The 42,491-nt window shown below is 66.8% G+C and carries 39 protein-coding genes, 1 tRNA gene and 1 other RNA gene (1 of these 41 only partly in view); 20 read left to right on the plus strand and 21 right to left on the minus strand.

What is annotated here, in order from left to right; genetic code table 11:
- Nucleotides 1–180 (minus strand): IS5 family transposase gene (locus VH88_RS15510; RefSeq protein ID WP_156146721.1); it reaches 587 nt to the left of the window's first position. Within the gene, nucleotides 1–180 belong to an annotated coding region that runs on past the window's edge; the region does not span the whole gene.
- Nucleotides 181–1,411: 1,231 nt separating this feature from the next.
- Between VH88_RS15510 and VH88_RS01230 the strand changes: the two genes are divergently transcribed.
- Nucleotides 1,412–2,464, plus strand: coding sequence for a tyrosine-type recombinase/integrase (locus VH88_RS01230; RefSeq protein WP_052689443.1), 1,053 nt, complete (start codon nucleotides 1,412–1,414; stop codon nucleotides 2,462–2,464).
- 49 nt (nucleotides 2,465–2,513) lie between these two features.
- Here the strand turns inward: VH88_RS01230 and VH88_RS01235 are convergent.
- Nucleotides 2,514–2,589: transfer RNA gene (locus VH88_RS01235), tRNA-Ile, on the minus strand.
- Nucleotides 2,590–2,800: 211 nt separating this feature from the next.
- Here VH88_RS01235 and VH88_RS01240 point away from each other — a divergent pair.
- Entirely contained in the window at nucleotides 2,801–3,595 is a 795-nt protein-coding gene (locus VH88_RS01240) for an SIMPL domain-containing protein (RefSeq protein WP_045809638.1), read from the plus strand.
- Between the two features lie 72 nt (nucleotides 3,596–3,667).
- Here VH88_RS01240 and panD read toward each other — a convergent pair whose 3' ends face one another.
- Nucleotides 3,668–4,024: an aspartate 1-decarboxylase gene (gene panD, locus VH88_RS01245; protein WP_039246844.1), complete on the minus strand. Its 357-nt coding sequence runs from the start codon at nucleotides 4,022–4,024 to the stop codon at nucleotides 3,668–3,670.
- Nucleotides 4,025–4,251: 227 nt separating this feature from the next.
- Between panD and sppA the strand changes: the two genes are divergently transcribed.
- From sppA to rnpB, 4 genes are all read left to right on the plus strand, one after another.
- Entirely contained in the window at nucleotides 4,252–6,030 is a 1,779-nt protein-coding gene (sppA, locus tag VH88_RS01250) for a signal peptide peptidase SppA (RefSeq protein ID WP_045809639.1), read from the plus strand.
- Nucleotides 6,031–6,134: 104 nt separating this feature from the next.
- The gene (locus tag VH88_RS01255; protein ID WP_045809640.1) at nucleotides 6,135–6,458 is read left to right on the plus strand and encodes a hypothetical protein; all 324 of its coding nucleotides are present in this window, start codon (nucleotides 6,135–6,137) and stop codon (nucleotides 6,456–6,458) included.
- 13 nt (nucleotides 6,459–6,471) lie between these two features.
- Nucleotides 6,472–7,233, plus strand: coding sequence for an N-acetylmuramoyl-L-alanine amidase (locus VH88_RS01260; RefSeq protein WP_045809641.1), 762 nt, complete (start codon nucleotides 6,472–6,474; stop codon nucleotides 7,231–7,233).
- 32 nt (nucleotides 7,234–7,265) lie between these two features.
- Nucleotides 7,266–7,654: RNase P RNA component class A (gene rnpB, locus VH88_RS15325), an RNA gene on the plus strand.
- Nucleotides 7,655–8,256: 602 nt separating this feature from the next.
- On the opposite strand, the gene VH88_RS16660 is transcribed toward rnpB, so the two are convergent.
- A complete protein-coding gene (locus tag VH88_RS16660) occupies nucleotides 8,257–8,325 on the minus strand; it encodes a hypothetical protein (RefSeq protein WP_350224835.1) in 69 nt (22 codons plus the stop codon).
- On the opposite strand from VH88_RS16660, the gene VH88_RS16665 reads away from it, so the two are divergent.
- From VH88_RS16665 to VH88_RS01315, 11 genes are all read left to right on the plus strand, one after another.
- Nucleotides 8,324–8,572: a division/cell wall cluster transcriptional repressor MraZ gene (locus tag VH88_RS16665; RefSeq protein ID WP_350224834.1), complete on the plus strand. Its 249-nt coding sequence runs from the start codon at nucleotides 8,324–8,326 to the stop codon at nucleotides 8,570–8,572. The genes VH88_RS16660 and VH88_RS16665 overlap by 2 nt on opposite strands.
- A complete protein-coding gene (gene rsmH, locus VH88_RS01270) occupies nucleotides 8,569–9,549 on the plus strand; it encodes a 16S rRNA (cytosine(1402)-N(4))-methyltransferase RsmH (protein WP_045809642.1) in 981 nt (326 codons plus the stop codon). The genes VH88_RS16665 and rsmH overlap by 4 nt, the downstream gene beginning before the upstream one ends.
- The gene (locus tag VH88_RS01275; protein WP_045809643.1) at nucleotides 9,546–9,995 is read left to right on the plus strand and encodes a cell division protein; all 450 of its coding nucleotides are present in this window, start codon (nucleotides 9,546–9,548) and stop codon (nucleotides 9,993–9,995) included. Before rsmH ends, VH88_RS01275 begins: the two co-directional genes overlap by 4 nt.
- Nucleotides 9,992–11,776, plus strand: a complete 1,785-nt coding sequence (locus VH88_RS01280; RefSeq protein WP_017504535.1) for a penicillin-binding protein 2 — start codon at nucleotides 9,992–9,994, stop codon at nucleotides 11,774–11,776. The genes VH88_RS01275 and VH88_RS01280 overlap by 4 nt, the downstream gene beginning before the upstream one ends.
- Nucleotides 11,773–13,233: a UDP-N-acetylmuramoyl-L-alanyl-D-glutamate--2,6-diaminopimelate ligase gene (locus tag VH88_RS01285; protein WP_045809644.1), complete on the plus strand. Its 1,461-nt coding sequence runs from the start codon at nucleotides 11,773–11,775 to the stop codon at nucleotides 13,231–13,233. The genes VH88_RS01280 and VH88_RS01285 overlap by 4 nt, the downstream gene beginning before the upstream one ends.
- Nucleotides 13,226–14,665 carry a UDP-N-acetylmuramoyl-tripeptide--D-alanyl-D-alanine ligase gene (gene murF / locus VH88_RS01290; protein ID WP_045809645.1) on the plus strand — a complete coding sequence of 480 codons (1,440 nt, stop codon included), beginning with the start codon at nucleotides 13,226–13,228 and terminating at the stop codon, nucleotides 14,663–14,665. The genes VH88_RS01285 and murF overlap by 8 nt, the downstream gene beginning before the upstream one ends.
- Before the next feature lie 9 nt (nucleotides 14,666–14,674).
- Nucleotides 14,675–15,784, plus strand: a complete 1,110-nt coding sequence (mraY, locus tag VH88_RS01295; RefSeq protein ID WP_045809646.1) for a phospho-N-acetylmuramoyl-pentapeptide-transferase — start codon at nucleotides 14,675–14,677, stop codon at nucleotides 15,782–15,784.
- Nucleotides 15,785–15,788: 4 nt separating this feature from the next.
- Nucleotides 15,789–17,315: a UDP-N-acetylmuramoyl-L-alanine--D-glutamate ligase gene (gene murD, locus VH88_RS01300; RefSeq protein WP_045809647.1), complete on the plus strand. Its 1,527-nt coding sequence runs from the start codon at nucleotides 15,789–15,791 to the stop codon at nucleotides 17,313–17,315.
- Nucleotides 17,312–18,487 (plus strand): putative peptidoglycan glycosyltransferase FtsW, encoded by a 1,176-nt coding sequence (locus VH88_RS01305; RefSeq protein ID WP_045809648.1) that lies wholly within the window; start codon nucleotides 17,312–17,314, stop codon nucleotides 18,485–18,487. Before murD ends, VH88_RS01305 begins: the two co-directional genes overlap by 4 nt.
- A 394-nt stretch (nucleotides 18,488–18,881) precedes the next feature.
- Entirely contained in the window at nucleotides 18,882–19,979 is a 1,098-nt protein-coding gene (murG, locus tag VH88_RS01310) for an undecaprenyldiphospho-muramoylpentapeptide beta-N-acetylglucosaminyltransferase (RefSeq protein ID WP_045809649.1), read from the plus strand.
- 14 nt (nucleotides 19,980–19,993) lie between these two features.
- Nucleotides 19,994–21,139 carry a mechanosensitive ion channel family protein gene (locus tag VH88_RS01315; protein ID WP_045809650.1) on the plus strand — a complete coding sequence of 382 codons (1,146 nt, stop codon included), beginning with the start codon at nucleotides 19,994–19,996 and terminating at the stop codon, nucleotides 21,137–21,139.
- Here the strand turns inward: VH88_RS01315 and VH88_RS01320 are convergent.
- The 4 genes from VH88_RS01320 to VH88_RS01335 form a co-directional block, all read right to left on the minus strand.
- Nucleotides 21,108–21,530 (minus strand): surface-adhesin E family protein, encoded by a 423-nt coding sequence (locus tag VH88_RS01320; RefSeq protein ID WP_045809651.1) that lies wholly within the window; start codon nucleotides 21,528–21,530, stop codon nucleotides 21,108–21,110. The genes VH88_RS01315 and VH88_RS01320 overlap by 32 nt on opposite strands.
- A gap of 185 nt (nucleotides 21,531–21,715) precedes the next feature.
- On the minus strand, nucleotides 21,716–25,153 hold the full coding sequence (gene smc / locus VH88_RS01325; RefSeq protein ID WP_045809652.1) for a chromosome segregation protein SMC: 3,438 nt from the start codon (nucleotides 25,151–25,153) through the stop codon (nucleotides 21,716–21,718).
- A gap of 12 nt (nucleotides 25,154–25,165) precedes the next feature.
- The gene (locus VH88_RS01330; RefSeq protein ID WP_045809653.1) at nucleotides 25,166–25,777 is read right to left on the minus strand and encodes a thioredoxin domain-containing protein; all 612 of its coding nucleotides are present in this window, start codon (nucleotides 25,775–25,777) and stop codon (nucleotides 25,166–25,168) included.
- A gap of 15 nt (nucleotides 25,778–25,792) precedes the next feature.
- Complete coding sequence (locus VH88_RS01335; RefSeq protein WP_039246870.1) at nucleotides 25,793–26,437, minus strand: DsbA family protein; 645 nt, start codon at nucleotides 26,435–26,437, stop codon at nucleotides 25,793–25,795.
- Nucleotides 26,438–26,581: 144 nt separating this feature from the next.
- Here VH88_RS01335 and VH88_RS01340 point away from each other — a divergent pair, with 144 nt between their 5' ends.
- Nucleotides 26,582–28,246: a recombinase family protein gene (locus tag VH88_RS01340; RefSeq protein ID WP_045809654.1), complete on the plus strand. Its 1,665-nt coding sequence runs from the start codon at nucleotides 26,582–26,584 to the stop codon at nucleotides 28,244–28,246.
- Here the strand turns inward: VH88_RS01340 and VH88_RS01345 are convergent.
- The 8 genes from VH88_RS01345 to VH88_RS01380 all read right to left on the minus strand — a co-directional run bounded on the left by VH88_RS01345 (nucleotide 28,243) and on the right by VH88_RS01380 (nucleotide 33,453).
- Nucleotides 28,243–28,578 carry a helix-turn-helix domain-containing protein gene (locus tag VH88_RS01345; RefSeq protein WP_045809655.1) on the minus strand — a complete coding sequence of 112 codons (336 nt, stop codon included), beginning with the start codon at nucleotides 28,576–28,578 and terminating at the stop codon, nucleotides 28,243–28,245. The two genes, VH88_RS01340 and VH88_RS01345, sit on opposite strands and share 4 nt — an antisense overlap.
- A gap of 17 nt (nucleotides 28,579–28,595) precedes the next feature.
- Nucleotides 28,596–29,264, minus strand: a complete 669-nt coding sequence (locus VH88_RS01350; protein ID WP_197070960.1) for a tyrosine-type recombinase/integrase — start codon at nucleotides 29,262–29,264, stop codon at nucleotides 28,596–28,598.
- 919 nt (nucleotides 29,265–30,183) lie between these two features.
- Nucleotides 30,184–30,546, minus strand: a complete 363-nt coding sequence (locus tag VH88_RS01360) for a hypothetical protein (RefSeq protein ID WP_045809658.1) — start codon at nucleotides 30,544–30,546, stop codon at nucleotides 30,184–30,186.
- Between the two features lie 35 nt (nucleotides 30,547–30,581).
- Complete coding sequence (locus tag VH88_RS01365; RefSeq protein ID WP_045809659.1) at nucleotides 30,582–31,133, minus strand: hypothetical protein; 552 nt, start codon at nucleotides 31,131–31,133, stop codon at nucleotides 30,582–30,584.
- A 108-nt stretch (nucleotides 31,134–31,241) separates the two neighbouring features.
- Nucleotides 31,242–31,697, minus strand: coding sequence for a response regulator (locus VH88_RS01370; protein ID WP_045809660.1), 456 nt, complete (start codon nucleotides 31,695–31,697; stop codon nucleotides 31,242–31,244).
- Complete coding sequence (locus VH88_RS01375) at nucleotides 31,698–32,441, minus strand: sensor histidine kinase (RefSeq protein WP_231576543.1); 744 nt, start codon at nucleotides 32,439–32,441, stop codon at nucleotides 31,698–31,700.
- Nucleotides 32,434–32,793: a PAS domain-containing protein gene (locus VH88_RS16365; protein WP_231576544.1), complete on the minus strand. Its 360-nt coding sequence runs from the start codon at nucleotides 32,791–32,793 to the stop codon at nucleotides 32,434–32,436. The genes VH88_RS01375 and VH88_RS16365 overlap by 8 nt, the downstream gene beginning before the upstream one ends.
- 105 nt (nucleotides 32,794–32,898) lie before the next feature.
- Nucleotides 32,899–33,453, minus strand: coding sequence for a DUF721 domain-containing protein (locus tag VH88_RS01380; protein WP_045809661.1), 555 nt, complete (start codon nucleotides 33,451–33,453; stop codon nucleotides 32,899–32,901).
- Nucleotides 33,454–33,473: 20 nt separating this feature from the next.
- Between VH88_RS01380 and mutY the strand changes: the two genes are divergently transcribed.
- Nucleotides 33,474–34,523: an A/G-specific adenine glycosylase gene (mutY, locus tag VH88_RS01385; RefSeq protein WP_045809662.1), complete on the plus strand. Its 1,050-nt coding sequence runs from the start codon at nucleotides 33,474–33,476 to the stop codon at nucleotides 34,521–34,523.
- A 3-nt stretch (nucleotides 34,524–34,526) separates the two neighbouring features.
- On the opposite strand, the gene VH88_RS01390 is transcribed toward mutY, so the two are convergent.
- The 4 genes from VH88_RS01390 to VH88_RS01405 form a co-directional block, all read right to left on the minus strand.
- Nucleotides 34,527–36,674 (minus strand): amylo-alpha-1,6-glucosidase, encoded by a 2,148-nt coding sequence (locus VH88_RS01390; protein ID WP_045809663.1) that lies wholly within the window; start codon nucleotides 36,672–36,674, stop codon nucleotides 34,527–34,529.
- Between the two features lie 148 nt (nucleotides 36,675–36,822).
- Nucleotides 36,823–38,253 (minus strand): VWA domain-containing protein, encoded by a 1,431-nt coding sequence (locus VH88_RS01395; RefSeq protein WP_082064328.1) that lies wholly within the window; start codon nucleotides 38,251–38,253, stop codon nucleotides 36,823–36,825.
- Between the two features lie 102 nt (nucleotides 38,254–38,355).
- Entirely contained in the window at nucleotides 38,356–39,468 is a 1,113-nt protein-coding gene (locus VH88_RS01400; RefSeq protein ID WP_045809673.1) for a glycosyltransferase family 4 protein, read from the minus strand.
- A 209-nt stretch (nucleotides 39,469–39,677) separates the two neighbouring features.
- Entirely contained in the window at nucleotides 39,678–40,769 is a 1,092-nt protein-coding gene (locus VH88_RS01405) for a site-specific DNA-methyltransferase (RefSeq protein WP_017504517.1), read from the minus strand.
- Between the two features lie 193 nt (nucleotides 40,770–40,962).
- On the opposite strand from VH88_RS01405, the gene VH88_RS01410 reads away from it, so the two are divergent.
- Nucleotides 40,963–41,166 (plus strand): hypothetical protein, encoded by a 204-nt coding sequence (locus VH88_RS01410; protein ID WP_228763748.1) that lies wholly within the window; start codon nucleotides 40,963–40,965, stop codon nucleotides 41,164–41,166.
- Nucleotides 41,167–41,173: 7 nt separating this feature from the next.
- Here VH88_RS01410 and VH88_RS01415 read toward each other — a convergent pair.
- Nucleotides 41,174–42,491, minus strand: a 1,318-nt coding sequence (locus VH88_RS01415) for an HlyD family secretion protein (protein WP_231576545.1), incomplete at its 5' end; no start/stop codon positions are given.

Raw genomic sequence — 42,491 nt, forward strand, 5'->3', positions numbered from 1 at the left:
GACCGTTGTATACGGCCCGTAGCGCTCCGGCATGTCACGCCATGGCGACCCTGTCCGCAGGACATAGAAGCCGCCGTTCAGCACCCGGCGGTCATCCACCCGGGCCACGCCTCGCGGCTTGTTCGGTAACAACGGCTCGACCAGCCGCCACTTCGCTTCGCTCAGATCGTATCGGGCCATCTCAGGGCTCCTTTCGGAATCCTTGAATCAAGCGTCGCCCTCGGCCGCAAGCTTTATGGGTACAGAACCTAGCTGGGACCGCGCCCCTCCACAACTGAGGTTACGTCAGTCGCCGGTCCCGGCCGATGGTGTCGGAACTGCTGGAGTCACGTCACCCGTTTCATGACTGCTCAGTCACGATAGCCACCAACGATGACTCCGGCATCAAAATGGACCTGATCCAATCGCTGTGGCGTCAACTAGGACGCATCCGTTGGAGGCCGCCCCCACTTGGCGATGGACGGGATGTGGGTTCTAACCTTCACTATTTCAATGCGAAAATCTTCCAGATCGTCTCGGGCTTTAGGTTGCCAGCCTGCCGCCAGCTATCGACTCGAATGACTAACGTGACTCTCGTCAGGCTTTCCGGCCTGCAAGAAACGATCCGCATCGCTCGTCAGTCACGTTTGCGGTGTCTCGAATTCGATGGAAGTGGCCTTGCTTGTCGAAGCCTTCTAGCCCGGACAGGTTGCGTTTCACTGAGCTGAACTTCTGACGTGAGGTGTGCACCTGGAGCTGCGCACCAAGGCTGCGATGATGCGGGCTGGGGGCGGATGTTCAAGATTGCCAAGTCTATAAGCGCTGGCTTTTAGAACGAGATTAGCTTCGCAGATAATTCCTTTACGAAAAACAGATAGTTATGTGTTTTTCTCTGTTGCGGTCTGGGTAGTTTTCACATAGAGAGAGGGCGACGACATCGGAGGGCCATCGGCGCTCCGCCAGAAAATTCTGGTGGAAACGAAGGGCTAATTTGGAAGTCGTTAGATGAAGCGTCCGTCGAAATGTCGTTCCCAAAATTTGGGAACGAGCACTGAGGCCGTTGGCGTCTGTCCTTTCGTGTCACGCAAAATCGAGCTGGTCGGATGCGACGTTGGGGTGAAATTCCTGGACTTGTTCTATGGGAATGGCGCTCCTCAGCACAGCTTGGCCGCCAAAACTTGGAAGCTGCTCTTCCTCAACCTCGTTCGACGCGATGTCGGCGCGTTCGTGGCCGTGTTGGGATGACGACCCGCGTCGCCTTCACTGCAGCGGACATCAAGCGCGCCATGGTCGTGATGGAGAAGTGCGGCCAACAGGTCGCTGCCGTTGACTTCCCCAAGGAGGGTGGCTTTCGCTTGGTGCTGGGAGAGCGATTGGACGTCGATGTTACAGGGAGGGGCAGGCGGAACGAATGGGATGACGTTCTGCCCCAATGACCGATATGGCGACCATAGAACTGGCCTATGTCCAGCGGTTCAAGGACCGCCACGGACGCATCCGCCACTATTACCGGCGCAAGGGTTACGCCACCGTCGGCTTACCGGGCGATCCGGGGTCGGCCGAGTTCATGGCCGCCTACGCCCAGGCCCACGGCCGTGCGCCTAAGGCAGACCCGGCGTCGAAGGTCCAGCCCCGCTCGATCAACCACCTGATGGTCGAATACTATCGCTCGGCCGACTTCCTGGACCTGGAGCCTCAGACCCAGAAGACCTACCGAAACATCCTTGATCGTTTCCGCGCCAAATACGGCGCCCGGTCGGCCGTCTCGATCGAGCCGCAGCATCTGAACGGCATCTTCCACCAGATGGCCGATCGGCCCGGCGCCCAGCGCAATCTGCGCAAGCGTCTGATGAAGGCCTTCGCTGTCGCCGTCGAACTGGGCTGGCGGAAAGACAATCCGGTCCGCGAGACCAAGTCCCGCAAACGCAAGTCCAAGGGTTTCATTCCCTGGTCGGAAGCCGAGATCGAGACGTTCGAAGCGAAGTGGGCGGAGGGCACGCGTGAACGCCTCGCGCTGTACCTCTTGCTTTATACGGGCGTCCGCCGGTCAGACGTCGTCGGCATGGGCCAACAGCACGTCAAGAATGGCCGAATCGCCGTCACTCAGGACAAGACCGACGTCCCGATCTGGATCCCGGTCCACCCGCGCTTGAAAGCCGAGATCGCCCGGCACGGCGCCGGGATGACGTTCATTCTAACGCAGTACGGCAGGCCGTTTTCACCGGCCGGCTTCACCAGCTGGTTCGTGGAACGCGCGACGCTCGCCGGCGTGACGGGCCGCACCCCGCACGGCCTGCGCAAGGCGGCGGGTCGACGGCTGGCCGAAGCTGGCGCAACGACCAAAGAAATCGCCGCCGTCCTGGGCCACACCAGCCTGGACGAGGTGGAGACCTACACGCGTTCTGCGGACCAGGCGAAGCTTGCTGACACGGCGATCGCCAAGCTCGAAAAGGCCGAAAAGAGAACGGCCGGTGTCAAACCCTGAGTGTCAAACCATCTAAACCCTTTGTTTTCATTGTCGAAAACAAAGGGGGTGGTAGGCCCGGAGGGACTCGAACCCCCAACCAGACCGTTATGAGCGGTCGGCTCTAACCATTGAGCTACAGGCCCCCAAGGCGCGTCTCGGCGGTGACGTTCGCCTAGCAGGCGCGGGCGCGGCTTGCCAAGCGGGGGCGGGCAAGAAGGCGATCTTTCGCCGATTTCACGAAGATGAACGGAAACTGCCAGCCAGGTGCGGGCGTTGGTTCAGGCGAAAACGGCCAAGGTCGTTGCAATGGATCGGCGAACGCGCCGGTCCTGGATCGCTTACGGAGAAGACTGCATGACCCGCACCCTGGCCGCCGCCCCCCTGAAGACGGTTTCGCTGAAGACCGTCGCTTTCGGCGGCGCCGTCGCCGCCGCCGCCTTCCTGGCCGCCGCCACGCCCCGCGCCATGGCCCAGACCGCTGAACCCTCGATGGGAGCCATGCACATGATGCAGCCCGCGCCGTCTCTGAACCTGTCGGCCTACGGCGAGGTGAAGGCCGCGCCGGACATGGCCACCATCACCTTCGGCGTCCAGACCGAGGCCGTCACGGCTCAGCAAGCCATGCGCGACAATGCTGCGCAGATGACGCGGGTCGTCGCCGCCCTGCGCCGCGCGGGCGTCGCTGAACGCGACATCCAGACCTCGGGTCTGAATCTGTCGGCGCAATACGACTACGTGCAGAACGAGCCGCCCAAGCTGCGCGGCTATCAGGCGGTCAACCGAGTGACGGTGGTCATCAATGACCTGAGCAAGGTCGGCACGACGGCCGACGCCGTGGTCGCCGCTGGCGTCAACCAGATCGACGGCATCAGCTTCGGCCTGAAGGATCCGACCGCCGCCGAAAACCAGGCGCGCCAGCTGGCCGTGCGCAACCTGCAGGCCAAGGCCCAGCTGTACGCCCAGTCGCTGAACGTCCAGCTGTCGGGCATCCGCAACCTGACCGAGGGCGGCGGCTATACGCCCCAGTCGCCGATGCCGATGTTCGCCGCCCGCGCCGTGTCGATGGATCGGGCCGAAAGCACCCCAGTTTCCGCCGGCGAACTGACCGTGCGGATCGACATCACGGGCGTCTACGACATCGCCCGCTGATCGCATCGGCCGGATAGAGAAAAGGCCCGCCGTCGCCGGCGGGCCTTTTTGCATTCTAAGAGGGGAAGCGCCTCAGCCGGCGGTCTTGATCGCGTTGGCGTCGTCCAGCAGGACCACGTTCGGGTTCCACTGGCGGGCTTCTTCCTGGGGCAGCTGGCCATAGGTGACCACGATCACCTTGTCGTTCTTCTGCACCAGGCGGGCGGCGGCGCCGTTGACGCCGATGACCTTGGAGCCGCGCGGCGCCTCGATCGCATAGGTGGTGAAGCGCGCGCCGTTGGTGATGTTCAGCACATCGACCTGCTCATGTGGATAGATTCCGGCGGCGTCCAGCAGGTCCATGTCGATGGCGATCGATCCCTCGTAATCGAGATCGGCCTGGGTCACCGTGGCGCGGTGCAGCTTGGACTTCATCAGGGTGACCAGCATCGTGCGGTCTCCAGCAAGAAAAACGCGGGGCGCAGGCCCTCGCTCACAGGCGGCTCATATAGGGATTTCCGGCCCCGGCATCAATCCGCACGCTGCGCCGCAGCAATCGGGTGCGGATGCGAACGCCAGGTCGACCGACGGATTGCACGCGTGTCATTTGACGACGGCCCGCGTCCCCCTATGCTGGCGACGCCATTTTCGGCCTGCGAGCGCGCGTTTTCCCTCCGATGAAGCAATTCTTCCTGACGGTCCTTGGTGTCTTCACCGGGCTGATCCTGTTCGTCGTCGTCATTCCCGTGGTGCTGCTGACGGTCGCTGTCGCCTCGTCGTCCAAGCCGACGACGCCGGCGACCACCGTGCTTGAGCTGGACCTGCGCGGCGGCGTCAGCGACCAACCGTCGTCAAATCCGTTCGCGGCCTTCGGCAGTTCCGGCTTGGCCCTGACGGACGTGGTCGACGGCCTGCATCAGGCCCAGAGCGACAGCAGCGTCAAGGCTCTGCTGATCCGCCTGCCGGAAAGCGGCATGACGCCCGCCACCGCCGACGAACTGCGCCAGGCCATCCATCGCTTCCGCAACGCAGGCAAGCCGGTCATCGCCCACAGCCAGGGCTTCGCCCCGTCGGGCGCGGTGATGTCCACCTATATGGTCGGGGCCTCGGCGTCGGAGCTGTGGATGCAGAACACCGCCGGCTTTCAGGCCACGGGCTTCTCGGCCGACAGCCTGTTCCTGGGCCGCGCCTTCCAGAAATACGGCGTCAAACCCGAGTTCGAACAGCGCTACGAATACAAGAACGCCGTCAACGAATACACCCAGAGCGACTACACCGGCCCGCACCGCGAGGCGATGACGGCCTGGATGACGTCGATCTACGACACCGCCCTGGCCAACGCGGCCAAGGACCGCAAGACGACGGCCCCGGCGCTGAAGACGGTGATCGAGGCCGGCCCCTATTCGGCGGAACAGGCGCTCAGCAACCGGCTGATCGACAAGGTGGGTCAGGTCGAAGAGGCCGAGATCGCCATCAAGACCCGCGCCGGCAAGGGCGCCGAGATCGTCGAGTTCGGCAAGTACGCCAGCCAGAAGGGCGAACGCACGGGTTCGGGCAAGAACGCCATCGCCATCGTGGGCGGGGAGGGGGCCATCGTCACCGGGCGCGGCGGCGGCGCCAGCTTCGGCGGCGGCTCGTCCATCCATTCCGATGACACGGCCGAGGCCATCTACGACGCGATCGAGGACAAGAGCGTCAAGGCGATCGTCTTCCGCGTCTCTTCGCCCGGCGGTTCGCCCGAGGCGTCCGAGCAGATCCTGGCCGCCGTGCGCGCGGCGCGGGCGGCGGGCAAGCCGGTGGTGGTGTCCATGGGCGCCTATGCGGCCTCGGGCGGCTACTGGATCAGTTCCGAGGCCGACTGGATCGTGGCGCAGCCCACGACCCTGACCGGCTCGATCGGCGTGTTCGGCGGCAAGTTCGTGCTGGCCGATGCGCTGGGCCGGTTCGGCGTCGACATGCGTGAGCTGACGGTGGGTGGGGAATACGCCGACGCCTTCTCGCCGACGCAGGAATTCACCCCCCAGCAGCGCGCGGCCTTTGCCGGTTCGATGGACCGGATCTACGACGACTTCATCGCCCGCGTAGCGACGGGCCGCAAACTGTCGCCTGACCGGGTGCGCGAAATCGCCAAGGGGCGCGTCTGGACCGGCGCCCAGGCCCTGCCGCTGGGCCTCGTCGACCAGCTGGGCGGCGTGACCGAGGCGGTGAACAAGGCCCGCCAGCTGGCCAAGATTCCCGACAACGAGCCCGTCCGCTTCAAGCATTTCCCCAAGCAGCAATCGCCGTTCGAGGCCCTGTCGGAAATGTTCGGCGTTCAGACCGAGGCCGCCAAGGCCCTGGTCATCCTGGGCGGCGTCATGGCCGATCCCCAGGCCCAGGCCGTGATGCGCCGGATCGACACCGACCGGATGCGCAGCCAGGGCGCGGTGGTTCTGGCCGACCAGCCGATCTTTTGACGGGGGCGGCGCACGCGACCGTGCGTCGCGGTCCATTGACCGCAGGCCCCGATGGACCGACATTGCGTGTCAGGCGTTCCGCGGATCGCCTGAAAGGATGATCCATGTTCCAGCCTGAACGTCTCGCCGCCATCGGCCATGCCGCCCGCCGCCGTCCCAACGGCCTGGTGGCGTCCGTCATGTGGGTCGCCGGCATGATCGCCGCCGTCTGCGCCATGGCGGTCGGCGCCGTCCTCGCCGTCTTCACCGCTGCGGCCGTGGCGGTCATCGCCCTGTTCGCCGGCGTTCTGGTCTTTCTGGTCGGCCTGGTCATGCGCACCCGTCGCAACATCGCGCCGCGTCGCCGCAACAGCGATCCCGACCTGATCGAGGCGCACAAGGTGGATGGCGCCTGGGTCGCCTATGACTGGGAGCGCAACGGCCGCTGAGCCGACGCCGCCCATGACGTCCTACATCGACGCGCCTTCGCCCAATTTCGACGCGCGCCGTGCGCCGCCGGACATGCTGGTGCTGCACTACACCGGCATGCAGACCGGCGAGGCCGCTCTGGCCCGCCTGCGCGACCCCGAGGCCAAGGTCTCGGCCCATTATCTGATCGAGGAAGACGGCCGCGTCTTCCAACTGGTGCCCGAGGAGCGCCGCGCCTGGCACGCCGGTCGCGGCGTCTGGCAGGGCGAGGACGACTGCAACGCCGCCTCCATCGGCATCGAGATCGTCAATCCGGGCCATGAGTTCGGCTACCGCGCCTTCCCCGAAGCCCAGATCGCGGCCGTCATCGCCCTGATTTCCGATATCCGCAGCCGCTGGACCATCGCCGACAACCGCATCATCGCCCATTCCGACCTGGCGCCGGATCGCAAGGAAGATCCGGGCGAGCTTTTCCCCTGGAAGCGTCTGGCCGAGGCCGGGCACGGCCTGTGGTTCGAACCGGCGGCCGAACGCGTGCAGGCCCTGGGCGGCCTGTTGCAGAAGGGCGATCAGGGCATCGGCCCGATGGTGCTCAGCGCCGGGCTGCATCGGCTGGGCTATGGCCTGAAAGCCGGCGGCGACTACGACGCCGCCGTGGAAACCGCCGTGCGCGCCTTCCAGCGTCACTGGCGCCCGGCCCGCGTCGACGGCGTCGCCGACGGCGAAACCCGCGCCCGCTTGGTCGGCCTGCTCCAGCTGGCCAGCGCCGAGAGCGTCACGGGCGTATTGAATTGACGTTCGCGCCGCTAACGCGCATCTAGCGCGCGCCAGACGGCTGGGCGGTCGCGGCGGACTTCGCGTCCGTCGAGGAAAGTCCGGGCTCCACGGTGAAAAGGCGGCGGATAACTTCCGCCCGGGGTGACCCGAGGGATAGCGCCACAGAAAGCAAACCTCCTGCCTTGCGAGGCCGGTAAGGGTGAAAGGGTGGGGTAAGAGCCCACCGCGGACCTGGCAACAGGGACGGCATGGCAAGCCCCGCCTGGAGCAAGACCAAATAGGGACATCGCGCGGGCTCGCTCGCGGGGCTCACCGCCTCAGATGTCCGGGTAGGTCGCGAGAACCGATCAGCAATGGTCGGTCCAGAGGAATGATCGTCGCCGATCCGGGCCTCGGCTTCGGAGCGGAACAAAACCCGGCTTACAGGCCGTCTGGCATTTTTCTTGGCCTACCGCGCTTTGCGCTGCTTGAGGCCGGCTTTTTTCTCCGGGCCTATCGCCCTTCGGCCTGCCTGTGGCCCGTTAGCGGGCTTCCCGCCCGCCCAGCCGGTGATGGCTCGCGTGATGTTTCGGTCCGCGTTGGGATTATCCCCGCATTTCAGCGTTCTGGCGGCGGTCCCGCGTGCTGGCGAGCGTTAACCTATTGTCTGGCAATGGAAGGTTAGAACAGCTCACAGCCTGTGAATACTTCGTTTGTTCCGTGTATGTTCCAGCTGTTCGAGCGTCACACGTCAAAACATGGTTAAATCTTGGCTTCGATCCCATTGAGGCCCATTTCATCCCATGCTATCCCAGCTTCATGATTTGGGGCTGAGAGGCGGGCGCGGCGGGCGTTCGTCAGGGCATCTAGGGACGGGCCGAAGGGCTCGATTGGACAGGGCGTGTTTCTCTCGACCTATGAGAAGCAGCTGGACGGCAAGCGCCGTCTCCTCATCCCCAACGACTTCCGCACGACCGAAAACGGCGCCGCCGGCGGGGTCTTCATCTTCCCTTCGATCGAGGCCGACTGTCTGGAAGCGGGCGGCGACCGCCTGTTCGCCGTCTATGCCGAGATGATCGAAGCCCTGCCGTTCGGCTCCGAGGAGCGTTCGGCGCTGGAGTGGCAGGTGATGGGCGAGCAGGTGCGCCTGGCCTACGATTCCGGCGGTCGAATCACCTTGCCTGAGGCGCTGTGCGCCGAGGCGGGTTTGGGCGACACCGTCGTCATCGTCGGCCTGAACGACCGCTTCCAGATCTGGTCGCGCGAGAAATGGGCGGCCCGCCGCGCCGAACAGCGCGCCCTGGCCAAGGCCGGCATGGCCCAGATCGGCGCCCTGAAGCTGGCGGCCCAGATGAAGCTGGCGGGAGGCGGATCGTGACGGACGCTCCCCCCAGTTCTCCCCATGCCCCCGTCCTGCTGGCCGAGGTGATTGAGGCCCTGGCGCCCGCGCCCGGCGATGTCATGATCGACGCCACCTTCGGCGCCGGCGGCTATACCCGCGCCATCCTGAAGACCGGCGCCCAGGTCGTCGCCCTGGATCGCGACCCGACGGTTCAGCCGCACGCCGACGCCGTCGCCGACGACTTCCCCGGCCAGTTCCAGCTGATCCGCACCCCCTTCTCGGGTCTGGCCCAGGCCTTCGCCGACAGCGGCAAGGCGAAGCTGGACGGCGCGGTCTTCGACATCGGCGTCTCGTCGATGCAGCTGGATCAGGCCGAGCGCGGCTTCTCCTTCATGCGCGACGGTCCGCTGGACATGCGCATGTCCGATGAAGGCGCGACCGCCGCCGACATCGTCAATACCTGGGACCACGGCCCCCTGGCTCACATCTTCAAACTGTATGGCGAAGAGCGCCAGTCGGGCCGCGTCGCCACCGCCATCCTGCGTCGCCGCGCCGAACAGTCGTTCACCCGCACCCTGGATCTGGCCGAGGTGGTCGAAAAGGCCCTGGGCGGCCGTCGCGGCGCGCCCATCCATCCGGCGACGCGGGTCTTCCAGGCCCTGCGCATCGCGGTCAATGACGAACTGGGCGAACTGGAGCGCGGTCTGGAGGCGGCCGAGGCGACGCTCGCCCCCGGTGGCCGCCTCGCCGTCGTCACCTTCCATTCGCTGGAAGACCGCATCGTCAAGGCCTTCCTGACCGAGCGCACCGGCAACAGCCCCGCCGGTTCGCGTCATGCGCCGATGGCCGTCGATCCGCGCAAGCCCAGCTTCACGCTTCAGTTCAAGGGCGCGCGCGAGGCGGGCGACGAAGAGCGTTCCACCAACCCTCGCGCCCGCTCGGCCAAGCTGCGTGCCGCCGTGCGCACCGACGCCCCGGCCTGGGGTCGGATCGATGGGAGAGCGGCGGCATGACCACGGCGCCCTTCTTCACCTATTCCCGCACCGCCCTTCAGCGCCTGTTCGACTGGAAGGTGCGCGGCGTGCGCTGGGTCGAGATCATCGGCGTGGTCCTGGTCGCGATCATGATCGTCTCGGTCTATGCCGCCAAGGCCGCCGCAGCGCGTGAGAGCAGCCGCATCGCCCAGATCGAACAGGACATTCGCGAGAACGGACAGCGCGTCCGCCTGCTGCGCGCCGAGGTCGCCCGTCTGGAACAGCCCGCGCGTCTGGAAAGCCTGTCGCGCCAGATCGGCATGGCGCCCGTCGCCGTCGCCCGTCAGGCCAAGGAAGGTCAGCTGACCGCCCTGAAACCTGTCCCCGCTCAACCCGCCGCATCTGCTCCCGCAGCCGCGCCGGCGCCCGCCGCCGTCGCCGACGACGCGCCCGTCCCAACGCCCTCGCCGGAGCCGGCGCAATGAGCGTTCAGGATCATCGTTATCACCGCCCGGCGCCGGGCGCCGATTTCCAGGAACGGCTGCAAGGCCGCCTGTCGCCCTTCTGGCGCTGGCTGACGGAACTGGTCTGGCGGCTGGAGCACGGCTTCGAGCGCGCCCGCGCCGACGCCCGCCCGGAAGAGGACACCCGCGTCCGCATCTTCCTGATCCTGATCGTCTTTTCCTGCGTCTTCGGCGGCCTGGCCATCGGCGCGTCCTACAAGGCCCTGTTCGCCCCAGCCAACGGTCTGGGACGCGGCGTCAATCCGAACGCCCTGGTGCGCGGCGACCTGACGGATCGCAATGGCGAGCTGCTGGCCACCAACATCGTCCACTACGGCCTCTACATCGACCCGGCCGAGATTTGGGATCGCGACCTGGCCTATCGCCAGATTCGCCGCGCCCTGCCGCGCATCTCGGCCGAACGGCTGAAGAAGGTGCTGGGCGGCGACCGTCGCCTGATCGCCCTGACCGGCCTGACGCCTCAGGAAAAGGCCGCCGTCCACGACCTGGCGCTGGGCGGCGTCACCTTCGAGCCCGAGGATCGTCGCGCCTATCCGCTGGGAACCTCGGCCGTCCATCTGATCGGCGACGCCGACACGGGCGGGCAGGGCGTCTCGGGTGCCGAACTGGCCTTCAACGACGAGATCCGCGCGGCCGGTCAGCGCGGCGAGGCCTTCCCCCTGTCCATCGACCTGCGCGTGCAGGGCGTGCTGGAAAACGAACTCGCCGCCGCCGCGATCAAGAACCAGGCCAAGGGCGCCGTCGGCATCGTCACCGACGTCCAGACCGGCGAGGTGCTGGGCATGGCGTCCTGGCCGACCTTCAACTCGGCCGATCGCGGCGCGGCGCCCGACGGCGCCACGCTGAACCGCGCGGTTTCGGGCCACTACGAGATGGGCTCGGTGTTCAAGACCTTCACCGTCGCCGCCGGCCTCGACACCGGCCGGGCCGACATGAACACCCTGTTCGACGCCTCCCAAGCCTTCCAGATCGGCGATCGCAAGATCAAGGACTTCCACGCCCAGAACCGGGTGATGACGCTGGAAGAGGTCTATCTGCACTCCTCCAACATCGGCACGTCGCAACTGGCGGTGCAGATGGGCCCCAACACCATGCGCGACTATTTCCGCCGCCTGGGCCTGCTGGACGCCGCAAAGATCGAGCTGAAGGAATCGGCCAAGCCCGTCGTGCCGCGTCGCTGGGACAACTCGACCCTGGCGTCGCTGTCCTTCGGCTATGGCATCATGATCACCCCAGCCCAGATGGTTCAGGCCATGGGCGCCCTGACCAATGGCGGTCGGATGATCCCGCTGTCGCTGCGCAAGGGCGGCGCCCGCAACGTCCAGCCGCAGCAGGTCGTCACCGAAGAGACCTCGCGCGCCATTCTCGACCTGCTGCGTCGCAACGTGGTCAAGGGTTCGGGCGGCTTCGCCGACGCGCCGGGCCTGCGGGTCGGCGGCAAGACCGGCTCGGCCAACAAACTGGTCGGCGGTCGCTATGACCCCAGCCACGCCCTGGGCTCCTTCGCGGCGGTCTTCCCCGTCGACGGCCCGCTGAACGGCAAGCGCTACGCCATCCTGATCGTGATGGACGAGCCGGGGACCTATCCCAAGACCGGCGCCTATGTCGCTGCGCCGGCCGTGCACAATATCGCCGACCGCATCGCCGGCTTCCTGGGCGTCGAACGCCGCGACGACCGCTGGCGCACGGCCTCGGGCGAAAAGATCCCGCAGTATCAGGACGTGGCGGGGGACGGGCTTTGAGCGCGCTTCACCTGTCCGACCTGCTGCGCCGCGACGTGTCCTCGGACCCCGTCATCACCGGCGTCACCGCCGATAGCCGCAAGGTCTCGCCCGGCGCCCTGTTCGTCGCCCTGCCGGGCACGGCCGCCGACGGCCGCGCCTTCATCCCCCAGGCCCTGGCGCAAGGCGCGGCTGCGGTTCTGGCGCCGACCGACACGCCGGATGGCGCGGCGCCCGTTCTGATCACCTCGGGCGACGTGCGCCGGGCCTACGCCATCGCCGCGCGCGGCTTCTACGGCGCCCAGCCCAAGACCTGCGTCGCCGTGACCGGCACCAACGGCAAGACGTCGGTCGCCACCTTCTGCCGCCAGATCTGGGCCGGGATCGGCCACAAGTCCGCCAGCATGGGCACGCTGGGCGTGATCGGCCAGAAGGGCCTCAAGACCTACGCCCTGACCGGCCCCGGCCTGACCAGCCCCGACGCCGCCGAGGCGGCGCGCCTGATGGCCGAACTGGCCGCCAAGGACGTGACCCACGTCGCGCTGGAGGCTTCGTCCCACGGCATCGACCAGCGCCGCCTGGACGGGGTCGCCTTGAAGGCCGCCGCCTTCACCAACCTGACCCAGGACCACCTCGATTATCACGGCACCATGGCGGACTATCGCTCCGCCAAGATGCGCCTGTTCGAGACCCTGCTTCCGCGCGGCCGCACCGCCGTGCTGAACGCCGATTCCGACGCCTATTCGGTCTTCGCCTCCGCCTCGATCATGGCGGGTCTGGGCGTCATGGGCGTGGGCGAGCGCGGTCGCGACCTGACCCTGATCGGCCGTCGCGCGACGCCTGAGGGCCAGCGTTTGACCATCGACGTCCGCGGCGACATTCGCGAAATCCTGCTGCCCCTGGCCGGCGCGTTTCAGGCGTCCAACGCCCTGGTGGCGGCCGGTCTGTGCATCGCCGCCGGCGATCCCGCCGACGCCGTCATCGGCGCGCTGGAAGGCCTGACCGGGGCGCAAGGCCGCCTGCAACGCATCGACGGCGGCCAGGAAAGCCGGGGCGAGGTCTATGTCGATTACGCCCACACGCCCGACGGGCTCGAGACGGTTTTGAACGCGCTGCGTCCCCACGCGACCGGCCGCCTGATCGTCGTCTTCGGCGCCGGCGGCGACCGTGATCGCGGCAAACGCCCCCTGATGGGCGAGATCGCCGGGCGTCTGGCCGACATCGCCATCGTCACCGATGACAATCCGCGATCCGAAGACGCCGCCGCCATCCGCGCCCAGGTCCGCGCCGGCTGCCCGGACGGGATCGAGATCGGCGACCGCCGCGCCGCCATTGAGGCCGCCGTCGAAATGATGCGTGACGGGGATGTGGTGGTCATCGCCGGAAAAGGGCATGAACAGGGTCAGATCGTCGCGGGCGTGACCCACCCATTCGACGACGCCACTGTCGCGTCCGAGGCCCTGTCTCTCTATGCCTGAACACTCCGCCCGCCCGCTCTGGTCGGCCGCCGAAGTCGCCGCCGCCACGGGCGGCGTGCTGCAGGGCGACGATCGCCCGATCACGGGCCTGACCTACAACAGCCGCGAGATCGTCCCGGGCGACCTGTTTCTGGCGCTGAAGGGCGAACGTGACGGGCATCAGTTCGCCAGCGGCGCCTTCGCAGCGGGCGCTGCGGCCGCCCTGGTCGAACATCCGGTCGAAGGAGGCCCGTGCGTCGTCGTGCCCGACACCTTGCGCGGCCTCGAAGCCCTGGGCGTCGCCGCCCGCGAGCGCGCGCCCCATGTGAAGCGCGGCGCCGTCACCGGCAGCGTCGGCAAGACCAGCGTCACTCAGGCGATCAAGGCGGGCCTTGATCTGGCGGGTCCGGCGCATGGCTCGATCAAGAGCTACAACAACCACATCGGCGTGCCCCTGACCCTGGCCCGGATGCCGGTCGTGACCCAGCGCGCCGTGTTCGAGATCGGCATGAATGCGCCCGGCGAGATCGCGCCCCTGTCGCGCTTCGTCGCCCCCCACGCCGCCTGCGTCACCACGGTCGGTCCGGTCCATATCGAGGCCTTCGCGGACGGCGAGGCGGGCGTCGCGCGTGAAAAGGCGACCATCTTCCAGGGTCTGGTGCCCGGCGGCGCCGCGGTGGCGAACGGCGACGTCGCCTTTTCGGCCGTTCTGTGCGACGCGGCCAAGGCGGTCGGCGCGCGCCTGCTGACGTTCGGATCCGACGCCGGCCATGACGCCCGCCTGCTGGACTTCCGGCCTGACGCCGAAGGCGCGACGGTCGCCGCCGAACTGTTTGGACGGCGCATGGACTATCGCCTGGCCCAGTCCGGCGCCCATTGGGGCCTGAACAGCCTGTGCGTCCTCTTGATGCTCGACGCCCTGGACGTGACGCTGGAGACGGGCCTGGAGGCGCTCGCGGGGTTCCAGCCTCTGGCTGGACGCGGCCAGACGCGCACGGTCACGACGCCGCACGGCGCCTTCACCCTGATCGACGAGAGCTACAACGCCAATCCGCTGTCCATGGCCGCCGGGTTCAAGACCCTGGGCGCGCGCTCGACCTCGGGCCGCCGCGTGGTGGTGCTGACCGACATGCTGGAGCTGGGCGAGCAGAGCCGCGACCTGCATGAAGGCCTCGCCGGCCCCATCGACGCCGCCGGCCTGGACTTGGTCCACGCCGCCGGGCCCGAGATGCGCTGGCTCTACGACGCGCTTCCGGTCTCGCGACGCGGCGTCTGGCGCGCGACGGCGGCGGAACTGGCGGCCGAGGCGGCGCTTCTGGTCGCGCCCGGCGACGTCGTCATGGTCAAGGGTTCGAACGGCTCCAAGGCCTCGCTGGTGGCCCAAGCCTTGGCGAACCTCAGTCGCGCCGAAGGCGTCCCCTCAAGCAGTGACGCCCCGCGGGCGTCGCGGTAGGGAAGAAACATGTTTTACCTGCTCTATCTCTACTATGCCGACGTGGCGCACCAGTATCCGCTGCTGAACCTGGTGCAGTACCAGACGGTGCGTGTGGCGCTCGCCATGGCCACCGCCATGATCGTCGCCGTCGCCATGGGCAGCCGCTTCATCAACTGGATCCGCGCCAAACAGGGCCGGGGCCAGCCGATCCGCGACGACGGCCCGGTGTCCCACCTGTCCAAGGTCGGCACCCCGACCATGGGCGGTCTGATGATTCTGGCCGGCATCGGCGTGGCGGTGCTGCTCTGGGGCGACCTGACCAACCCCTACATCTGGATCGTCAGCTTCGTGACGGCGGCCTTCGGCGTGCTGGGCTTCATCGACGACTACGCCAAGGTGACCAAACAGACCTCGGCCGGCCTGACCTCCAAGCAAAAGCTCCTTGCCCAGACCGTCGTCGCCGTCGTCGCCGGCGTCCTGACCGTGCTGTGGATGACTGTCTCGCCGACCTCGCCGGGGCTTGAGACGTCGATCGCCTTCCCCTTCTTCAAGGCCGTGCTGCTGAACATCGGCTGGTTCTATGTGGCGTTCGCGGCCTTCACCATCGTCGGCTTCTCCAATGCGGTGAACCTGACCGACGGTCTGGACGGTCTGGCGACCGTGCCGGTGATGATGGCGGCGGGCGCGTTCGGCGTGATCAGCTACCTCTGCGGCAACTTCGTCTTCGCCCAGTATCTTCAGGTCCACCACGTGCCTGGCGCGGGCGAACTGGCCATCTTCTGCGCGGCCATGATCGGCGGGGGCGCGGGCTTCCTCTGGTACAACGCACCCCCGGCCAAGATCTTCATGGGCGACACCGGCTCGCTGGCTCTGGGCGGCGCGCTCGGCGCCATCGCCGTCACCACCAAGCACGAACTGGTTCTGGGCATCGTCGGCGGCCTGTTCGTCATGGAGGCCGCCTCGGTCATGATCCAGGTCGGCTATTACAAGCTGACCAAGAAGCGCATCTTCCTGATGGCGCCGGTCCACCACCATTTCGAAAAGATGGGCTGGCCGGAATCCACCGTCGTCATCCGCTTCTGGATCATCGCCGGCGCCCTGGCTCTCTTGGGCCTGTCCACGCTGAAGCTGCGCTGATCCGATGATTCCCGTTCCCGGCTTTGAAGGCAGGCGGGTCGCGGTCTTCGGCCTGAGACGGTCGGGGATCACGGCCGCGCGCGCCCTCCAGGCCGGGGGCGCGATCCCGATCCTGTGGGACGACGGCGAGGCCGGCCGGGCGCAGGCGAAAGGCGAGGGCTTCACGGTCGAGGACCTGGCCGCCGCCGACTGGTCCGATTTCGCCGCCCTGGTCCTGTCGCCCGGCGCGCCGCTGACTCACCCCAAACCCCACTGGACCGTAGACTTGGCCCGCGCCGCCGGCGTGCCCGTCCTCGGCGACATCGAACTGTTCGTCCGCGCCCTGGCCTCGTATTCGTCGTCATCCTCCGGCTTGACCGGGGGACCGCGCGTCGTCGCCATCACCGGCACGAACGGCAAGTCCACGACGACCGCCCTGATCGGCTGGGTGCTGCAACAGGCGGGCCTGACTGTCCACGTCGGCGGCAATATCGGCGTCGGCGTCCTGGCCCTGCCCGAACCGACGCCCGACGCCGTCTATGTGATCGAGGTCTCCAGCTACCAGCTGGACCTGACCACGACCTTCGCCCCCGATGTCTCCATCCTGACCAACATCAGCCCCGACCACCTGGACCGCCACGGCGGCATGGACGGCTATGTCGCGGCCAAGGCTCGCATCTTCGCCAATCAGGGACGAGATGATGTGGCCCTGGTGGGCGTGGACGATACTTGGGGGCAGGGGATCGCGTCTGAACTCTCCCAACGTGTGATCGCTATCTCATCCAGTCCTTCTCCCCTTGGGGGAGAAGGTGGCTCGCGGAGCGAGACGGATGAGGGGTTTGTCGGACCCTCGTCGGCTGGCGGCGAGCCGGAGGATACAGCCCCCTCATCCGAGCGGCTCCGCCGCCCACCTTCTCCCCCGAGGGGAGAAGGCTACGTGGCGCTGCCCGGTGCGATTCTCGAAAGCGCCCAAGTCATCGCCGATCTCACCGCCGCCCGCTCGCTTCCCGGCCGCCACAACGCCCAGAACGCCGCCTTCGCCTATGCGACCGCCCGCGCTCTGGGTGTCACCCACGACGCCGCCGTCGCCGGCCTGCTGTCCTTCCCCGGCCTCGCCCACCGCATGGAGGCCGTAGGCCGCCTCGGCCCCGTCCGTTTCATCAACGATTCCAAGGCCACCAACGCCGACGCCGCGCGTCAGGCCCTGGCCTCCTATCCATCCGTCTTCTGGATCGCCGGCGGCGTGCCCAAGGCCGGCGGCATCGCGGACCTCGCCGACCTCTTCCCCCGCATCGCCAAGGCCTATCTGATCGGGGACGCGGCCGACGCCTTCGCCGCCACATTGGCCGATACACCGCACATCATCGCCCACACCCTCGACGCCGCCGTGGCCGCCGCCGCCGCCGATGCGGCCTCGGCCGGTGGCGACCAGATCGTCCTTCTGTCCCCCGCCTGCGCCAGCTTCGATCAGTTCAAGGACTTCGAGGCGCGCGGCGAGGCCTTCCGCGCCGCCGTCCTGGCTCTCGGCGCCGTCCCGGAAACCGCGTCATGAGCGCTCCCTACACCCCCGCCTTTTCCCGTAACGACCAGAGCCATGTGGCCCAGTGGTTCTGGACCGTGGATCGCGGCCTGCTGGGCGCGGCGCTCGCGCTGATGGCCTTGGGCGTGGCGCTCAGCTTCGCCTCCAGCCCCGCCGCCATCCTGGCCGATGAATCGATCACCGACCCCTTCCACTATTCCTGGCGGATGATGGTCTTTTCGGGCGTGGGGCTCAGCATTATGCTGACGACCTCGCTGATGTCGCCGCGCGGCGTGCGACGCATCGCGGTCCTGGCCCTGTTCGGCGCCATCGTCGTCATGATGGCCTTGCCCTTCATCGGCGACACGGTGAAGGGGGCCGCCCGCTGGGTGAACTTCGGCCCCTTCAGCCTGCAACCGTCCGAGTTCGCCAAGCCCGGCCTGATCGTCTTCGCCGCCTGGATGTTCGCCGAGGCGCAAAAGGGGCAGGGGGTGCCCGGCGTGACTATCGCTTTCGGCTTCTACGCCCTGACCGTCTCCCTGCTCTTGATCCAGCCCGATATCGGCCAGACGCTTTTGATCACCACCACCTTCATGGCCGTCTTCTTCATGGCGGGCGTGCCGTTCAAATGGATGGCGGTTCTGGCCAGCCTGGGCATGGCGGGGCTGGTGTCGCTGTATTTCGTCTTCGGACACATGCGCGACCGCCTCAGCCGCTTCTTCTCGCCCGAGACGACCGACACCCACCAGATCGACAGCGCCTCCGAGGCCATCCGCGCCGGCGGCCTGCTGGGTCGGGGCATCGGCGAGGGCGTGATGAAGCGTCGCGTGCCCGACCTGCACACCGACTTCATCTATTCCGTCGGCGCCGAGGAGTTCGGCCTGATCCTCAGCCTGATCATGATCGGCCTCTACGCCTTCATCGTCATTCGCGGCATGCGCCGGGCCATGAAGCTGACCGATCCGTTCGAACAGACGGCGGCGGCGGGCCTGTTCATGCTGATCGGGCTTCAGGCCTGCATCAACGTCGCGGTGAACCTGAACCTGATCCCGACCAAGGGCATGACCCTGCCCTTCATCAGCTATGGCGGCTCCTCCATGCTGGCCATGGGCCTGACCATGGGCTTTGCGCTCGCCCTGACCCGACGCCGCCCCGGCGCCTACGAACCCGGCGCCAGCCTGACCCTGGGGCGGCGGTTGCTTTGACGTCGTCATCCTCCGGCGCGAAGCGACCGGGGGACCCAGCGGCGCGCGCGAGCGCGAAACTGTCGCGGACTAAGCAAGTCGAACATCTCGTGGCGGACGCATCGCCTCCGGCGCCGCTGGGTCCCCCGATCTCGCTCCGCTCGTCGGAGGATGACGAAAGAACGAGGCATACAACGCATTTGGAAAGCGGCGCCCCAGCAATATCAAACGCCTAGAGCCGACCAGCGACCGTCTCCTGCCCACGCCGTAAAACCGTGCGATCCTGTCGCCGCCCCATTCCTCGCCGCGCCATTCCCCGCCGACTTTAGACAGATTAGACGAATTAGACGGTGTTTTTGCCTGCCCGCCGTCTGATCTTCAGACTATTCAGACCCTCTTTTTCGGAGCCTCGCCCATGACCAAGCTCTGCGTCGTCGCCGCCGGCGGCACCGGCGGCCATATGTTCCCGGCCGAGGCGCTGGCGCGCGAGATGGCGGCTCGCGGCTGGCGCGTGGTGCTGGCGACCGATCACCGGGGCGAACAATACGCCCACGCCTTTCCCGCCGAGGAACGGCTGGCGCTGGACGCGGCCACCGGCTCCGGCCCCCTGGGTCTGATCAAGGCCGGCGTCGCCATCTTCAAGGGCGTGGTCCAGGCGCGAACGGCCTTCGACCGGCTGGGCGCCGACATCGTCGTCGGCTTCGGCGGCTATCCGTCCGCCCCGGCCCTGGTCGCCGCCGTCACGTCCCAGCGACCGACGGTGATCCATGAACAGAACGCGGTCCTTGGCCGCACCAACCGTATCCTGGCCCCCTATGTCGGTCAGGTCGCCTCGTCCTTCCCGACGCTGGAACGCGCGCCGGCCAAGGTCCAGGGCCGCTCCCACGTCGTCGGCTCGCCGGTGCGGTCCGAGATCCGCGCCCTGTTCGACCGTCCCTATGTCGCGCCCGCCGCCGACGGTCCGATCCATCTGCTGGTCACCGGCGGCAGCCAGGGCGCCCGCATCCTGTCCGAGACCACGCCCCACGCCCTGGCCGCCCTGCCTGAGGCCCTGCGTCGTCGCGTGAAGGTGCAGCAGCAGTCCCGCCCCGAGACGCTGGAGGCCGCCCGCCAGATCTATCTCGACGCCGGGATCGAGGCCGAGGTCGCCCCCTTCTTCCGCGACATGGCTGACCGGCTGTCCAGGGCCCATCTGGTGGTCGGCCGCTCCGGCGCCTCGACCTGCGCCGAACTGGCGGTCGCGGCCCTGCCGTCCGTCCTGATCCCGCTGAAGATCGCCACCGACGACCACCAGCGCCTGAACGCCAAGGCCCTGACCGACGTGGGCGCGGCCGAGGTCATTCTGGAAGACGACCTGACCGTCGATCGCCTGGCCTCGACCCTGACCGGCGTCCTGTCCGATCCGGCGCGCCTGTCGGCCATGTCCGCCGCCGCCCGCAGCGTCGCCATCCCCGACGCCGCCCAACGCCTGGCCGACCTCGTCGAGGCGACGGCTCAACTGCAAAGGCCCTGACGCGTTAGGAAGCCATGCCTCCCGAGATCATCGCCGTCACCCGCCAGATCCGCGCCCTGTGGCATCGGTTCGACTGGCTGCCCGAATGGGCGGTCATCGGCCTGGTCCTGCTGGTCTTCGTCGGCGGCGGCTGGCTGACGCACAAGATCGCCTTCGCCATCCTGCGTCGCGTCGTTCGCAACAAGGATCTCTTCTGGCGCGGCGTGGTCGAGCGCGCGCGGGTCAAGCTGCGCGTCCTGATCATCATCATCGGCATCGGCATCGGCGTGACCGTCTCGCCGATGGATCCCGGCCCGTCCGAGGATATCCGCAGCGCCCTGCTGTTCCTGTTCATCCTGACCCTCGGCTGGATGGCGTCGGGCGTGCTCGACATGTGGTCGGTCATGCACCTCAAGCGGTACAATATCGCCGTCGAGGACAATCTGCTGGCCAGGAAGCACCTGACCCAGACCCGCATCCTGCAGCGGGTAGCCAAGGTCGTGCTGTTCATCGTCACCGTGGGCCTGGCGCTGATGACCATCGCCGGCTTTCGTCAATGGGGCGTCAGCCTGCTGGCCTCGGCTGGCGTCGTCGGCATCATCGCCGGTCTGGCGCTTCAGCCGATCCTGACGAACATGGTCGCCGGCATCCAGATCGCCCTGACCCAACCCATCCGCCTGGACGACGCCGTCATCGTCGAGAACGAGTGGGGCAATGTCGAGGAGATCACCTCGACCTATGTGGTGGTCAAACTGTGGGACTGGCGCCGGATGGTGCTGCCCCTGTCCTACTTCATCACCAAGCCCTTCCAGAACTGGACACGCGAAAACGCCCGCCTGATCGGCGTGGCCTTCTTCTACGTCGATTATGAAGCGCCCATCGACCGGCTGCGCACCGCCTTCGAGGGCATCGTCAAGGCGTCCAAACACTGGGACGGCGACGTGCAGGTGATGCAGGTGACCGACATCACCGAACGCGTGCTCCAGGTCCGCTGCCTGGCCAGCGCCGGCTCCGCCCCGGTCGCCTTCGACCTGCGCTGCGAGATCCGCGAGAAGCTGATGGCCTTCATGCGCGACGAGTGCCGCGAGGCCCTGCCGCGCGACCGCATCGAATGGCCGCAAGGGTCGGACAAGCCCGCCGAGGGGAGCGTTAGTCCGCCAGCGCCCTTTGTCCCTGGCTGATGGCCTGCTCCAGCGTCAGCGCCTCGGCCGGACGTTCAGTCCCGCAGGCGATGGCCAGCAGCTCGGCCGCATCCCCGCCCGGCGCGGCGTCATAGGCGGGGGCGGCGTCCGGGGTCGCCGGCCCTTCCGTCCCGTCCGCTTTCAAGGAGGAGAAGTCCAACCGATCCGCCGTCCTGGCCCGACAGTCGAACGCCCACCGCGACCAGCCCCCGACATAGGTCACGTCTCCAACCTTGAACCCGGCCTCGGTCACCTGCAGTTCCCGCATCCGCGCCATGTCGCCCTCACGCTCGATCGAGGCCGCGTCGGCATAGATGGCGAACCTTCCCACGCCGGTCGGGACCAGAGCGGGGTCAGCCAAGGCTGGCGAAGCGAGAAGGCTGATCGCCATGCCGATCCTCCCCAGCGCAGCGGGGGAGGGGGACCGCGAAGCGGTGGAGGGGGCGAATGCAGCACGAGCTTTGACCAAGGGAGAAGAAGCCTTTCGGCCAGGCCTGCGCGCGATCCGCCCCCTCCACCACGCTACGCGCGGTCCCCCTCCCCCGGTACGCTTCGCTTCTCGGGGGAGGATCGTCCTCATGCGACCAGGGTCTCCGCCTGTTTCAGGTCCACGCTGACCAGCTGGCTCATGCCGCGCTCGGGCATGGTGACGCCGTACAGCCGGTCCATTCGGCTCATGGTCACAGGGTTGTGGGTGATGACGATGAAGCGGGTGTCGGTGCGGCTGCGCATCTCGTGCAGCATCCGGCAGAAGCGGTCCACGTTGGCGTCGTCCAGCGGCGCGTCCACCTCGTCCAGCACGCAGACCGGCGCGGGGTTGGCCAGGAAGACGCCGAAGATCAGGGCCGCCGCCGTCAGGGCCTGTTCGCCGCCGCTCATCAGGCTCATGACCGACAACCGCTTGCCGGGCGGGCAGGCGTAGATCTCCAGCCCCGCCTCCAGCGGGTCGTCGCTCTCGACCAGCTTCAGCTCCGCCTGCCCCCCGCCGAACAGGGCTTCGAATAGGGTCTTGAAGTTGGCGTTGATCACGTCGAACGCCGCCACCAGCCGCTCGCGGCCCTCGGCGTTCAGCTCGTCGATGCCGTCGCGCAGCTTGGCGATCGCCTGGGTCAGGTCGATCCGTTCCGACTTCATGCTGTTCAGCCGCTCGCCGTATTCGACCGCCTCATCCTCGGCGCGCAGGTTGACGGCCCCCAGGGCCTCGCGTTCGCGCTCAAGGCCGTAGAGCAGGCTTTCGGCCCCGGCGGCGTCGGGCGGGCGGGCGATGGCGTCGTCGATCAGTTTGCGGCCCAGCTCGTCGGGCGACATCTGGGCGGTCTCGCGCAGGGTGGTCTCGGCCTCGGCCAGCTTCTCGGCGGCAGCCTCGGCGCGGGCGGCCAGGCCGGCGCGCGCCTCGCGGGCCTGCGACGCGGCGGTCTCGGCGGCGCGCGACGCGCGTTCGGCCTCGGTCGCCTCGGTCTCGGCCATGGCCATGGCGTCCGACGCCGCCTGTTTCCTCTGTTCGGCGGCGACCAGGGTGTCCAGCAGCTTGCCGCGTTGTTCGGCGAAGCCCTGAGGCGCGACCTCGGCCTGCTTCAGCAGGGCGGCCGTCCGGTCTGCGTCCTTGGCCAGGGCGGCGACGCGGCCGGCGCTGTCCCTGGACCGCGTGATCCAGCCCTCGCGTGCGCGGGTCAGGCTGCCCAGCCGCTGCTCGCGGCCCTGACGATCGCGGGCCTCGGCGTCGCGGTCCGATCGGGCGGTCTGGGCCGCAACGCGGGCGGCGTCGGCCGTGGCGCGGGCGGCCGTCAGTTCGTCGCGTAGGCCCGCGATCGTCTCGGACGGGGCGTCGGTGGTCTGGGCGGCGTCCAGCGCGGCTTGCGCCTCGGCTGCGTCGGCCGCCAGACGGGTCACGGTGTCGTCCAGCGCCTGGGCGCGAGCCTCGCGACGAGCCTGGTCGCGGGCCAAGGTCTCGACGCGGTCGCGGGCGGCGGTCACGGCCTTGTCGGCGGCGAAGGGCTTCAGGCGCGCGGTCTTGACCGCCTCTTCAGCGGCGCGAAAGGCTTCCGTCGCCGCCTTCTGGGCCGCCTGCGCCTGATCCAGGGCCGGTCTGCCCTTGTCGATCTCGGCCTCCAGCTCGGCCAGGCGCGTGCGCTGAGCCAGGCGCACGGCGGCGGGGCGCGGCGCCTCGGCGCGGCTGACGAACCCATCCCAGCGATAGAGGTCGCCCTCGGTCGTCACAAGGCGAGCGCCGGTCGGCAAGGCTTTCGCCAGCCGCGCCGCGTCAGCCTTGGGCGCGACGCCGCAAAGAGCGAGGCGAGCAGCCAGCTGTTCAGGGGCTTGGACATGGTCGGATAGGGGCGCGACCCCGGCGGGCCAGGACGGGGAGGGCGCATCCGCCCCGCCCCAGTAGGCGGCGGCCTTGGCGTCCAGGGCCGCGTCCAGATCGTCGCCCAAGGCGGCGGCCAGGGCGGCCTCGAACCCCTTGTCCGCGCGGACCTGATCCAGCGCCGGGGGATGATCGCGCTTGCCGGTGACCAGCAGTTGGGCCAGGCCGCGCGCCTCGGTCTGCAAGCGGCCCAGCCGGTCCTCTGCGGCGCGGGTGGCGGTGCGGGCCTCCTGTTCGGCGCGGGCCAGCTCGCCGCGCAGCGCCTCGGCCGCCTCGACGGCGTTGCGTGCGGCGGCAAGGTCGGCCTGCGCCGTTTCCAGCGCCTTGCGGGCGGTTTCCAGCTCGGGCGTTTCCAGCGGCCCCAGAGCCTCGCGTTCGCGTCGGGCCTGATCGTGCTGGGCGGTGACGCGGGCCAGTCGCGCCTCGGCGTCGCGCTTGCGGGCCGTCTCGGCGTTGGCGCGGGCCTCGACGGCGGCCAGCATCCCCGCCAGCCGTTCGACCTCGCCGTCGGCGGACTTGCGGGCGTCCTCGGCGGCGGCCAGGGCCTTGTCCAGTTCGGGGCCGCGTTCGGGGGCGGCGGCGATCTCGGCCTTGAGCCGGGCCAGTTCGTTGTCAAGCCGGTCCAGTTCGCGCTGGGCGTCGGCGGCCATGCCGTCTTCGCGCGCGGCGTCGGCGGCGATGCGGGCGGCCTCGGCCTTGAGGCGATCCACTTCCGCGCGGGCCGCCTGTTCAGCCATGTCCAGCCGATCGCGCTCCAGGCTGGCGCGGTGCAGCAGGGCGGAGGCGACGGCGTCCTCCTCCCGCGCGGGCTTCAGGCCTTCCTGGGCGGAGAGGGCGGCCGTCTGGGCGGCGGCGGCGGCGGTCGTAGTTTCGGCGACAGCGATGTCGGCCGCGCGCAGTTCAGCGGCGGCGGCCTCTGAGGCCAGACGCGCGTCGTTCCAGCGCACATAGAGCAGGGCGGCCTGAAGGGCGCGGATCTCTGCCGAGATCTTCTTGTACTTCTCGGCCTGGCGGGCTTCGCGCTTCAGCCGGTTCAGCGCCGTCTCCAGCTCGCGGCCGATGTCATCCAGCCGGTCCAGATTGGTCTCGGCGGCCTTGAGGCGCAGCTCGGCCTCGTGCCGACGGGTGTGCAGACCGGCGACGCCGCCCGCCTCTTCCAAAATGCGGCGGCGGTTCTGCGGCTTGGCGGCGATCAGTTCCGAGATCTGGCCCTGACGCACCAGTGCGGGCGAGTTGGCGCCGGTCGAGGCGTCGGCGAACAGCAGCTGCACATCGCGGGCGCGCACCTCCTTGCCGTTGATGCGATAGGTCGAGCCTTGGCCCCGGTCGATGCGGCGCGACACCTCCAGCACAGGGCTGTCGGTGAAGGGCTGGGGCGCGCGGCGTTGGGCGTTGTCGATGGTCAGGCTGACTTCGGCGTGACTGCGCGGAGGCCGGCCAGCAGCCCCGGCGAAGATGACGTCATCCATGACCTGGCCGCGCATGGCCTTGGCCGAATTGGCCCCCATTACCCAGCGCAGGCTTTCAAGGACGTTGGACTTGCCGCAGCCGTTGGGACCGACGACGCCGGTCAGGCCGGATTCGATGTGCACCTCCGCCGGATCGACGAACGACTTGAAGCCGACGAGCCGGAGGCGCTGGAACTGCATCGTCCCGACGGACTACCGAAGCAGCGGATCGACGGCGGCCGACAGGGCCTCCAGCGAATGCTCCATCACCATCGTCCCGTTGACGAAGAAGGTGGGCGTGCCGGTGACGCCTGCGGCGCGCGCGCCTTCGATATGAGCGTCGAGGGCCGTACGGATGGTTGGACCGTTCAGGCAGGCTTCGATCTGCTCGCGGGTCTTGCCGCTGGCGGCGATGCCGGCCGCGAACCAGGGCTGGGCGCCGGTGGTCTGCAGATTGGCCTGATCGCGCATGAAGACGGCCGCCACGTCGAAATAGCGTTCGGGCGCGGCGCACATGGCGACCGCAGCCGCGGCGGCGGCGACATTGGCGGGCGGGGTCGGCAGGTTGCGGTGAACCAGCCGGACCTTGCCGGTATCGATGTATTTGGCCTTGAAGGCCGGCAGCACGGTGTTGTGGAAGTCCGCGCAGTGCGAGCAGGTGAAGGACGCGTATTCGATCACCGTCACCGGCGCATTCGCCCGACCCAGGATATGATCCTGAGCCGTGACGGGCGGGGGTGCATCGGCGGCGAGCGCCGGCGTCGCCAAACCGCCGGACAGGGCGGCGAGGGCGGAACCGGCGGCGATGAAGGCGCGTCGCATCATCTGATTAGGCCTCGGTTACTTGGCCAGGGCCGCGTCGATGGCGGTGGACAGGTCGGCCAAGCTGGCGCCTTCGCCGCCGGGCGAGATGACCTGCGTCTCATTGACATAGAAGGCCGGGGTGCCGGTTACGCCCTGGGCGCGGGCGGCCTGAACGCGCTTCTCCATGGCGGCGACGGCGTCCTTGTCGGTGACGCAGTCGTTGAACTGCTGCTCGGACAGGCCGGCGGCCTGGGCGGTGCGCAGCAGCCAGTCGCGCGGCGAGGAGGTCAGCATCTCCTGCTGCGTCGCCATCAACTGGTGGACGACGTCGAAATACTTGTCCGGGCCGGCGCAGCGCGCGACCAGGAAGCCGGCGGTGGCGGCGTCGACCGGCGGGGTCGGCAGTTCGCGGAAGACGTAGCGGACCTTGTTGGTGTCGACGTATTTGGCCTTGAACGCCGGCCAGGTGTTCTTCTGCCACAGGGCGCAGTGGGGGCAGGTGACCGAGGCGTATTCGACCACGGTGACCTTGGCGCCTTCGGGCGCGCCCAGACCCATGTCGCCCTCGGCCGCACCCTTGGCGCCGCCGCCGCACGCGGCCAGAGCCATGGTCGCCAGTGCGGCGCCGGTGATGGCCGCACGACGGCTCATGCGGGCGAAGCGGGATTCAGTGTCGGCCATGAAGGTTCCTCGGATCGGATCGTTGGCGATGATCGCGCGATTCCCCGGGAATGGCGCAACCCTGAACTAGTCTGGAACAGGTGCGGCGAAGTTTGGGCCATTCTAATAATGCGGCCACGCCGACGCATCTGGTAGTTTGTTGTTATGTCCTCAAACCTGAAATCGCGGATTCCTGCAAGCGTCCACGCCTACGTCAGATTCTCCACCGACCGTCAGAAAGACGGCGACTCCATCGCCCGCCAGCGCGCGTCAGCCCAGGCTGAAGCCGACAAGCGCGGGTTGAAGATAACGGAATGGATTTCCGACGAGGGCAAGTCAGCCTTCAAGGGCGCCAATCGCAAGGTTGGCAACCTGTCGAAATGGCTGGCCCGCCTGGACGACGGAGAGATTGCGCCGGGTTCGATCCTGATCCTGGAATCGATTGACCGGCTGAGCCGCGAAGCGGTGATGGATGCCCTCGATACCTACACCCGGATCATCAACGCCGGGGTGACGGTCATCACGACGATGGACGGGCAGGAATGCAATCGTGCGAACCTGAACGCTCAGTGGACCGGCTTGATCATCACGCTCTCCAAGATGGCCGTCGCGAACGAAGAGTCGGAAAAGAAGTCGGTCCGTTCGAAGTCAGTTTGGAAAGCAAGGCGGGCTGATCCGTCCGCTAAACGGATGGTCGCGTTCCTTCCGCAGTGGCTTGAGACGGTCGATAGGCCGCGCCCGGATCGGGTCGCGCTTATCCATCGCATGGCTCATGAGGTCGTTGAGTTGGGCTATGGCACCGGCAAGGTGGCGCGCCGTCTGAATCAGGATGGCATCCCATCATGGGGCGCGCCTCGCCGGGATGGTCGCCTGCCGTCGTGGCACAACAATAGCGTCCTCAACATCCTGCGTGGACGCTCAGTGCTGGGTGAACATCAGCCGATGATGGACGGGCCGGATGGGAAGCCCGTTGTGGCCGGGCCGGTTGAGCCGGACTATTTCCATCCCGTGATGGAGCCAGCGGTCTGGCATCAGGTTCAAGCCGCGCTGGACAAGCGATCGTTCAAGGGTTCGCGAGGACGAAAGGGCAATGACTACGCCAACCTGTTCTCGAAGTTGGGCCGGTGTCACCACTGCGGATCGGCTTGCCATCGCTCGTCAGCCGGGGGGCAGAATGTCTATCTTCGATGCTCGGCGGGCGTCCGTGGTGTCTGCACGAATACCAAAGGCGTCCGTTATTTCGAGTTCGAAGCCAAGTTCCTAGACCTCGTGCTGGCCACGAAGTTCCATGGTGGTCGGGTCGATGACAGTCAGGCGGTCGCCCGCCTCGCTGAAGCCGAACATGCTCGCGCTGCTTTGGCCGTCCGGATGGATTCTATCGCTGAGCAGATGATCGAACGCGCAGGTTCGCCAACGTTGGGACGCCTTCTCGACAAGGCGGAAGCCGATGCCCGCGATCTGGATCAGGAGATCATCGACGCCCGCAAAGGCCTGGACGCCATCCGTTCGACCCCGGCTCAGAACGAGAGCCAAGCCGCGCTTGCAGCGGAACTCGCCAAGCTAAACGAGCCGGGCGCCGACCGCTTCGCCATTCGCTCACGCTTGGCCAGGGCCATCGCGGATGTCACCCAATCACTGACCTTCGATCAGGGCGGCGTCGCGCACATCGTGCTCGAAGATGGCGTCTCGACTTACGAGTTCGACGTCAAGGACGGCATCACGCACCGTTCGGAAACGCTCACCAAATCGGGCGCGATGACGAAGGTCGAAGTCCGAGAAGTCACGTCGCTGGACGAAGCTAGGGCGTTGAAGGCCGCGCTCGCAGCCTAGTCCTTCTGGAAGGCGCGGATCATGGCGATGACGGCGTCGCGCTCTGGTTCGCGCAAGTCCTGCCATAGCTTCAGAATGGCGCGTTCAGAGTGGCTGATCGCCTGGGGATCGGGGTCGCCATAAAGGTCGGCCACGTGGCAGTTCAGAGCTTCGGCGATAGCGAGCAGCGTCGCCGCCGATATACGGTTCACGCCGCGCTCGTATTTTTGGACCGGCTGGAAGGTGACGCCGATGGCGGAGGCCAGTTGGGCCTGCGTGACCTTCAACTTGTCACGGCGCGCACGGACCTCGCCACCAATCCGAACGTCTATTTCTGAAGCGATATGAGCCATAGCCCCCCATGCTCCGGCTAAGCTGCGATGTCACCAACCATATCGACCAAATCGTCAGCGGCGATGTGGCCATAGCGATCCGCCGTGATCTGGATCGAGGCGTGTCCGGCTAGCCTGGACACCATCGCGAGCGGGTATTTCCGCATAGCCCGCGTCAGTGTGGTGTGCCGCATTGTGTGGAAGCGAACGAGGCTGAAGTCATAACCGCGCTCGGTCATGCGACGGCGAACCGTCCGCCACATCCGGAACAGTTGGCTCGGGCGGAAAGGGAAAAGGGCGCCGTTGCCTGCCTTCAGCTTCAAAACCGGTAGAAGGCCGACGATCTCCGGCGTGATCGGGACCACGCGGGGCTTCTTCGATTTGGTCGTATACCGCTCGAACTGGACGAAGGTGGCAGGCTTGCCGCCAACAGTTCGCGTCTCGAAGTGACCCGCATGCACCCGCAGGGCTTCGCCTCTCCGACATGCCGTCGCCAACAGGAAGCGAACCATCGCGTCGAACCGCGACCAGTCCCGGTCAGGTTCTTCCAAGGTGAGCCGAGCGATCTCCTCGAATAGGGCTGACGCCTCGGCGTCCGCCGCGATCTCTAGACGGCACGACCGGCACGTGAGGGTCAGGCTCCAACCGCGTCGCTGCATCGCGTGAATGGTCGGCGCATAGCCTTGCCAGTTCTCGCGGTTCCACATCCGGTAGCGAGCATTGAAGCCCATTACCGTCCGCCCTTCGCGGCCCAGGCCTTCTCAGCACGAGCCAGGGCCTGCCGGTGGGCCGTCTCGTGGCCGTCGTCCCAATGAGCAGGATTGAGCCTGATCCGCAGAATAGGATCACTGGACCTGGACTGGCGACGCTGCACCGCAACTTCTTTGGCGTAGACGCCGCACTTGCTGCATCGGAATCGCAGGCGTTGGAGAGGATCGTCGGCCAACCTCGCGCCGATCCGCCAGACGTTGGCCTCACGGATCAAGCGGCATCCGGCGCAGGAGAACGTGATGTAGACTTCGGAGTCGGCGACAAGGTCACGAGCCGTGACGTTGTAATCTCTCCAGTCAGACTCAGGGCGGGCAAGCAAGACGAGACTCGGGTTGGGACGCCACGACCCACGGGGTCCATAACCGATTCTGATTTAGGAATGTTCCCGTATTGTTCACGTTCGTGTGGATGTTCGCTTTCGCGCAGGACCGGGCGCGACGTGAACATGTAAGGAACGCTTCGAAATTCTGGTGGACATCGAGATCGCAGCTCACCCAGAAATTCGCGGTGTCATCAGGGTTTGACCAAGGCAAACAATTTAACTGCTTTTCGAAACCCAAATCGCTATTGACCCGAATCGCGAAAACGGCCCCATTGCCCGAAGGGCTGACCAAGTTTTTTCAATGAACTGGTCTGCCCAATGTTTCCCAAGAAAACCAAACCACTGCCCGTCCCGCCTGCTCCGCGTCATTCGTTTCGGATGCGAACGAAGGACACGGAGATTGAGTGACGTGCCTCTGAGTTTTCATCCAGCGGCGACCAGAGTCCTTGGGTTAGTTACGCCTCGCAGCGTGGGTTGAGCAACAGGCCGAGCCGCGCAGCTTTCATACTGCGCAGCGGGTCGGCCTGTTGCGGTCAGACTGGCGGCAAAGGCCTCTTCCTTACGGAGCAGTCCAGCACGACGCGGGCCGTGAGGTAGGCGGCCTCCTCTGCGCCGATGTTCGACAAGATCGCGAAGGCGTCGAGGTGACGACCGGCGCCGCCCGAGCCGACACGGCTCACGAACTCTTCGATGGCCCGGGTCAGCGTCGAGACGGTCAGCTTGAGAAGCTGGCGTCCTGGCGGAAGGTCCGCCTCGCTATTGGTGGAGGATGGCTCGGACCGCCACGGAAGGGGGCGGGAGCTTTGGTAACGGCTGGCACCAAGGGCGCGAGCCTCGTCTTCAAGCGCGCGTTGACGCGCCAGTTTTTGGCGGAATGTTTCGTTGGGCTTTCTCACCCCATATTTAGTTGGGGAGGAGGAAACCCTCGTTTCTAAGCTAGGCGGGGGTCGTCAGGATTTACCGGCGTGGCATCTTCGGGGAGGTGGATAATCATGTCCCAGAAATAGACCTGCGGCTTGATCTGATCGCCGACTGCGTCGATCCGCTTTGTGATCTCGTCCAGCCGTTCGACGGAAAAATCTTTGTGGGTTTTGTTGTTCGAGATGAGTTCGTAGTCCCCTTGGAAGGGGTTCTGCTCGAAGTGGCCGTGAGCGACGATGTTGCGAAGCCGGTTCAGTTCTTCGAGTTCGTCAAAATCGATCCCTTCCAAGCGAAGTTCGGGCCTGATCCCGTGTAACATTCGCAGGTTGTCGAGCCTCCGGGCGAATAGCCCCTGCGTCAGCTTCTCAAGCTCCTTCTGATCCCCAAGGTCTTTTAGAACGCATTCGATCAGCATGGTCAAAAACCGATCCACGTCATTGTGCGCGAGGATCAGCCGACCGAGAGCCGCCTCATAGTCCTTCCTGATTTGAGGATCGGCCCACGCGATGTCGTCGTCGTCATAAGCGTCAGACGTGTCGCCAAGGGGCATTTCGTGGGTCATGCTTCAACAATCCTGCGCAGGCGAAGCCCTGGGACCATGGGGCCTGATCGCGGCTAAAGCGATTTGCGGATTGAAAAAGACTTGCGGCGAAGTTTTGTCAACAGCGCCTTATCCGCGCGCCCAGGCCCGATCGATCGCGGGTGCGGGGATGAAACTTTGCGGTCTGTCCTGGCGCGGCGGCGGATCGCTTAGGCCCTGCTGGATGAAGCGCATCGCCGAAAGCAGGCCGGACCGCGAGAAGGGCTTGGGGATCACGCCATGCGCGCCCAGGAAGTCCTCGGGGATCATCTTGGGGTTGGCCGTCAGGAACACCACGGCGGTGGACGGCCAGCGGTCCTTGATCAGGCGACACACGTCCAGACCGCTGGAGTTATCCGCCAGCTGGATGTCGACGAAGGCGATGTCGGGCGGCGCGTCGAGCGACAGCGACTCGACCTCGCTCAGGGACATGGCCTCGCCGACCAGCCGGTGGCCTTCGTCCTCGAGCATCGCCTCGAGGTCCATCACAAGCAGGGCCTCGTCCTCGACGACCAGGATGTCGAAGTGGGGCCCGGCCGCGCGCACCTAGCCGCTCACGGGAAATTCGACGACCGCGCGCGTTCCGGGGTCTGCCGGCAGCCACAGCGTCTTGCCGCCGATCTGCTTTGAAAGACGACCGATCAAGGTCTTGCCCAATCCATGATGCGCGGCGCCGGGAATGCCGGGGCCGTCGTCTTGAACAACGACCTGGCCGCCTTGTTCCGTCTTCTTGGCCGAGACGATCAATCGGCCGCCCCGATCGTCGGCGAAGGCATGCTTGATCGCATTGGTCAGCAGTTCGTTGATGATCAGGCCGATCGACGAGGCGTGGGTTGAAGGGATGAACATCGGCTCGACATCGACGGAGACCTCGATGTCGCTGCGTCCGGTCGATCCGATCACATCGGCGACCAGGGTGTTGGTGAAGGCCCCGACGTCGAACTGGGTAACGTCCTCGGACTGATAGAGCTTGCGGTGAACGGTCGCCAGGGCGTCCACCCGCTCCAGCATGGAATCCAGGGTTGCGGTCAGGGCGGGATCGGACAGGGAGCGCGATTGCAGCCGCAGCAGCGAGCCGATCATGGTCAGGTTGTTCTTGACCCGGTGATCGACCTCATGAAGTAGCAGGGTCTTTGCGGTCAGGGCTTCCTGCAGGTCGGCGGTGCGGGCGGCGACCTCGCGCTCGACGACGGCCTTTTGCTTTTCGACCAGAACCTGGGCCTCGACGCGTTCGGTGACGTTCAGTTGCGAGGCGAAGAAATACTCGATCTCGCCCTCGGCGTTACGCACGGGGCTTGATGAACAGGGCGTTCCAGAAGGTGCTGCCGTCCTTGCGATAATTCAGCAGATCGATGTGGATGTCTTCGCCGGCCTCGATCGCCTCGCGGATCTTGGCCACGGCCGCCTTGTCGGACTTGGGTCCCTGCAGGAAACGGCAGTTCTGGCCGACGATCTCATCGCGCTCATAGCCGGTCAGATCCTGGAAGGCCTTGTTGACGAAGACGATCGGATTGTCGGGCAGGCGCGGATTGGTGATGACCATTGGCATGCGCGTGCCGCGCACGGCGGCCGCGAACGGGTCGCCGCGACCGATCTCATGTTCGACGACATCGGTAAGTCGCCAGTCGTCTTGTTGCTTCATCGGGCTCGGAATCCAGGCGCGCGACCAGGATATGCCGTGCGGAGTTCTAATCTTTCCCGTCCTACCTACAGCAGGCGACAAGACCTGCCAACCGAGGCGCAGGGGTCAGTCGCTGTCGATGTCGGAGCGCGACAGGGCGACGCGGCCGAGGCGCGCCAGGGCGGCGCGTAGATCGTCGGGGGCTGCGGCGATGGAGGCGGCGAGATCGGCCTCGGCCTGGGTGGGCAGGGGCGGCGGCTTGGCGCTGCGTTTGGGACGGGCGGCGGTCTCCTTCAATGGGGCGACCGGACCCTGGGCGATGCGCAAACGATCCACCGTCCCGGCGCCCAGGAACAGATTGACGCGAGCCAGAATGTCCTCGGACTGGTGCTGGATCAGCAGGGCGGCGGCGCCGGCGACGCGCAGTTCCAGTACGCCGGGCGAACCGCCCTTGCCCTTGGTCAGTTTCTGCGGGCGGGTGACGCGGGCCAGACGATCGCCGACGATCTCGCGCCAGCGAGGCTCCAGCGCACCGGCCCCGCGTCCGAACTGCTCGTCCAGCTTCTTGATCAGGGGCGTCAGCGCCTTGCCCGCGCGCGGCGCCGGTCGGGGAACCGGACGGGTGCGGCGGCGAGACAGGATCTCGCGGACCTCGGCGTCTGTGGGCAGCGTGCGGCGCATGGGTCTATATAGCCCGACCGATGCCTGACGTCTCTCCCGACATAGACCTGATCCGCTCCCGGCTGCTGGCCTGGTACGACGCCCATGCGCGCAGCCTGCCGTGGCGAGCCGCCGTCGGCGCGCCGCGGACCGAGCCGTACCGTGTCTGGCTGTCGGAGGTCATGCTGCAGCAGACGACGGTGCCGCATGCGACGCCGTATTTCCACGCCTTCACCACGCGCTGGCCGACGGTCTCGGACCTGGCGGCGGCGGAGGATGCGGAGGTTATGGGGGCCTGGGCGGGGCTGGGTTACTATGCGCGTGCGCGCAATCTGCTGGCCTGCGCGCGGGCGGTGGCGGCCGAGCACGGCGGCGTATTCCCGGATACCGAGGCGGCGCTGCTGGCGCTGCCGGGCGTGGGCGCCTATACGGCCGCAGCCGTCGCCTCCATCGCCTTTGACCGGGCGGCCAATGTCGTGGACGGCAATGTCGAGCGGGTCATGGCGCGGCTGTTCGCGGTCGAGACGCCGGTGCCCGCCGCGCGGCCCGAACTGAGGCGGTTGGCGGGGCTGTTCGTCACCGACGAGCGGCCGGGCGATTGGGCTCAGGCTCTGATGGATCTGGGCGCGACGGTTTGCCGGCCCAAGTCACCGTCGTGCGGGACCTGCCCCGTGGCCAGCGAATGCCTGGGGCTGGCCACGGGCGACCCGGCACGGTTTCCGATGAAGGCCAAGAAGGCGGAGCGGCCGCATCGGCGGGGCATCGCCTATGTGCTGGTTGACGACCAGGGGCGTGTCGCGGTCGAGACGCGACCCGAGAAAGGGCTGCTGGGCGGAATGCTGGGCCTGCCGACCAGCGATTGGACGACAGGTGAGCCCTCGGGAGCGGCGCCCACCAAGGCCGACTGGCGCGAGGCGGGGGCTGTGGAGCACGTCTTCACCCACTTCAGCCTGACGCTGACGGTGATGACCGCGCGCGTCAACGCGGACGACCGCTATCGCTGGATGCCGATCGAGGCGGCGCGGGCCGCCCTGCCAACGGTCTTCGCCAAGGCGCTGGATCGGGCGTACCCGCCCGATCTGTTCGGCTGAACCCTATCGCAACGTGCGGATCGAAACCTTGCCCCGCTTGTGATGCGGGATGACCACGGCGCGACCATCGGCGTGCTGGATGTTCAGATTTACGACGGCGTCGCCGACTTCCAGCCCGGTGATCTTCAGACGGTCCAAGCCGGCCGGCAGGACCGGATCGGCCAGATCGACCGTCTCGGTCCAGGCGTCGATGGAAAGGCCCAGGGTCGCCTGAAGCATCAGGAAGACCGATCCCGCCGCCCAGGCCTGAGGCAGACAGGCGACCGGATAGGCGATGGGCGGCTCGCCCGGCTCACGCGGGAAGCCGCAGAACAGTTCGGGCAGCCGCAGGTGGAAATGGGCGGCCGCAGCGTAGATCTCGGCCAGGATTTCGGCCACCGCATCGCGCTCGCCGTAGGCGGCCATGCCGGCGGCGGCCATGGCGGTGTCGTGCGGCCAGACTGAGCCGTTATGATAGCTCATCGGATTGAAGCGGGCTTGGCCGACCTCCAGCGTGCGGATGCCCCACCCGGTGCGGAACTCGGCGGTCAGCAGGCGTTTGGTGACCCGTCGCGCACGTTCCAGCGACGGCAGGCCGGTGAACAGCAGATGGCCGGCGTTGGAGGCTATGGCGCGACATTGCTGGCCGTCGCCGTCGAGGGCCACGGCATAGAAGCCCTCGTCCTCCATCCAGAACTTTTCCTCGACCAGGGAGCGGACCTGTTCGGCGCGCATCCGCCATTCGGTCGTGCGGTCGTCGTGCAGGCGCTCGCCCAGATCGCCCAGCGCCTTCCAGGCGGCGAAGGCGTAGCCCTGAACCTCCAGAAGCGCGATCGGACCCTTGGGGAAGCGGCCGTCGGCGTGGAAGATGGAATCCTCGGAGTCCTTCCAGCCCTGGTTGGACAGGCCGGTGTCGGCGCCGCGCTGATAGTCGATCAGGCCGTCATTGTTGCTGTCGCCATAGTCACGCATCCAGTCGGCGGCCGCGATCAGGTTGGGCCAGAGCGTGCGGATCAGATCAAGGTCGCCGGTGCGGTTGGCGTAGGCGCCGGCCAAGGCCACGAACAGGCAGGTGGTGTCGACCCCGCCATAGTAGAGACCGAACGGCACCTCATGCAGGGCGCTCATCTCGCCGCCGCGGGTCTCGTGCATGATCTTGCCGGGCTGGCTGTCCCGATAGAGCGAGGTCTCAGTCGCCTGGCGCGAGGCGAGATAGGTCAGCACGCCCTTGGCCAGCGACGGATCGAGCCACAGCATTTGCCAGGCCGAAATGATGCCGTCGCGTCCAAACGGCGTCGAGAACCAGGGCGTGCCTGCATAGGGATAGGGTCCGGTGGGCAAATCCGTGGTCAACAGCGCCATGTCGGCGCGCGACTGGTCCAGCCAGTCGTTGAAGCGCGGGCTGCGCGGGCCGCGCACCGAGGCGCCGCGCCGGCGTTTGGCGCGCATGGCCAGGCGGGCCTGGATGGCGTTCTGGCGCCAGCGATCGGCGTCCGGCGTCTCGCAGGCATCGACGCCACATTCGATGAACAGGTCCAGCGAGCGGCCCTTGGGCAGGCTGAACATGAACTCGGCGCGTTGATGCGTCAGGCGCGCGGGCGGTTCGGAAAAGGCGATGCAGCTGGATCGGTCCACGTCGTCCAGGCCGGTGTAGCGGAAGGTGACGCGGCGACCATCGGTGGTCGGCGTGTGGATCGTTCCGCGCTTGACTCGCGGCGTGCCGCGCACCTGGAAGATATCGAAGAAGTCCGCGCCGAAATCGAAGGCCAGCGGCAGCAGGATGTCCTCCACCCCGTGGTTGACCATGCGGATGCGCTCGAACATCCGCCGGTTCCACAGAAACCGCCGGCGCTCGATATGCAGGACACCGGCCGGCGCCGACCGGCCGCCCATCGGGGGCAGGGGACGATTGGTGGTGTGGCAGGAGAAGAAGACGTTGTCCTGGCTGACGCCGGACGACAGACGCGACGGCTTCAGCAGACCCACCGTCATGGCCCAGCGCGACAGGACGCGGGTGTCGCCCGCGAACAGGCCGTCGGCGCCGCCCTTCATGTCGCCCCATCCGTCGGCGACCAGGAAGGTATCGCCTTCCTTCAGCGCCATCAGCTGTTCGAGACCCGTGGCCTCGACCGATTCACCGGCGGTCAGTTGAGTGGAATAGGCGTCGTCCATGCGGTCTCTTCCCCGTCGTTGTGAGGCCTTGGCCGAACGTGTCGCACCCGAATGCGGCGCTCAGGGGCCGCTTACAGACTTTAATGGGCAAGTCGCCGACGGGTTCAGGCGAACCTGTGCTTTTTCATCGACAGAGACCGGGCGACCTTCATTTGATCAACCGTACGACCCCGATGGACCGCGCGATGTCGCGGAAGGCGGCTTCCAAGGCGGCGCTGTCTTCGGCCAGGAAGGCATGGTCGGAATCGCTGGCGCAGCTCCTCAGCAGATTGCGCCCGTTCTGCGTGGGCACGTTCAGGCCGACGGTGAAGACCTCGATCTTGTTCGACTTGGCATAGGTGCAAATCGAACCGAAATCGGCATCCGTCGCCGCCAGCTCATCGGCTTTGTTCGTGGCGACGTGCGCGCCGTCCGACGAGCGGTAACGCAGGGTGTTCACACCGTCGGTCATAAGCACCAGTATTTTGCGCGGCGTGCGGTTTGCGGGATCGTAGGCCCCGGCTTCCTGGAACGGCGCGGTGGGCGACAGCAGATTGATGCCCCAGATCAGGCCGGATGGAATGTGCGTCTCGGGCTTGTAGCCGCCGACATTGATGACAAGGTTTTTGATCGCGTTCAGGACGCTGGATTTGCTCTTGGACAGGGGGCTGACCGCATTCAGGCAACTCTGGCCTGTCGTCAGGAAACCCTTGTAGGGCGTCGCCGGCGACTGGTCGTTCAGCCGCGTCGTGCCGACGTTTCGCGAATAAACGCAGCCGAACCACTTGTAGCTGACGTTGCAAGCATAGGGCGGGACGGTGACCGTCTTGACCACCTGATCCTTGTAGCAGGTGCCGGTCTCGCTGACGCCGTCACGCACGGTGGTGCAAGGGTAGGGGGTGCCGCCGCTATAGGTCGTCTTGGTCGTGCAGGTGCGCTCCTGAACATAGTCGTCGGGCACGGAAATCCACGGGGCCTTGCGATTGGCAATCCCGACATTGACGTAATCCGCATAGGGCACGACGCCGATCGAGACCTCGTCGCTTTCGGTCGCCATCAACTCGTTGACCAGCAAACTGGCCGAGGTCTTCAGCGCATCGATCCGCTTGATCGACCGGCTGTCCTTTTCGCTCATGGACCAGGTGTTATCGAGCACCAGAACGGTCTCGATCTTCTGCGCCACGCCGCGCGTCGCCTCGGACAGGGCGTTGATGTCGAACTGTTTGACGCCGGCCAGACCCGCAAAGATGGGTTTGACCCCGCCCTTGAAGGTCACCCTTACGATCTTGCCATCGACATATTGGGTGCCGGTCTTCCAGCCGTCGATCAGTTGGCCGGTCTTCAGATTGGCCTCCAGATAGGGACCGCTGACCGCTTCCAGCTCCTTGACCGTCTGGGCGCGGGACGCCGCTGCGCCCAACGCTGCTGCATCCAGCGCTTCCTGGACCTGGTTCCTGACCGAGACATAGCGATTGATGTCGATAGCCAGGCCGACCATCAGTGCCAGGCCCATGGCGGACAGGGCGAAAAAGGTCGCGATGTTGCCCGCGGTATTCCGGCGCAGATGCGCCAGCCGCCGCCTCATCGCTGTCCATTGCATGGTGGTCGCCCCGATTTGGGACGACCGTAATGGATAAGCTTAACTTTTGGGTGAACGCCGTTACAAATTCAGGATTGCAACGGCGTCCCGACCGAGTTGATTTCAGGCGGTGGCGGCGAAGCTGCGCTCTTCACGCGGACGAAGCGGCGTGACCACGTCATCCAGCGCAGCCTCTGCGAACGGACGGCGCGCCAACAGGTCGCCGTAGACGTCCAAGTAACGACGCGCCATGGCGGTGGCGGAAAACCGCAGATCGAAGCGCGCGCGGATGGCCTCCCGATCCAGCAGATGCGCGCGCCCGGCGGCGGCGATCGCCTGTTCCATCGTGTCGACCAGGAAGCCCGTGGCGCCGTCCTCGATCACCTCCGGCGTCGAACCGCAGCGGAAGGCGATCACGGGGGTGCCGCAGGCCATGGCCTCGATCATCACCAGTCCGAAGGGCTCCGGCCAGTCGATGGGGAAGAGCAGAGCATCGGCGCCGCCGAGGAAGGCGGACTTCTGATGGTCGCCGATCTCGCCGATGAATTCGATCAGCGGATTGCCCTCGACCAGCGGGCGGATCGTCTCCTCCCAATAGCGTTTGTCGGCGGCGTCCACCTTGGCGGCCATCTTCAGGCGCTTGCCCAGTTTGGTGGCGATCTCGATGGCGCGGTCGGGGCGTTTCTCGGGCGAGATGCGACCCAGGAAGGCTAGATAGCCCTCGGACTTCGGCGAGAAGATGTACTGTTCGCCCGGCATGCCGTGATGGACGGTGGCCTTCCAGTTGGCGAAATGCAGCGGCTTGCGCTGATCGTCGGAGATGGAGACCAGGCCGAATTCGCTCCAGCGCGCATAGACGCCGGGCAGGTCCTTCATATCCAGACGGCCGTGCAGGGTCGTCAAAGTCTTGTCCGCATATTTCTGGAACAGCGGGAAGTGGACCATGTCGGTGTGGAAGTGGATGACGTCGAACTCGTCGGCGCGGTCCAGAACTTCGCCCAGCATCGACAGGTGGGCGGCGAGGTCGGATTTCAACGGCGCCGGATCCAGACGGATCGCCTGGTCGCGCACGGGCACCAGGCGGGCCTTGGTCTGGGCGTCGGCGCTGGCGAACAGGGTCACGTCGTGGCCCAGATCGACCAGGGCGTCGGTCAGATGCGCCACCACACGTTCCGTGCCGCCGTACAGCTTGGGAGGCACGGCCTCATACAGCGGGGTGATCTGCGCGATTTTCATGGTGATGTGCTCCGACACCGCATCCTGGCGGGCCGTTGACATTAATGGTCTCGCAACTGCGAAGTTCCGTCGCGGCTAATGAATTTTCACATAGGTTTCGTGGGGTTACAGCGACACTGACCCATATCGAGTGTGCGAAATCGTACGTAGTGGCACGGATTGCTAGTTAAGTGATTGATGTGGCTCATGCGACGCGCGGTCGCAGCGGCTCACATCGCGGCGCGAACCTCCGAGCGCAGGGCGTCGATAGATTTCAGCCCCTGGTCGGTCTTGAAGCGCCAGTAGGTCCAGCCGTTGCAGGCCGGCGCATTCTCCAGCAGCGCGCCCAGCTTGTGGATCGAGCCGCTGAGCGAGCCGTGAACCAGCGAACCGTCCGCGCGAACCCGCGCCTCGCGCTCGCCCTTGGGGCAGTACAGGCGGTCGCCGGGTTGCAGCAGGCCGGCCTCGACCAGGGCGCCGAACGGCACCTTGGGCTCGGCGCGCTTGGAGCCTGTGACCATCAGATCTTCGGGGCGGGCAGGGATGACCGAGGCGATGCGGGTTTCGGCGACCTCAGCATAGGTCTCGTCACGCTCGATACCGATGTAGTGGCGGCCCAGGCGTTTGGCGGCGGCGCCGGTGGTGCCGGTGCCGAAGAAGGGATCCAGGATCACGTCGCCGGGCCGGGTCGCCGACAGCAGGACGCGGTGCAGCAGGGCTTCGGGCTTCTGGGTCGGATGGGCCTTCTTGCCGTCGGCGTCCTTGATCCGCTCCTCACCCGTGCACAGGGCGAAGGTCCAGTCGGAGCGCATCTGGGTGTCTTCGTTGAAGGCCTTCAGCGCATCATAGTTGAAGGTGTAGCGCTTCTGATCCCGCGACTTGGCGGCCCAGATCAGGGTCTCATGGGCGTTGGTGAACCGGGTGCCCTTGAAGTTCGGCATCGGGTTGGACTTGCGCCAGATGATGTCGTTCAGCACCCAGAAGCCCAGATCCTGGATCGCCGATCCCAGGCGAAAGACGTTGTGATAGCTGCCGATCACCCAGATCGAGCCTTCCGGCTTCAGGACGCGGCGGCATTCCGCCAGCCAAGCGCGGGTGAAGGCGTCGTATTCGGCGAAGCTGGCGAACTTGTCCCAGTCGTCATCGACCGCATCGACCTTGGAGTTGTCGGGCCGCAGCAGGTCGCCGCCCAGCTGCAGATTATAGGGCGGATCGGCGAAGACCATGTCCACCGAGGCGTCGGGCAGGCTCTTCAGCACCTCGATGCAGTCGCCACGATGAATGACGTCCTTGGCGAGGACAGGGGTCTTCAGATCGGACATGGAAACGCGGCCCCGCAACAGTGAGACCGCTATGGTGAATCCTTGTGGTTAAGGTGGATTAAACGGCAGGGTCAGCCGGACGATTTTGCGATCCCGCCGCACCATCCACAGCCTTCTTCGATCAGCTTGTTCCGCATTTGTTCTGATCGTGCTCTAACCGTCTGCGGCGGTCGGCGGCGTGATGGAGGATCAGATGAACGATGGAATCCTGGCCCATATGATGGCCGAACTTGATGCGGAGCTGGCGCGGGCGGAGCCGTCCTTGCCCGCCCATCCCGAACATACGCGCCAGACCGAGATCATGCGCGCCCTGGCCCTGGGGCTGGGAAACTTCGAGCGGATGCGGGCGCACGACGTGCATCTGCTCGCCGCCAGCCTGTCGCCGCGATCGGCCTGATCCGGCGTCAGGGCTTGCGCTTGAACGTGTCGCCGATCTCAGCAGCGTCCGGACCGTCCGGTCCCGCGCTGTGGCGCTCGGCCTGACCGACCGCCTTCGTCGCCTTGTCGGAGGTCAGGGCGTCCGGCTTGCCGGCCGGATCGGCGCCGTTCTCTTCACGACCCTTGGTCTGTTCGCGGTCCATGGTGCTCTCCCTTGCTGGGAGAGGTAGCGCGATGGAGAGCGGCGCGTTCCGTCCGCCGGCCGTATTGACCTTCGCCACCACCGACATGCCGGGCGCCAGACGCTCGGCGGCGGGCTGGTTCGGATCGATGCGGATGCGGACCGGGATGCGCTGGGCGACCTTGGTGAAGTTGCCGGTGGCGTTGTCGGGGCGGATGACGCTGAACTCCGACCCGGCGGCGGGGGCGATGCGTTCGACGTGCCCGCGCAGGGTCTGGCCGCCCAAGGCGTCGACGGTGATCTCGACCGGCTGGCCGACGCGGATATTCTTCATCTGCGTCTCCTTCATATTGGCCGTGACCCAGACCACGTCCGGCACCAGACCCATCAGTTGCGTGCCCGCGGTCACATACTGGCCCTGGCGCACGCCGATCTCGCCGAGGCGGCCGGCGCGGGGCGCGACGATACGGGTGTTGGCCAGGTCGATCTGGGCCAGGCGCACGGCGGCCTGGGCGTTCTCGACGGCGGCGGCCAGACTGTCGCGGCCGACGACGGCGGAGGTGACCCCGGTCTGGGCGATGCCTTCGGCGGCGCGGGCCTGGGCGACCTGGGCTTGGGCGCTGCGCAGGGCGGCTTCGGCGACGTCCACATTGGCCTGGGCGACCCAGCCGCCGGCCTTCAGGGTGCGGGCGCGGTTAGCGTCAGCCTGAGCCCGTGTCAGCGTGGCTTCGGCGGCGGCGATGGAGGCGCGCTGCTGGGCCACCGATCCGCGCGCCGACGCCTGGGTCTGGGTCGAGTTGGACAGGGCCGCCTCGGCCGAATGTAGGCTGGCCTCGGCCTGCTCCAGCCGCTGGCGATAGATGCGGTCGTCCACCTGGGCCAGCAGCTGCCCCTGTTGGACGGTCTGGAAGTCCTGGACCGGCACCTGGACAACATAGCCGTTCACCTGCGGGCTGATGATCGTCACCTGGCCGCGCACATAGGCGTTGTCCGTGCGCTGGATCGCGCCTCGGAAGGGCGGCAATTGCCAGGCGTACAGCACCATCAGAACGCCCAGCAGGGCGACCCCGGAGGCGATGACGGTCCACATGACGTTCTTCTTCGGCGCAGGCGCAGCCGGAGCAGCGGCCGGCGCCTGCGGGGCGGCAGGGGTGGAAGAGGCG

This window comes from Brevundimonas sp. KM4 (assembly GCF_000964075.1).
In the GTDB taxonomy this organism is placed as follows: domain Bacteria; phylum Pseudomonadota; class Alphaproteobacteria; order Caulobacterales; family Caulobacteraceae; genus Brevundimonas; species Brevundimonas huaxiensis.

Bases quoted from the DNA above. Each gene is read 5' to 3' on its own strand.
- VH88_RS01305 (WP_045809648.1), top strand. From the start codon at position 17,312: ATGAGCGCTCCCTACACCCCCGCCTTTTCCCGTAACGACCAGAGCCAT.
- sppA (WP_045809639.1), top strand. From the start codon at position 4,252: ATGAAGCAATTCTTCCTGACGGTCCTTGGTGTCTTCACCGGGCTGATC.
- VH88_RS01365 (WP_045809659.1), bottom strand. From the start codon at position 31,133: ATGACCCACGAAATGCCCCTTGGCGACACGTCTGACGCTTATGACGAC.
- VH88_RS01335 (WP_039246870.1), bottom strand. From the start codon at position 26,437: ATGGCCGACACTGAATCCCGCTTCGCCCGCATGAGCCGTCGTGCGGCC.
- murF (WP_045809645.1), top strand. From the start codon at position 13,226: ATGCCTGAACACTCCGCCCGCCCGCTCTGGTCGGCCGCCGAAGTCGCC.
- VH88_RS01320 (WP_045809651.1), bottom strand. From the start codon at position 21,530: ATGGCGATCAGCCTTCTCGCTTCGCCAGCCTTGGCTGACCCCGCTCTG.
- VH88_RS01240 (WP_045809638.1), top strand. From the start codon at position 2,801: ATGACCCGCACCCTGGCCGCCGCCCCCCTGAAGACGGTTTCGCTGAAG.
- VH88_RS01230 (WP_052689443.1), top strand. From the start codon at position 1,412: ATGACCGATATGGCGACCATAGAACTGGCCTATGTCCAGCGGTTCAAG.
- panD (WP_039246844.1), bottom strand. From the start codon at position 4,024: ATGCTGGTCACCCTGATGAAGTCCAAGCTGCACCGCGCCACGGTGACC.
- VH88_RS01380 (WP_045809661.1), bottom strand. From the start codon at position 33,453: ATGCGCCGCACGCTGCCCACAGACGCCGAGGTCCGCGAGATCCTGTCT.
- VH88_RS01395 (WP_082064328.1), bottom strand. From the start codon at position 38,253: ATGCAATGGACAGCGATGAGGCGGCGGCTGGCGCATCTGCGCCGGAAT.
- VH88_RS01390 (WP_045809663.1), bottom strand. From the start codon at position 36,674: ATGGACGACGCCTATTCCACTCAACTGACCGCCGGTGAATCGGTCGAG.
- mraY (WP_045809646.1), top strand. From the start codon at position 14,675: ATGTTTTACCTGCTCTATCTCTACTATGCCGACGTGGCGCACCAGTAT.
- VH88_RS01400 (WP_045809673.1), bottom strand. From the start codon at position 39,468: ATGAAAATCGCGCAGATCACCCCGCTGTATGAGGCCGTGCCTCCCAAG.
- murD (WP_045809647.1), top strand. From the start codon at position 15,789: ATGATTCCCGTTCCCGGCTTTGAAGGCAGGCGGGTCGCGGTCTTCGGC.
- VH88_RS01275 (WP_045809643.1), top strand. From the start codon at position 9,546: ATGACCACGGCGCCCTTCTTCACCTATTCCCGCACCGCCCTTCAGCGC.
- VH88_RS01260 (WP_045809641.1), top strand. From the start codon at position 6,472: ATGACGTCCTACATCGACGCGCCTTCGCCCAATTTCGACGCGCGCCGT.
- murG (WP_045809649.1), top strand. From the start codon at position 18,882: ATGACCAAGCTCTGCGTCGTCGCCGCCGGCGGCACCGGCGGCCATATG.
- VH88_RS16665 (WP_350224834.1), top strand. From the start codon at position 8,324: ATGGGCGAGCAGGTGCGCCTGGCCTACGATTCCGGCGGTCGAATCACC.
- VH88_RS01280 (WP_017504535.1), top strand. From the start codon at position 9,992: ATGAGCGTTCAGGATCATCGTTATCACCGCCCGGCGCCGGGCGCCGAT.
- VH88_RS01345 (WP_045809655.1), bottom strand. From the start codon at position 28,578: ATGGCTCATATCGCTTCAGAAATAGACGTTCGGATTGGTGGCGAGGTC.
- mutY (WP_045809662.1), top strand. From the start codon at position 33,474: ATGCCTGACGTCTCTCCCGACATAGACCTGATCCGCTCCCGGCTGCTG.
- VH88_RS16365 (WP_231576544.1), bottom strand. From the start codon at position 32,793: ATGAAGCAACAAGACGACTGGCGACTTACCGATGTCGTCGAACATGAG.
- VH88_RS01350 (WP_197070960.1), bottom strand. From the start codon at position 29,264: ATGTGGAACCGCGAGAACTGGCAAGGCTATGCGCCGACCATTCACGCG.
- VH88_RS01405 (WP_017504517.1), bottom strand. From the start codon at position 40,769: ATGTCCGATCTGAAGACCCCTGTCCTCGCCAAGGACGTCATTCATCGT.
- VH88_RS01330 (WP_045809653.1), bottom strand. From the start codon at position 25,777: ATGATGCGACGCGCCTTCATCGCCGCCGGTTCCGCCCTCGCCGCCCTG.
- VH88_RS01410 (WP_228763748.1), top strand. From the start codon at position 40,963: ATGAACGATGGAATCCTGGCCCATATGATGGCCGAACTTGATGCGGAG.
- VH88_RS01315 (WP_045809650.1), top strand. From the start codon at position 19,994: ATGCCTCCCGAGATCATCGCCGTCACCCGCCAGATCCGCGCCCTGTGG.
- VH88_RS01340 (WP_045809654.1), top strand. From the start codon at position 26,582: ATGTCCTCAAACCTGAAATCGCGGATTCCTGCAAGCGTCCACGCCTAC.
- VH88_RS01255 (WP_045809640.1), top strand. From the start codon at position 6,135: ATGTTCCAGCCTGAACGTCTCGCCGCCATCGGCCATGCCGCCCGCCGC.
- smc (WP_045809652.1), bottom strand. From the start codon at position 25,153: ATGCAGTTCCAGCGCCTCCGGCTCGTCGGCTTCAAGTCGTTCGTCGAT.